The following is a 57671-nucleotide window of genomic DNA, read 5'->3' as shown; positions in this document are numbered from 1 at the left end:
CGATTGCAATAAAGGAGCTTCAACAGGCATTTGAGGACGGTAAAAGAGTGGAGGCTTTTGGTGTGGGGACTGCCGCCGTGCTTACCCCCTTCAAGCTGATTCATATGGAAGGGGAAGATTACTTTCCCTATGTGGAGGAAGATGCAAAGATGTATTTATTAAAAAAGAAGCTGTCAGACATCCGTCTGGGAAGGGAAGTGGACCCTTATGGCTGGAGCAGCCTTATAGAAGTGGATTTGGTGAAGTAAGCTTATTTCACCCAGTTCTCCTTACTTACCGTGGAAGGAAAACTGGGTGAAATATTTTTTATTGATCTTAGGGATGCAGGTTGCGAATAGGATCAATCTTTAAGTTCATAAGGATAGATCACCTTCCAATCTTTGGCCATATCTACTAAAGCCCAGCCTTTTTGGCTAGCCTCATCCAAGGCCTTATCAAAAGTGCCAATATGAGATTCCCGATCGTAAGCCCATTCGCGAGTAGAGTCGGTATGGTGGATATAGATCTGTAAGTTCTTGATCGAATTAGATTCAGCCCAATGCATCATTTGTAAATCGCCGTCAGAATTTCCAATGGCAATTACGGGTTTACGGCCGATATAGCGGTTGATACCCACTGGTTTGCCCTCCTTGTCATCAATCAAGTCAATCTCCGCCAATCTCGTAATGGTAGGTTGGCCGTCCTTATATTCATATTTGGTTTTTATGCTGCTTCCGACTACCTGATCTTTTGGGATATTATATACTTCTTCTGTCCATGGGCGCATAAATTCGATGCCACCACCAGACACTATGAAGGTTTTGAACTCATTAGCCTGGAGGTAGTTGATGAGTTCTAGCATTGGCTGAAACACCAACTCGGTATATTTTTTCTTTTTTGTGGGGTGCTGGGCAGTGGCTATCCAGTCTTTGACGATGCTAGCAAATTCATCAGTGCTGATGCCAGCATGGGAGGCCATGACAATTTCCAGAATACCTTTTTCGCCCTGGGCCATCAGGGTTTTCATATCGTTTTCCAAAACGGACTTATAAGGCTGTTTATTTTTCCATTCGGGATGTTCCGAAGCAAGAGCGTGAATGCGGTCGAGGGCAAAAAAAAGTTGGAAATAAGCGGGTTGCTCAGACCACAGGGTGCCGTCATTGTCGGTGGTGACGATGCGGTCTTCTTTTTTGATGAAGTCAGGATGTCCTTCTGTGGTGGCCTTGGTGACAAAATTAATGATGGACTCCTTAGTTTTGCCATCATTCCAGGAAGGAAGTGGGTCAGTGCTTTCTTGATTTTCCTCTAGGATTATTTCGGTTGAAGAAGTTTCATCAACTTGCTTTTGGCAGGAAGAAAATAGGATCACAAAGGATAAAAGTAAAAAACAGGGGAAGGTTTGGCTGTGTTTTTTCATGGCTTTATGGTTTAAAATAGAAATAGAAACAGAAAAAGAGTGCGGAAAGCACTCTTTTTCTGTAATAATAAATGAAGGTATTGACCTTAAAGTTCAGGAATTTCAATTCCTTTATCTTTGATCAACTTCTTAGCTTTTTCAATATTTCTAAAGCGAGTAATCTCCATTGGTCCTGTAAATACCTCACTTTGAAGTGGACGTGGTGGATATTTTTCATACGATTCCATTAGTTCTTCTGTAGCTTTATTGAAAATAGGAAGTGTCCATGTTTTTTCAGTAAAACTATTCATGAATAGATCGTAACGTTCCTGAGGATCAGCCCATAGGTCATAGATAGCCGGTACGGTAGCGATATAAGTTTGATCACCTCTCCAGCCTAGTTGCTGACCTGGAGAATCACTTCCCGCCATAGCGCCATTATCACCACGAGTATTGAAAACTGCTTTCCAGCGGTCCACACGGATGGCACCTGGAGACAATTCAGATTCTGTGAAATAGAACCATTTTCTACGTAAAGGCTCTCCTTCGTCGAATAGGATATTTGACATATCGTAGCTATCAAAAATCATAGGTACGCCTTCTCTGTCTTCGGTAGGAAGGGAGATGCCCGCTAAGCTAGCAAAAGTGGCCATAAGGTCCAATCCACCTACAATGTCATGATTGTCCGAACCAGCTTTAATCTGTCCTGGCCACCAAGCCATAGCAGGTACGAGGCTTCCGCCTTCTCTGTCAGTACCTTTAGAACCTCTAAAAGGAGTGTATCCAGCATCTGGATATACATCCTGCCAAGCGCCATTATCTACTGTATAGATTACGATGGTGTTTTCTTCGATACCTAGCGCTTTGATTTTGTCCATTATACGACCCACATTATAGTCCATTTCCATTACACAGTCAGCATAATTGCTTTTGGCAGGTGATTTACCTTTAAATTGCTTAGAAGGCAAGTTGGGCTGGTGGTTTTTAGCAAAGTTGATGCTCATGAAAAATGGATTGTCATCCTTGGCATATACATCCATTTGCTTAAGGACATTTTCCGTCATATTCATATCCAGCTCAGCAATGTTTTCTGGCGTAACCTTAGCTACTTCTTTTACTGCCTGTCCGGCCTCTGCTTCTAAGATTCCAGTGGTAGTCTTCTGGAAAAATTCAGACATTTCTGAGGACATCTCTGGGTTCCAGGAAGGAAAAGCATACGTGTAGGCATTAAGGTGGTAGAGTACCACATTCTCCATTTTGTCATATCCATGAGCTGAAGGCATAGCATAATCATCCTCGCCCAAATGCCATTTTCCTGAGAAGTAAGTGTTATAGTCTGCTTTTTTCAGCACGGAAGCTAAAGTCCATTCGGCTGCTGGAAGTCCTCCTCCTTGACCCTGGAATGCCACAGTGGTCATTCCCGAACGGTTAGGTATTCTTCCCGTTTGCATGGCTGCTCTGCCTGGGGTACAACTCGGTTGTCCATAAAAAGACCAAAATTGCATGCCTTCTTTGGCAATATTATCTAGGTTTGGAGTTGGCATGCCGCGTCCTACACCTCCTCCATATACTCCAAGGTCTCCCCATCCAGTATCATCGGAGATAAGCATGATAATATTAGGCTTGGTCGGCCTTTTTTTACTTTTCTGCGCCTTACCAATATTTGGTAAACTTAGCACTAATAAAACGATCAGTGCCGATAAAGATATTCGATTCATAAAATGTTAGTTGATGATTTTTATAGTATAAAGTTCTGAACTATAGGTTTATTTTACAAGTTGATATAATTATTTTAACTTTTTTTATGTAAAAAACACCTTATTCTCCTTTAAAATCTAAAATTTCATTTTTCATTATATTTAATATCGAATGGTAAATTGGTCAACCAAAATATCTTTAAGTCAGATACTTAGCTGCCCATTTCTATGTATATCTTAGGTGATTTTCGCAAACGAGGGATTCTGCTAGCTATTTCCAGATAGCTCAGCAATTCATTAGTGATTACCGCTGAATTAGGTGTTTTCTATTAATGGCATTGATTGCCGATGAAAGAGAAATACGCCCTGGCTCCTCGACTTTTTCAAAGACCATACGCTATTTCCATCCAAGTTGGTGCTCAGCTATCCTTACAACTCCCATTCATTGATAGGTAAAAATTGATCTTGACAGGCTGCAATATTTGACCTTGTACCTTACCTAACTGGCCAGGTAGATAAATCACCACGTAGGGAATTCTTCTACTTTAATGATGATACCCAATTGGTGGGGATTCGATACGAAAATTGGAAATTGGTGTTCTTGGAGCAAAGACAGCAAGGAACGTTGAAGATTTGGGCAGAACCATTTACGCCTCTGCGCTTACCAAAAATGTTTGATCTTAGAGCAGATCCCTATGAGCAAGCCGACATTACTTCCAATACTTACTGGGATTTTGTCTTAAGACATGCCTTCCTGATCGTGCCAGCACAGAAAGAAGCAGGTAAGTTCCTGGAAACATTCAAAGAATATCCACCACGTCAAGCTCCTGCAAGTTTCAACTTGGAGGATGTGATGAAGAAGCTCTCAACCGCTGGCGGAAGTTGATATATTGTAAAAAAGACTGGCCTAGTGTCAGTCTTTTTTACTCTTTTAGTATTTCCTCCATATACGCAAAGGCACCCTAACAAATAGGATGGTCACGCTTTTTTTCCTCAGCCTCTACTCTAAATGACTTCGGGCCTCTTTTTAATAATCACTCATTTTTTCTCTACATCAACTTATTTTCTTTCCCTCCCTCTATCCCCAATTGCCCAGACAAGGAATCCGCCATTCAGTATCCTATTGGCGATCCTATTATAGAGAAAATAGGGCTTAGGTAATTAGCGGAGGTTTAATATAAATGGATTCTATATTATAGCCTCTCTTTCCATCCACAAATGATATTCATCAAAAAGGGAAAACCTTCTGGTGACCACTTTTATTTCAAGAAGGCTTTTAGGTCACAGTTGTCGAGGGCTTTGATTCCTTGCACCACGGCTTTTGCATTGTACTCGGCGCCTTCTAGTATGGTGTGGGTATGGTCTTTTTCGTTGAAGTAATGTGCGCGGACATAGGCTTCTCCCTTTTCGTTATAGTGGTCTGCTATGCGGGTGTTGAGGTCAATGAAGAATGCATCACGGGTTTCTGCGGCTTGCTTAGCCCATAGCCCATAGTCCTGATCTGCACGGTTTACCTTCCCATCCTTCCAGCTGTTTCTCGGGATTAGGGAGCAGACGATGGGAGTCGCCCCTGCTGCTTTCGTTTCTGTGATGAGCTGTTTTAGGTACTGGCCATAGGAATAGACCGTTTCATGCTGATTGGTGATGGGATTATAGATCTCTTCGGCTTCTGTACCGGCGCTTCGTATGGTCCCCCGGGCCCTAGCCTCGTCATCCAGTGGGCTGCTGTCATTATGACCAAATTGCATGATGACATAGTCGCCAGGCTCTAGTTTTTGACGTACTTTTTCCCAAAGACCATAGGTCTGGAAAGTCCGGCTGCTGGTACCTCCCAACGCGTGATTTTGAACTTTTATATGTTCCAGGTCGAAATAAGGGGACATATAGTCGCCCCAGCCCCAGAGTCCTCCGGCGCCATCTCCCTGGCCATTCTTCACCGTGGAATCTCCGATGAGGTATAAGGTAGGCTTGTCCTGAGTGAGGTAGGTTTTTAGTTCGCAGTCTTCCAGCCCCTTTAGTCCTTGGACCACCGTCCAGGCATTGATGCGAGCGCCAGCCTCATTGGTATGGGTATGATCTTTCTCAAAGAGTCCCTTGACCACTTCCGGCCCCCACTCATCGTACTGATCAGCCACCATGCTGTTGAGGTCTATGAATGGTGCGCCAGTTTTGCGGGCTATTTCCTTAGCCCACTTTCCGTAATCCTGATGGGCACGCTCCACTTCTCCATCAGGGAATTTATTGCGGGGGATCATTGAGCAGATTATGGGTACGGCTCCCTTGGCCCTGGCCTCAGTGACAAATTTCTTCAGGTACCAGCCATAGCTGTGGACGGTCTCCTCGCTACCGTCTGGCCAGGTCAATTCCACCGTTTCATCCCCAGTGCCACGGAGCACGCCTCGGTATCCTCCGCGGGTGGTGTCTGGCTTGCTCCCTTCATTATGTCCAAATTGCATCATGACATAGTCCCCGGGTTTTAGCTCGTCCAGGACTCTTTGCCAGCGGCCTTCCTTGACAAATGTCCGGGTGCTTCTGCCGGCCATCGCCTGATTGCTGACTTCCACGCGGCTGCTGTCAAAGAAGTCCTGCATGAATGTGCCCCAGCCCCATTGTCCCGGGCCTCCATCTCCACGGCTATTCCGCACCGTACTGTCTCCAATGATGTATAAGGTGGTTTTTTTCTCCTTGCTTACAAAAGCCAGCAATAAGAGCATCACAGCGAGGAGGGGAAGGGTATAGCTTATCTTTTTACGCATATATATAGTATTTTATCTTTTTCTATTGGGTATTCATCTTGTTTTTGCATTTGGAGTCCTTCTTAGTCGGAGATTGGAATATAATCAGGTAGTTTAGGAAAAGAGTCCTATGCCCTTCGGCAGAACTGCCTATTGCTAGCCTGATATTCCGGATTGGAGCCTCCTTTTAGAGATCTTTATTGTTGCCCCGATCCACTTATTGACCAATGCATATTTGGTTTTAAATCTACTGATCGCCTGCGGCAAATCTGTACTGTAGTATATGGTTTTGGGCTCTTCCCCCACAGTACAGTACAGAGAATTGCCTGAAAAGGATAATTTTATGCTTTTAAATTTAGTCATCAAAAACGACCCAAATTTTACCATTATATTCTATGAAAGTTAGACAACTCCTGAAACCCGGCATGATCGGGATCCTAAGCCTAAGTCTGGCCTGCTCGCCAGAAGCAGCAAAAGAGCAAAAAGCAGAAACACCAGCTGTACTTACCGATACCAATACCCCGCTGCATCTGCTGGAGCCAGACTATCCTGTACCTTATGGATTTCCAGAACAGAAGGAAGTGAAGGCGGTAATTGACCGGGTGTATGATTATTTGGCGGCCAGCACCCCTGCCAGAATCTTGGACAAAAAAGACGGAACTGCCCTATCGGACTTTAGCAAAGTGGATAATAATTCTGTGCTGGATCAGGGAGATTTCAGACTGCTGAGCTATGAGTGGGGGGTGACTTACTCCTCCATGCTGCTGGCTGGCGAGGTGACCGGAGACGATCGATATACCAATTATACCAAGGAAAGAGTGAAGTTTATTGCAGACCTCTATCCTCATTTTCAGCAGGTGGAAGGCAAGGAGCATGCATTACATTCGGTGCTTTACCCTGGAGCTTTGGATGATGCCGGAGCGCTGTGTGCCTCCTTTATCAAGGCCGATCAGGCGGGGCTGGATGCCAATGTGCAGCCGGTGGTAGATAATTTTATGAATTATATCATGACCAGCCAGTTCCGACTGGAGGATGGTACCCTGGCTAGAAATCGGCCCCTGAAGAATACCCTCTGGCTGGACGATATGTATATGAGTGTGCCCGCCATCGTCCAGATGGGGAAATATACAGGTAAGCAGAAGTATTATGATGAGGCCGTGCGGCAAATTAAATTATTCTCTGGCCGTATGTTCAATGAGGAGAAGGGGCTCTATATGCATGGATGGGTCCAGGGAATGGATGTCCATCCACAGTTTCACTGGGGAAGAGCCAATGGCTGGGCTATCCTGACCAAAGTGGAGGTTTTGGAAGCGCTGCCTGAAGATCATCCTGGCAGACCTTTCATCTTAGACCTATTACAAAAACACATCAAAGGCCTAGCGAGATTGCAGTCGGGCTCTGGCTTCTGGCACCAGCTGCTGGATCAGAATGACTCTTATCTGGAAACTTCCGCCACTGCCATTTATGCGTATTGCATCGCTAAGGCGGTAAATGAAGGATGGGTGGATGATCAGGCTTATGCCCCTATGACGCTTTTGGCATGGAATGCCGTAAGTACCATGGTGAATGACAAAGGACAGGTGGAAGGAACCTGCGTGGGTACCGGAATGGGATTTGACCCTGCCTTCTATTACCATCGCCCGATCAATCCTTATGCTGCCCATGGCTATGGTCCCGTGATCGCTGCCGGTGCCGAGGTGATTCGTATGTTGCAGATGCATGAGTTTGAGATCAATGATAGCTCTGTCCAATTATTAGATAAATCCTCCAAATAAGTCATCTATAACATTCAAGCTGCCTCATAAGTCACCTAGCCTGGATCACAGCTGCTTCCCACCCAAAAATCGGGCATGCAGCTGATTTTCGGATTCGTTCGGAAGCCAAGGCAAGGGGGAAATGAGGCAGCTTTATTTTTTTAATAGAGGCAATTCTGCCGGGAGACTGAGAGTCATATTGCCTTGATATACTTTTGATGGCTGGAAGCCTGCCCGGACCATTTCTGTCATTTCCCCGGATCTTCCTGCATTGCTCCGCACACTGAAGGATTCTGAAAGGCAGCAGGCTAAGGTCTAGAATGGATTTTTCAGCTCATTCCTTATTATTGATACCTTATTCACTTAGATATAAGCCCGTACTGTTTTCCTCTCTTATCCACAGGACTGGTATGAGCGGCTGGCTGATGCATATAGTGGGCCTGAGCGAAGAATCATTGGAAAGGTCCGTTATCATTATGACCCCTATTTGCATACATTTTCGTCCCCTGATCTTCTTCTTGGCTGTTTACCTTTGGAAGGTAATTTAACCGATAAACCCTAAGCAACTTATGTACAGACTCTTGATTTTAGGCTTACTAATGCTTACCGCATGTAGCGCCGACCCAGCCGATCAGTCCAAGGCTGCTGAGCCAGATAAGCCAGAACCGCTAATTATGAAAGCCCTCCATGTGTCTGGCAGCCAGCTGGTGGATGAGCAGGAGAAGCCCGTGGTGCTGCGAGGCATAAGTTTCGGCTGGCACAATTGGTGGCCTCGTTTTTATAATGCTGATGCGGTGTCCCACCTAAAGAATGATTGGAACGCCAGCGTAGTTCGTGCTGCCATGGGCGTGGAGCCCGAAGGTGCCTATATTGATCGCCCTGATTGGTCCAAAGAACGGATCGAAGCAGTCGTCGAAGCAGCCATTTCCGAGGATATTTATGTGATCATCGATTGGCATAGCCATCATATTAACCTGGAGGAAGCGAAGACTTTCTTTGCAGAGATGGCCAGGAAATATGGACATCATCCTCATGTGATTTATGAGATTTTTAACGAACCCGTGGATGACAGTTGGGAGGCGGTGAAGGCTTATAGTGAAGAGATCATCAAGGTCATCAGGGCAGAGGATCCTGACAATGTGATCTTGGTGGGCAGCCCTCATTGGGATCAGGATATCCATATAGCCGCCGATAATCCCATTCTAGGATATGACAATCTTATGTACACCTTGCATTTCTATGCGGGGACTCATAAGAAATCCCTGCGTGACCGTGCCGATTATGCTTTGGCCAAAGGCTTGCCTCTTTTCGTGTCGGAATGTGCCTCCATGGAAGCCTCGGGCGATGGGAAGATAGACCGAGCCTCCTGGGATGCCTGGCTGAAGTGGATGGAGCAGCATAAGATCAGCTGGCTGGCATGGTCGGTATCGGATAAGGACGAGACCTGCTCGATTTTCCTTCCTGCGGCCAGCTCAGGCGGCCCATGGCAGGATCAGGAGATCAAAGAGTGGGGGCTCATGCTGCGCGAATATCTGAAAAATCCATAGCCGAATCTAGCTGCTTATCGATTCATTTTCGTACGCGGAATCTGGGTTTCCTGCCAGAGATGCTGATCGTTGCGTTTCCAGTATTTTATTCGATCCTTACGGATCAAAATTGATTTTAGGTAAAAGAAAATTATAGGCTATAATAATGGTCCTCAGCAGTATGGCCTCGATGAGAATGAGGCCATACTGCTGAGGACTCTTGATGCAGCCAGCTTTAGGTCAATTTCTCATTAAAGAAATCGATGGTTCTCTTCCAAGCGAGTTTTGCGGCTTCGGGATCATACCTGGGGGTGGTGTCATTATGGAAGCCGTGGTTAGCCTCGGGATAGAAGTAAGCGGTATATTCTTTATTATTGGCTTTGAGTGCTTCTTCATAAGCAGGCCATCCGGCATTGACGCGCTGGTCGAGCTCTCCAAAGTGCAATAATAGGGGCGCCTCTATCTGTGGCACCTGATCAGCGGTAGGTTGGCTGCCATAGAAGGGCACTGCGGCTGCCAGCTCAGGAACCTCCACAGCCATCATATTGGATATCCAGCCTCCAAAGCAGAAGCCTACCACGCCGATTTTTCCGCTGCATTCCGGGTGGTTTTGGAGATAGGTGAAAGCTGCGATGAAGTCATTCAGCATCTCATTTCTATCTCTTTTTTGTTGCATTTCACGCCCTTCGTCATCATTGCCAGGATAGCCACCCAGCGGGGATAAGGCATCTGGTGCAATACTGATAAATCCAGCCATGGCGGCTCTCCTGCCCACATCAGCTATATATGGGTTCAGACCCCGATTTTCGTGAACCACGATCACACCTGGAAGCTTGCCTTTGGCATCTGCAGGACGTGAAAGTTGTGCCTTGATCTCCCCGCCTCCCTTGGGCGAATCATAGCTTATCGTTTCGGTATTGAGCGATTGCTCGTCCTGGGCCACTTGGATATTGTCATTATAATTGGGCATCAGGTAGCTGGTCAGCGCGGTGAGCGTGATTCCTCCCACCGCATAGGTGGAGAGCTTCTCGATAAATTCCCTGCGCTCTAGCTTACTGTGCGCATAAGCATCATAAAGGTCAAATACCTCTTGCTTGATATCCTTTTTATTGAGTTTTTTCATAAGACTGTAGCATTAGCTGGCAAAAAGAAGTTTAAGTGCCTCAGAAGGTAGGATTATTTGCTTTAATTGACAAGCAGAATAATCAAACTTTGGCCTGCAGGATAACGATTTACCAGCGTTTATCGCGCCCTTGTCTGGCTGCTCGGTAGGATGGGGATATAGGGATTTACCAGACCCCGGGGAGCATGCACCACCTCATATCCTCTTTTTGTTTTGAGGTAATAAGTCTCCTGACGGAAGTAATACACCTTGCCTGCATAGGCGATGCGCTGTGACCTGTTGGGCAATGCGCTAAGCGTAAGCCCTATGGGTGCTGCAGTCAGCAGATAGGTTCCTGCGGTATATCGGTAAAAATTGCCATCTGAATAATGATAGGGAAGGGATTTGTGATGGATGATGAGGCTGTTTTTGGGCAATGCCCTCACCGTTTTAAGGGGCTTTGTCTTTGGATGGTGGAGGATCGTCACCGTGGTTTTCTTCACCACAGTCCTGTTGTTCTTCTGGGCATAGCCAAATTGAATACTCCCTATAGTCACTATTGCTATAAGCAAAGCGGCTTTTCTGATCGATGATTTGATGTTTGTACCTGACATAATCTGCGGTTTTTGATTTGTCATTGGACTGAGCAAATCATCGGAAGGTTTAATATGGAGCAAATATTAGCGATATGAAACCAGGTGCTTTTTACCTCCCCGCTTAGCAGAGGAGAAGGGTGGGGGTTTGATAGATTTTGTATAAGGAATTGATGGGTAATGTAATTTATTGCCTTTAGGTAGGTTTCTCACAGGAGCGAGCGGAAATGCCTAAGGCTGTTTAACAGAGCATTCTTACTTCGTAGTTTCTGCAAGGCCTCCAGCATTAGTTCTTATAGGGCTTGCCAAAGTCGGGGCTGATGGCTTTTAGCGCTATGTCGGGATCTATATAGTCCTTCAAGTCTTCCATGGCGATTACCTGAAAGTCATTTTCCTTAAGGTAGTCGAGGTATTCCTCGAAGAGGGAAATAGGCGTATCGACCCAAGGATGTTCCAGATCGGGGACGCCATGAAGGGTGAGCACCACGATTTGCCCTTTCTTTGCTTGCTGGAGGGCCTCTAGGATTTCCTGCTTATTGTCTGCGGAGGTGGCCCAGCTGGGGATCAGATAAGGATGGTCGCTCAAGGGGTCATAGGCCCTGCTTCCTCCCGCCCGGGCAAATTCATAGCCTGTCTCCTCCAATACCTCCAGGGACAATGGGCTGAGGCCATAGCCTGGGTAGGCAAAATTTTTGGGCAGAGGGATGCCTAGCGAATCACATTTCTCCTCAATATAGCTTAGTTGCTCGATCATCTCGGGGCGGCCTAGTCTCTCCATATTCGCATGGGTTCGGCTATGATTGGCCACTTCAAAGCCCATATTATCCAAGGCTTGCATCTGCCTCCAATTCATATATTTACTGCTATCCGAAAAGTTGGGAGGAAATTCACAGACGAAAAAAGTAGCCTTAAACCCGTATTCTTTCAGCTTGGGTGCCACCACCGAATAGTGGCTGGCGGGGGCATCATCAAAGGTCAAAACTACCAGTTTATCAGGAATGGCTTTTTTTAGGATCTGAGACGGTGCCGGATGAGAAATAATAAGAGCTAGGAAAAATATAAGGGCTTTGGTCATAGGTCAAAGATAATAAGGCCGTTCCACTTTGGGTGGAGACGGTCTCTATTAAGTTTAAATTCCGTTAGTCCACCAGATGATAGACCTGGCTGGCCGCTAGCAGGAAGCAGCCCAGGCCATAATCTTCAAAATCAGGCTTGCTGGTATAGGTAACTGGCTGGCCGTCCTTAGGTTCTTTTCCCGTGCCCTGGAGGTATCCTAGGTAGCCATTGTCATGGATGGATTCCTTAGCGATTGCATTCCAGGCTTTGGTGATGGCGGGCATATAGACGTCTTTCTCGAGAAGGCCATTATTTACTCCCCAGGCCATGCCATAGAGAAATAAAGCGGTGCCCGAAGTTTCTTTTCCCTCATAGTGTGTAGGGTCATGTAAGCTCACATTCCAGAAGCCATCGGTTCGCTGCAGGGTCAGGGTGGCTTTTAGCATACGCTGGAGCATCTGTACATATTCATATCGGTGAGGGTCATCCTGTGGTAGGTATTCCAAGGTGCGCACCATCGCGGCCACCACCCAGCCATTTCCTCTGGACCAGTAGCAGTCGTTGCCATTAGGTTCCTGATAGGGAGGGAGGAAGTCGCTGTCCCGCCACCAGAGGTTGTCGGTTTCGTTGAAGAGGCCTTGGCGGACCTTGGTATCCATATACATCTGGTACATTCTTTCGGAGTACTTCTTGTCCCCGGTGAGGCTGGTGAGCTGCGCAAATACCGGCATTGCCATCTGCAGGGCATCTATCCAGTCCCAATCATCAATTTTATAGCTGTCCATCATGCCGTCTATAGAGGCTTGGATGTCCCTTATCCTTTCGGGTTTTGGCTCGATTTGATGGAGCATGATATAGGTCTGCCCTGCGCAGTGGTTATCAGCATGCCGGGTTTCCACATCATTTCGGAGTCCCCATTGGTGGGCTTCACCCCAGCTTACTGCGTAGTCATAGTAGGCTTTGTCGGGATGGAGTGCATAGAGCTCCATAAGGCCTTCATAATAGACCGCCCGGGTCCAGAGATTACTGGGGCGCTCTTTATTGGTGATGACATTTTGGCCCGGATCGGGCCATTTGTTCATGAAGTAGCGATTGGTCAGTACCATTTGCTCCATGATCTCAGATTTGGAGGGTAGTTGCTGAGCCAGGCTTAGGTTTGCCGTCAGCAGCATCGNGGCGAGCATTACAGCTAGTCGTTTTGATTGCATGTTATTTGGTGCTTATTGGTTAATTGCCTTTTGAGGAGACTCATCGCCAGATCATGATGAAGGAGCCTTCCTGATTTCCTAATCGTCTCACGGATACCATTTTAGTTTCCATGATAACCAAAAATACATTATTGCCCAGAATATAGTATGCTGATATGTACTGCTTTGCTGGGATTAGGTGGCAGGAGGTTTTGATTTTTTTTGGTCCTTATAGCATTTCGCAGGTTTTGGGAGGGGTAAATAATATAGGGTAATCGGGAAATAATACCCCAGACACCCTGGTTATGGAGCCAATTAAGGCTTCTATTACGCTTTCCTGCACCTGTGACTAAAAAAAACAGGTCAATTTTATAAGGGTAGGAGGAGCAAAAAAAGTATTAGTACTTACAATTTTTTCTATTCGCCAGCGTTTGGCTTGGTTTCGATCAACTAATCGATTTAGCGCATGATTTTTTGTACTGGCTGGGGATTAAGCCCAGGGTTATTTCTGTGCAATTATTGTCTTGGGGCTGGGATAATTCTGTCTATTTGTAATATTATTTTTGCATTTAAATAAATGTTTAAGGTACACTAAACCAGCATATACCAGTACACTTTTGGAGAGAGGCTTTTTTAAATTTCGGATAGCTTCGGTTTTTGCAGATGATAATATGGTGAGGATGACCTTCGTCAAAATAGATTCTTGTGATTTGCCAAAGCAGTTATTTGATTAACAATAACCTCAATAATCTATGAACAGCTTTACAAAACTGCTTTTAGCGTGTTTTAGCTTATCGATTCTCTTGCTTGCTGGATGTAAGGACGAGTTTGATGAGTATTACGCCAGGCCAGAAGGATTGGAAGGTCCCATCTATCAGGTGCTTTCCGACTCAGTACGGTTTCGGGGAAATTTCGACCATTATTTGGCATTGGTCGAGAAAGCCGGGTACAAAGAGACCCTCAGCACCGCCGGTTACTGGACGGTATTTGCCCCTACGGATGATGCTTTTGAGCAATATTTCCAAGCCAACAACCTATCGGGAATAGATGATATTTCCGAAGAAAAAGCCTACCAAATTGTTTCTTATTCCCTGATATACAATGCCTACAGTCTTAGGGATTTGGGGTTCTATCAAAAAGGAGCGGGACAAGATACCCTTTCAGCTTCCTTTCGTCGTAAGACGGCTTATTATAAAGGGGTCTATAAAGAAGAAGTAAGCGGACAGGAGCTGGACGTGGTCGATGCCAATCGTAATGGCTTCGATACCTATGCCTTGGATGACAATAATAATAAGTATATGCCTTATTTCATGCAGCACTATCTGGACAGGATGAACCTGACCGCTGATGATATTGAGGGATTTTATGATCGCCCCTACACAGGAGCGCAGGTGGCCAATGCCCTGGTGGTCCAGTCCAATGTGGTCGCCGAAAACGGCTATATTCATACCGTGGATCGGGTGATCGAGCCGATGCAGAATATTGCAGATTATCTGAATGACAAGCCACAGTATAGCTTGTTTAAGTCGATTTTGGAAATGGAATTTAGAACGCTGCAGAGCAATGCTGCACTTAGCTATGACGCTAATTCCTATCCTGAGCTGACTGAGCGCTATGCGCCGGTGTACAACCTCGGTGGACCAGTATATGTCAAGTCCTTTACCGGTGGCTACGCTTTTTCTCCCAATAATGAAAACTTCCTAAGTGGTGGCAATGACGCCCAGTCCGATAGCTGGACCTTGTTTGTTCCCGAAAACGACGCTTTACAGGAGTTCCTGGATGAGGTATTGCTCGAGTATTATGGGGCTCTCGCCAATGTGCCCGATCCCATCCTTTTTGACTTTGTGAATATGCATATGTGGCAGACCGCCCTTTGGCCAAGTCGCTTCTCGCTGATGACCAATACCCTGAATGAGGAAGCTCGATTTGACCCGGATACTGACCTTACCGATAGACAGGTCCTCAGCAATGGCCTGATGTATGGCACCAATAAGGTCCAACAAGGAAATTTCTTCTTTACCGTCTATAGCCGCCCTTATCTGGATCCGGATTATAGCATCATGCTCACCTTACTGGACAGTTATCGATTTACCATCTCCGATCCCGGACAGAATTTCGCCTTGCTGCTGATGTCCAATTACCAGCTCAACGAGGCGGGGTTTGAATATGATCCCAGTGCCAGAAATCAGTGGACCTATAATGGGGAATCTGCTCAGGCCTACGAGCGGCTAAATAGAATGCTGGAGCTCAGCATCATCAAGCTTGCCTCACCAGATGAGCTGGATGATCTGTCGGGCTCAGGGATCTTTGAGACGATGGGTGGTGAATATATCCGATATGAAAACGGGGAATTCTTTGCCTCTGGCAATGTGGAAAGCGGGGAGAATATCGTCATCACAGAAAGCGCCACTTATGAGGCGGTCAACGGGCGGGATTTTTATGGTCTTGGCCTAGCGACCTACACGGAAAAAGTCCTTGCGGAGATCATCTTTGAGACGCCGCAGTTCTCTAAGTTCGCAGAATACCTGCAGTACTCACCGCTCTATAATCCTTCCTCCTTGCAGATAGAGGGAGTGTCTCCGGGGCAGTTTTTTACGGTGCTTATCCCCTCGGAGGAGGCGATCAATGAGGCCATCGCAGAGGGTCGGCTTCCGGCAGATCCCCAGACTAGCGAGTCCACGGAGATCGAGCAGATTGCCGCTTTTATTAAGTATCATTTTGTGCCCAGAAACTCCATTGTGCCGGATGGCAAAAAGATCGTGAGTGAGAATGGTGAGGAGTTCAGCACCCTACTGGCGACCCTGGACGGGGATATCAAGAAGGTGCTGATCGATAATTCCGCCAACGGATTTCAGCCACCTTATACCATGACGGCGACCGATGTCAATGGCAATGTGGCCAATGTGCTGATCCCGAGCAGTAATGTCCTGGCCAGCTATGCGGTATTGCATCAGATTGACCGAGTATTAGAAAGTAACTAACCCCAAAAACCGAATAGTTCTTATGAAAAAAATTACCAGGAAACTAATAGGGTTTGTCATGGGGCTGACCTTGATATGTACAGGGACGCTGCATGCCCAGCAAGCGACGCAGACCCTTGAGATCGTGAAGGGCCAGGTCACAGACAAAGAGGATGGCTCCACGATCATCGGAGCCACAGTGGTGGAAGTGGACAGAAATGATGACCGTACCCTGAGAGGTGTGGCCACGGATATCAACGGTAACTTCTCCCTTCGTGTGAGTAGCAAACAGAACCTTGTCCGCGTGTCATTTATCGGATATAAGTCCGTGACGGTGCCCATCGATGGCCGCTCCGAGATCAACCTTCAGTTGCAGTTTAACATCAGCGACCTGGATGTGGCCGAGGTGACCGCGGAGAAGATGATAGACCAAGGCATGATGAAAATAGATGAGAGAGACCTGACTTCCTCCTCCACACGGGTGGATGCAGAGCTTCTCAAGGAGATGTCTGCTCTCTCGATAGATCAGGCCCTGCAGGGAAGAATGGCTGGCGTGGATATCGTATCCAATTCCGGCGACCCCGGCTCGGGTATGTCCATCAGGATTCGAGGAACTTCCTCCATCAATGGCTCCTCTGAGCCGCTTATTGTGGTGGATGGCATCCCTTTCCAGACCAATACCTCGGCTTTTGACTTTGCCAATGCCAATGAAAACGAATATGCGCAGCTATTGAATGTGGCGCCTGCTGATATCGAATCGATCACTGTGCTGAGAGATGCCGCCGCTACCGCCCTCTGGGGGTCTCGAGGCTCAAATGGCGTCCTGGTGATCACCACCAAGCGGGGAGATAAGGGCAAGCCTACCATCAATTATTCCTTTAGGGGCTCCTTGTCCCAGCAGCCAGGACAGATACCGATGCTGAATGGCGATCAGTATTCCACGCTTATTGCCGAAGGCTATATGAATAGCTTTGGCGTGCCGCTGAATATCTCCGCTAATAAGGAATTTTCTTATGATCCCAAGGACCCTTATTATTTCTATAATTATGGTAATAATACCGATTGGATCAGCGAAATCACCCAGCTAGGCTATATGTTTGACCATAATCTAGCCCTGTCTGGAGGAGGTGAAAAAACCCGCTACCGTGTATCGGTAAATAAAAACAACTCCGTGGGTACCACCGTGGGCACAGGTTATGACCGATTTGCCACTCGTATCAGCTTAGATTATCTGGTCTCCAGCAAGATTCGCGTGATGACCGATCTGGCTTACACTCACTCTACCACCGATCGCAACTGGGTGAATTCCAAAGATAGCCAGGACATCGTAAGGGGTGTAGCTTACGAGAAAATGCCGAATATGTCGGTATATGAATTTGATGAATATGGCAATATGACGCCAAATTTCTTCTCTCCGGAAAACAATATCCAGGGCTCATTCCCCGGAACCTATAATCCGCTGGCATTGGCCTCCGCAGCCTCAAACTCGGTGGAGGGAAATAGAATTATCCCAAAATTCACCTTGCAATACCATATCCGTCCAGACTTGATGTTCCAGTCAGATGTGGCCTTCGATATAAATAATACCCAGACGACGAGGTTCCTGCCGCAGATTGCGACCGGATTAGCACTCAATAATCAGAATGTAAATACCGCTAGTAATGAAGACTCTGACAATCTGATCACCCAGACCTTCAATAAGCTATACTATACTCCTGAGCTGGGAGAGAATCATAGCCTCTTGGCCATGGTGCTATTCACTACCTATGAAGGCCGTGGAGATGGATACTATGTGGGTACGACCAATTCAGCATCGTCTAATTTGCAGATGCCAGGCACCGTAAACCGGGATGATAATATCGCCCTTTCCTCGGGTACCTCCATTTCACGAGCCATAGGATTGGTCGCTAACGCTCAATATGGATTTATGGACCGCTATATCGTAAATGCTTCCATACGTCGTGATGGAAGTTCGAAGTTTGGCGAAAACCACCGCTGGGGCACCTTCCCAAGTATCTCTGGCCGATGGAGAGTATCCGGTGAGCCATTTATGGAGGACCTTTCCTGGATGAGCGAGTTTTCTCTAAGAGCCAGTTATGGCCAAAGTGGCAATACGCCAAGTAGAGATTACCTGCATTTCAGCACCTTCTCCAACCTGGCTTGGAACTACCTTGGAGAGACTGGCGTGGTTCCCAACAACCTGGAATTGACCAATTTCAAATGGGAAAATGTCGCTCAGACCAACTTCGGGTTTAACTTGGAACTGCTGCAAAGTAAGATAGTAGTGGGATTTGACTGGTACCTGAAGCGTACCACGGACCTGTTCTTGGACAACCTCCGCATTCCTAGTACCACTGGTTTCTCCACGGTCAATATGAATATTGGTACCATGGACAACCGTGGATGGGAACTCTCCGTATTCACCACGCCCTACCAAAAAGGCGACCTGCGGATCAATTTTGACTTTAATATCGCAAGAAACAAAAACATCATTCAGTCCATATCGGAATTATATCAGACCGATAACCTGGAGGCGATGCAGTCCAATGGCAATTATTATGTGACCATACAGGAGGGCAATCCGCTGGGATCTTTTTATGGGTTTAAGTACAAAGGCGTGTATAAAGACGGTGAATCGACCATCGCCACCGATGCCAATGGCAATTCCATCGTGGGTCCTAATGGTGACCCCGTTCAGATGATGTTTACCTACCCGACCATCGCTTATGAGTTTCAGCCTGGCGATGCCATGTATGAAGATATCAATCATGATGGAAATATAGACTATAAGGACATCGTATGGCTGGGAGATGCCAATCCCAAACTGACGGGTGGTTTTGGTCCGCGAGTGAGCTATAAAAACCTTCAGGTATCAGGATATTTCAACTTCAGGTATGGAGTAGATATCGTGAATAGCACCAAGATGCTCACGGAGAATATGTACAGCTATGATAATCAAAATGCCGCCACGCTGAACCGCTGGAGAAGACCTGGAGATGAGACTGACATGCCCCGGGCACTTATCCGCACCGGCTATAATTGGCTGGGTTCTGACCGCTATGTGGAGGATGGAAGTTTCATGAGGTTCAGGACGCTGACTGTTCGATACAGCATGCCCCGGCCATTCCTGGACAAGACCAAACTCGGTGATTTGAGCTTCTATGTGACCGCGGAAAACCTCTTCACCTGGACCAACTACACTGGTCAGGATCCCGAAGTAGGACTCCAAAGCACCAATGCGAACAGGCTATTCCAGATAGGATATGACAATGCTCGGACTCCTCCAGTGCGTACTTACACACTCGGAATAAATGCCAGGTTCTAATCAGATCACTAAAAACGAGACAATGATGATAAAGAAATATATATCCTATTCCTTATTTGCCCTTCTCCTCATGATGGGGGTCGGCTGTGATAGCTGGCTGGACCAAAGGCCCATAAATGGCGTGGTCAAGCAGGATTTTTGGAAGACCAAAGAGCAGGTGCGCTCCGCCCTTATGGGAGCTTACGCCTCCATGAATGGAAACTACCGTGGATACCATCTCGCTGAGAGAATGTTTGTCTGGGGAGAATTGAGAGGCTATATGGTAGCGCTGAATACTGGCGCCAGCTTCGATGAGATCCAAGTGATCTTAGGAAACATCCAATCGACAAATAGAATCAGTGATTGGAGTGGATTCTATGGCACCATAAACCTCTGCAATAATGTCATCGATAATGGCCCTGGCGCTTTGGACACCGATCCTACTTTCAAGGTGGAAGATCTTAATAATTATGTGGCTGAGGCCAAGGCGATTCGCGCAATGATGTATTTCTACCTCGTGCGTTCTTTTGGTGATATTCCACTTTCTATAGAAGCGGTGGATTCTGATGAAGACCAGCTTACCATTCCTAAGACTGCCCGGGCAGAGGTGCTCCAGCAGATCGTGAAAGACCTGGAGGAGGCTGAGCCCGAGATATATGCCCAGCATGAGACCAATGCAGACAGCAAGGGCCGCATGACCAGGTACGCCGTGAATGCGCTGCAGGCAGATGTATATCTGTGGATGGAAAACTATGAAGCCGCCGCTACCGCCGCCGATAAGGTTTTGGCGGGACCTTATGCACTCGTAAGACAAGAAAATTGGCTACAGGAAATATTCGTTCAGGGAAATTCCCAGGAAAGTATTTTTGAGATCCAGTATGCCGCGCCACAGTCCAATCCCTTCTATCCTATGTTTAGCACCACGATCGGACGCCGGTACCTGGCCTACCCCTCGGTGCTGGAGGAGACCTTCGGCTTTAGCATAGACAGTCCCGAGGATATTGACCTTAGGAGTATAGACGCTACGCTCAAATCAAGTGGCGAGATATGGAAATACATCGGCTTAGGGCCCAATCAACGTAGAGAGCAAACTGATTCCTATGCCAATTGGATCATCTATAGACTCGCCGATGTGATGCTGATGAAGGCAGAAGCCCTATCGCAGATAGGACGTGGAGAAGAAGCCCTGGAGATCGTGGCAGAAATCAGAGAACGTGGCGGGGCCATTCCAGAGACAGAGGAAAATCCCTCTGCCAGCAGTGCCAATGATATGGTCAGGTATATCCTTCGTGAAAGAGCCCGGGAACTGGCTTTTGAAGGGAAATGGTGGTTTGATCTGCTTCGGGTATCCAAGATGAATGATTACTCAAACCTGGACCTGTTATTAAATGCAGCCATTGTCAACGCTCCGGAAACCAATCTGAGTTCGATCCTGAACCAGCTGAGGGACACACGCAGCCATTACCTGCCGATCTATAATGTGGAGCTCAATGCGAACCCACTGCTGGAGCAAAATCCATATTACCTGAAATAAACCTAAACGACCGAAGATGAAAACTTTCTATATCACAAAACACTGGAGCAAAAACACCCTATGGTTGGTGGGCTTGCTTTGTTTAGGGATGTTTGGCTGCGAGTTTGAACCTCCCACCAATGTCAGTATCACCACCGATACCAATATCAGTGGCTACCTAAGACAAAATCCCGATGACTATTCCAACTTGTCCCAAATCCTCGAAATCTCCAATACGGAGGGCTATCTAGGAGCCTATGGAACCTATACGTTTTTTGCCCCGGATAATGAGGCAGTGGACGAATACTTGGTCGAGATGGGCACCACGCTCGATGCGCTCACCGAGGAGGAGGCTAAGGATATTGTGCGCTTTCACCTGATCACCGATACCCTTTCCACCGCTTCTTTTACCGATGGCAAGCTTCCGGTGCCCACAGAGTACGGCAAGTACCTGGTGACAGGAGCGGAGTTTACGGATGGGCAGACCTCCATCAGGGTCAATAGACAAGCCAATATTACCGAAAGTAATATCAAGCTGGGCAATGGCATTATGCATGCCATCGACCAGGTGCTTTCTCCACCGACGAAGTCTGCCGCACAGTGGCTTGACGAAAACCAACAATACTCTATATTCTCCCAGGTACTGAAAGAAACAGGCTGGTACGAAACCCTCAATGAGGAGCGTGCTGGGCAGTGGTTTACGATATTGGCAGAGTCAGATGAGACCCTGGCTGCGGCAGGATATACTAGCTATCAGGACCTCGAAGACCGCTATTCCAATACCGGTGACCCGACCAATCCTTCGGATAGCCTAAACTTATTTGTGGCCTATCATGTGATTCCTGATATCAAATATGTAGCGGATTTATTGACCGCCACGGCCCATCAGACGGAAGCACCTCAGGAGGTGGTGACGATCAAGCTGAATGGCGTGGAGGTACTAGTCAATGACGATGTTTTCTTTGGCGTATATGAGCCGGGCTCGCCCATCATCAGAGCTCAAAGTGACTTCTCCGTGACGAATGGAGTCATCCATTCGGTGGAGGATCATTTTGCGATCAAGCTCAGAGCCCCTACAGCCGTGTACTGGGATGTGACAGACCAGCCGGAAATCCGACAGATGACCCAATATTTCAGAGTCCCTGGCGCTCCTAACTATACCTTCAAGCTCGGCGAGCTGTCAGGCATGTCCTGGGGAGGTAATTTCGTGGATGCGATGGTGAATTACTATCCGCCAGCACTAAATCAGGTTTACTATGCCTTCGGTGACTATATGAGAATAGAAATCCAAGGCAACCGACTTACCTGGACGGAGATCAAAACACCAGTTCTGGTGAAGGGAAGATATAAGCTGTGGATCTGTCATTATGGTGACAAGTGGAACAATGGCGCAGAGCTCAAGGTGACTTTTGATGGACAGGATATCCCTGGTGCCAGATTATTGGATACCAAGATTAAGGCTCCTACAGATATGGCGGAAGATGAACTAGAGGCCAGAGGATGGAAAGAATACCTCACTGCTGGCTCCAATGGAGGCCGGATCATGGGCAGGTTCATTGGGACGATAGACGTGCAGACCACTGGGGAGCATATGCTTCGATTTGATAGAATTACCGGTATCGGCCGTAGTCAGGGTGGTTTATGGCTGGATATGATCCACTTTATCCCCGAGGGAGAAGATCAGCTTTATCCAAAATTTGCCATTGATGGAACACCTGTCTATAAGGTGGAGGAATAAAGAAGCGAAAGCCAATTTGCCTTTAATCGTGAATAATTCAAACAGAAAGAACAATGACTAAAAGATATAAACACTTCTTGCTTTGCCTCCTGGCGCTTGGGCTGTATTCCTGCTCTGACCAGTGGGAAGAGCACAATGAAGCTTCGCAAGACCTCAATCAAAACTTGGTGCAGATGATCCGCTCAGATGCGGATCTGAGCACCTTCGCCTCCCTGATCACCAAAAGTGGGCTGGAAGCACAGTTGGCCTCAGGATCTTATACCGTCTGGGCCCCGGACAATGCCGCCCTGGAAGGCCTGCCTGAGCATATCACCAGTGATGAAGAGGCCCTAAAACTGTTCGTGGGAAACCATATCGGCTACCAACAGCAGCTGTCTTATCAGGCAGAAGAAGCCCCTCTCCGAGTGAAAATGCTCAATGGAAAAGTCAATGTCCTCAATAAGGATAGCTTTACCTCCGTGGACGAAACCGCCAACTTCGACTATGCAGACAGGCTCGCCAAAAACGGGGTGCTCTATAAAATAGATAGCTATCTCGAGGCGAAGCAAAATGTGTGGGACATCGTCCAGCAGCTTTCTGATAATCCCGTGAGTCAGCTGGTGACAGGAATGAGTGTTACCGATAGCCTCACCCAGGAATCTTACAACTACTTCCAATATGGAGTGGCTGACCTGAGCATCGAGGATAGCACTTATACCTTCCTGATGCTAAGCGACGGAGCTTATGCAGCTTTCAAGACCGGCTTGGAGCCTTATTATAAGGATACACTGCCCGAGACTGACAGCCCTTCAGTTCCTCTTTCTTTGGGCTTGTCAAAAGACCTGGTGTTTACCACCGCTTATTATGACAATGTGCCCGACACCATCCTTTCGGTGGATAGCGTGAAGGTGGCTTTCCACCAAAACCAAGTTCTGCAGAAAATCAACGCCTCCAATGGGGTGGTCTATGTGATGGATGGATATGACTATAAGCTGTCAGACAAAATTCCGGAAATCAAGATCGAAGGCGAATATTATGACGCCCTCAGCGATAACTCGGGGCCGGTAAACATCCGGGCACGTAGCTGGGCTTCCAATAAGCGCGACCTTCTCGTGATCAATAGTGGTATCGCTGGGTATAATGTTACCTATCGGGTGCCTTATGTTCATAGTACTAAATATAAAATCTTCTGGCGTGCCGTTAATGATGATTATATCCCCCGTACCAACGAACAGCGGATCGCCATCGACTCGGTGCAGAACAGCCTGTTTTCTCTGATGTTTGTGGTGCCTAATACCTTTGAAGAGGTTTTTGTGGGTGAGCATGAAGTGCAGAATTATGGAGACTTGAAGCTCATCCTGCAGGCTTATCCCACCACAAGTAATAGCTGGAACAGCCTCGTGCTGGATTATTTACGTCTGGAACCGGTTTTTGACTAAACCCAAAATAAGAATTCGATGAAGCAGAAAAATATATACAGAATAGTCACCGCAGCTCTCAGCCTTCAATTGGGATTTGCCGGAACCGTCTTGGCGCAGGATCTGGAAGAAGTAAAGGTAAAGCCTTCTCAGGAAGCCAGGTACCTGGCAGAAAAGATCACTGGTAAAGTGGTGTCAAAATCCACTGGTGAAGCCTTGGAGGGAATTGGCATTGCCTATAAAGAGCTTTCAGCTACCTTTTCCAATTCACAGGGTGGATTTGAACTCATGGTGCCCTCTTTGAGCACGAGCATAGAGGTCAATTTTGGAGATGCCTTGGTGAAAGAAATCCCCCTAAAAGGGAGAACAGAGATCACCATCGAGCTTACGGATATGGAGCTGGCCATGGCTGGCAGAAACTCCGTCCAGCTACCTTATCAGGTGCAGCCCAGCCACTATATCACTGGCGCGATCTCCTCCATAGATTATGCAGAGAGCCCCGCCCAGCGAGCCAATTCCCCCGAAGCTCTGGCACAGGGGGCTGCTTCTGGTGTGAATATCATCCGCCGCTCCGGTACCCCGGGGATAGGCGCTGATTTCTTCATCAGAGGTCTGGGATCACTCAATGCCCGCACGCAGCCTTTGGTGGTCGTGGATGGCATGATTTACGATCTCAATGAATACCAGGGATCCATCATTGACGGATATACTTCCAATCCCCTCGCATTCATTGATGTCAAAGACATCGATAATATCACCTTCATCAAAGATGGCGGAGCTATCTATGGCACTAAAGGGGCAAACGGCGTAGTGCTAATTACCACCTCCAGAGCCAGAGATCTCACCACCAGAATTGACTTCCATACTTATGGAGGGGTAAATATCAAGCCCAAAAACCTTCCCGTAATGGAAGCAGATGAGTTTAGACCCTATTACTCTGAAATGCTGGGAAGTGCTGGTCTATCCACCAACCAGGTGATTGGCAATCGCTATCTAAATGAAACTCCAGACACCCTAGGGTATTATAATTACCATAATAATACCGACTGGCAGGATCAGGTGATGCGCACCAGTTATGACCAGAATTACTTTATCAAAGTATCAGGAGGGGATAATATCGCTAGATATGCCCTGTCATTGGGCCACCTAAAGAGCAGTAGCATCATGGATGAGGAGGATTTCTCTCGCTCCAGCGTGCGATTTAATGCTGACTTTCAGGTCACCGAAAAGCTGACTGCAGGCACCAATATGGCTTTTTCCTATGCGGTAAACAACCTCCATGAATATGGCTATGAGTCGGCTTATATCAGTCCTCTGAACTTAGGGCTGGTCAAGTCGCCATTCCTCGCTCCCAATATCTATTCTGAGGAAGGGCTAATGTCTCCAAATCTCGCTGACTCGGACTCCCTGAATATCAGTAATCCCCGAAGCGTGGTGGAGAATATGACCGCCCAAAATCGTCGATATAGATTCTTTGGCGCTTATAATGCCAAGTACCAGTTTAATAAACATTTCAGCCTCAAAACACTATTTGGCCTTACGATCGATAAAAACCGTGAGACATTCTTCATCCCTGACCTAGGGGTAAACGAGGAAGTGGGCACGAATGCGATTATCAAAAACCAAATAGGTGGACAGGTGCAGCGTCTGTTTAGTACCTATAGCGATACCCGATTTGACTATACCAACACCTTTGGCTATGCTCATAATTTCAACCTGGGACTCGGCTTCAGATACAATAAAAACCGCCTTCAGGAAGACCGTGGTTATTCCTATAATTCAGGAACGGATGACCTGGTGACCCTTGGTTCTGGCGTCATCACACTAAACGATGCCTACGCCAATGCGGGCAACTGGGTGTGGATGAGCTATTACGCCGCCATCAATTATAATTACCTCAATAAATATTTCTTGGATGTCAATATGGCCGTGGATGGTTCTTCCCGCTTTGGAAAGGATACTGCCGATGGGATGAGCCTCTTTGGACACCGCTTTGGATTATTCCCTTCCGTGCAAGCGGCATGGCTGCTGAGCTCGGAGGATTTTATGTCTGGGGTAAACTTAGACTTGCTGAAGCTCCGACTGAGTTATAGCCAGGCAGGAAATGATGGCATCGGTAATTACCGCTACCTACAGACTTATTCCGGCTCCAATGTTTTGGCATCGCAGGGCCTGGTACGGGCTGATCTGGCCAATGAGCAGATTCAGTGGGAAACCAATACTAAGCTCAATGCAGGAATAGACCTGACCACTGCCAATAAAGTATTTGGTATAAGCCTCGATATTTATCAAAACACCATCAGTGATTTGCTGACCTTGCAGCCCTTGCAGGCGGCCACGGGCTTAAATTACTATATGGCCAATGGCGGGGAGATGGTCAATACAGGCATAGATTTGGGCCTGACCGCTCGTGTATTGGATGGTGATTTCAAATTGACCTTAGGAGCCCAGGCGGGAACTTATACCAATGAGGTAAAACAACTCCCCTATGACCAGAGAATCACTTCCGTGGCTGGTGGAGAGGTGATCACCACCGTCGGTGAATCTGCGGCGGTCTTCTATGGCTATGAGACCGAGGGAGTGTACAGCAGCTCCGAGGAAGCTGGCAGTGCAGGACTGAGCACCTACCTTCCTGACGGAAGCCTGGCGCCTTTCCAAGCTGGCGATATGATATTTAAAGATCAAAATGGCGATAAAATCATCGACGATGAAGACCGCACGGTGATAGGTAATCCCAATCCGGATTTTTATGGGGGCTTCAATGCCCACGCCACCTATAAGCGCTTCACCTTCGATGCCGCCTTTACCTTCAGTGTGGGTAATGAGGTGTATAATTATGTTCGCCAGCAAATGGAAAGCATGTCTGGCTACGAAAACCAATTGCAAAGTGTCCGCAACAGGTGGAGAAATGAAGGGCAGCAAACCGATATGCCTCAGTTGGCCTATGGTGACCCTCGTGGCAATAGCCGCTTCTCCGACCGATGGATAGAAGATGGCTCTTACCTCCGCCTGAAAACCATCAGCATAAACTACGCGCTTCCTGTGGATGGGAATATCATCAAGAGAATCGATATCTACGTCTCAGGGCAAAACCTCTTTACCCTTACCAAATACCTTGGCTATGATCCTGAATTTAGCTATACCAGCAGTGTCTTTGGTCAAGGGGTGGATGTGGGGCTGACCCCGCAGTTTACCAGTGTGTTATTAGGACTGAAAATCGGACTGTAATCATGGAGAAACTATCTAGAATTTTAAAAGCCGAACCTATGAAATGGATGCATATTCCTGTTAAGAGATATCTTAGCCTTGCCCTATTGAGCTTGGGGATGATCTCCTGCTCCGATATGCTGGAGGTGGATGCCCCCTCCAATCTGGAGAAGGATCAATATTACCTCAATGAATTTGACGCTGATGCCGCCGTGATCGGGGTCTATGGCCAGGTACTTCGTTTTGCAGAGCAATATGTCCTGCTCAATGAAGTCCGTGCCGATCTGGTGGAGCCCACCATGTACGCAGACGCAGACCTAGTGGCGCTGAGCAACCACTCGGTGCTGGCAGCAGACCATAATCCCTACGCCGATCCACGCGCCTTTTATGAGATTATCCTCAACTGTAATGATGTCCTGCAGGGCCTGCAGAAGATGAGGGGCGAAAACAGAATCACCCAGGATCAATTCGATCAGCGGTATTCTGATATTGGGGCCATTCGGTCTTGGGTTTACTTACAGCTGGGCATTCATTTCGGTGAGGTCCCTTATGTCACCCAATCCATTGAGTCCATTGATGAGGTAAATAATCCCGCCTTATTCCCCAAACTTCCTCTGGCAGAGCTAGTGGATCAGCTGGTAGCTTTCACCGAAAGCCTTCCTTATTTGGAAAAATACCCTTCCAACCTAAGCCTAGTGGGCAACTACGACGGCTACTTCATGGACAGGACCTTTATCAACAAAAAGATCCTTCTGGGAGACCTTTATCTGTGGCAGGGTAGCTATACCCAAGCGGCGGATATGTATAGAGATATTATGGAGACAGGCACTGGAAATGACCTTTATGATCAGTACAGAATGTCCTGGGGAGGAGCTCCCTATAATGTGGTCTATGGGAAAGAAAATGATATACGTACCCTTTCCAATAACAATTCTACCGGATGGAGATCCATGTTTGGCAGACCTTCCGGAGACCGCCGGGAAATGGAAGAGTGGGTTTGGATCATGTATTTCGATAGCGAGTTTGCTCCCGATTATCCATTCATCAGGCTATTTGGAAGTCAGGGTGAAGGGGAGTATTTGCTGAAGCCTTCGCAAACCATTATGGACCTGTGGGAATCAGAAACTCAGTTTAATAATTTCGAATTTGATGCCAGAGGCTACCTGTCCACAAACAACTGGGATGAGGTAAATCCGGAGATTGGCAAATATACCAATATCTATAACCCGGCCACTTCGCCGCTGGATAAGGATGGCAAGTGGTTCCTGGAGCGTTCGGGGTCCATGCACCTGAAATTTGCCGAGGCTGCCAATAGTGATAACTTGAGCGATGAGCTTCCCCGCCTGGCCAGAGCACTGGTCAATCAAGGAGTGAAGTCCGCCTATACACCCAGTGATTTCTCTGGTGATGATGTGACAGCAATTCAGAATACCCTGTATCTGCCGCACCCTTATGATTTTGATGCTCGGCAGGGGGATTTCCCTTATTATAGAGCGCCTTGGTATCGTACCCAAGGCCTGCGCGGAAGAGCCTACCTTCCTCCAAAGGAGCTTCCTGAGGAGATAGAAGATCTTGCGAGCGAAAGAGAATGGACCGAGGATCTCCTAATGGATGAATTGGCGCAGGAAACGGCTTTTGAAGGGCATCGATGGCCACAGCTTCTGAGAATCGCCATCAGAAGAAATGATCCAGCGGTGATTGCCGACAGGGTGTATGACAAGATGTCCAAATCAGATAATCCAGCCGTGGTTTCTGCCGCGGCCCAGACCCGCGCCAAACTGATGAGCGGCGACTGGTTCCTGCCTTATAACTGGGAAGAGTAATTTATGAATTTATTGCGCTTGCTCAGCAGCATGAAACCCAAAGTTTTAGCCCGCTGGGCAAGCGTAAAATATAGAGAAAAAGAGAATTTTTATAATTATGAAGTGCGGAAAAGTGTATTTGAATTTATTTGCGTCTTTTTTTGGAAAAACGTTTTTATTATAAAAAAAGAATACACTATATTAAGTTAATATTACCAATCACCTAGCACTATGAATATAGTAAACCTAAAAAAGAAAACCGGCATCAGCTGGAAAGAAAAGGTGTTAGTTTATTTGGCAACGTTATTAATATGTATTCTGGCGGCAAATTTCAAAACCAGGATACAGCACTTCACTGGAGATTCTCAAGAAGCAAATATTGAAATTTCTACCATTGAAGAATAACCATGACAACTAACATATCGACGAGAGGCAAGATCCTGATGGGTCTTGCCTTTCTATTTTCTTTATTAGGAATACAGGCTATTACCTTTGCCCAGACCTTGCGCCAAATGGAGAAGCTTGACCGGGGGCTGGTGGTGATCCCCTCCGAGGCAGGAAACTTCCTGAGCTGGAGAGTTTTGGGTACGGAACCCGAAGACATAGCATTTACGATCTACCGCATTGCTCCGACAGGAGCGGAAGAGAAACTCACCGCTCAGCCCATACGCGCGGCAAGTAGCTACCTCGATACCGATCCCAGCGCTGATGCTCGCTATCAGGTGAGGGCAGTGATCCAGGGCAAGGAAGAGGCTCCTTCTACTACGGTGAGTAGCTGGGAGCAGCCTTATCTATCCATTCCTCTGCAGACTCCCGAGGGCTATACGCCCAATGACGCCTCCGTGGGCGACCTCAATGGAGATGGCCGCTATGAGATCATCCTGCACCAGACGGGCAAGTCTCATGACAATTCCCAAAAAGGCTTTACTGACCCTCCTCTATTGCAGGCTTATACGCTGGACGGGGAGATGCTCTGGGAGATCAATCTCGGCAAGAATATTCGCGAAGGCGCACACTATACCCAATTTATGGTCTATGACCTCGATGGCGATGGCAAAGCCGAACTGGCCTGTAAGACGGCGGATGGCACCATCGATGGACAGGGAGAAATCCTGGGTGACCCTACTGCCGATTATCGCAATGAGAACGGCTATATCCTGGAAGGACCGGAGTTTCTTACGATTTTTGATGGCCTGACCGGCAAGGCGATGGCCAGTACCCACTATATTCCTGCTAGACATCCCGATACAGAAAACCCCAGTTCCGATGAGCTTAAGGACATCTGGGGTGATGGCTATGGCAATCGTGTGGATCGGTTTCTCGCTGGCATCGCCTACCTCGATGGGGAGCGGCCGAGCCTGATCATGAGCCGCGGCTATTATACCCGCACGGTGATCGCTGCCTGGAATTGGCGGGACGGAGACCTGACGGAAGTTTGGACGTTTGACAGTCATGAGGGAGATGCCGAAAACCGGAAATATGCCGGACAGGGCTATCATAGCCTGGCAGTGGCCGATGTGGATGAAGATGGTAAAGATGAGGTGATCTTCGGCGCCATGGCGATCGATGAGGATGGCCAGCCACTCTACAGCACAGGGCTGGGCCACGGGGATGCGATGCATCTCACCGACCTAGATCCCGAGCGTCCGGGAATGGAGATCTTTGGGATTCATGAGCATGTAAAGCATGAGCATGGCGCAAACCTCCGTGATGCCGAAACAGGAGAAATCATCTGGTCTTTCCCTTCTCCCGATGTGGGAAGAGGTCTGGCGATCGATATTGACCCGAGGTACCAAGGCTATGAATGCTGGGCCTCCGGCGAGGGGCTGAAGGGCCTCTGGAATATCAAAGGCGAAATGATCTCCGAAAAGAAACCTTCCTCCTGCAATATGGCTATATGGTGGGATGGAGACCTATCGCGCGAGCTGCTCAATGGCGTAGATATTGACAAATGGGACTTTGAAAACGCAGAGAGTCAACGGATTTTTTCTGGAGATACTTATGATTTGCGCAAGAATAACGGCACCAAATCCAACCCCTCTTTATGCGCTGATCTTTTCGGCGACTGGCGTGAAGAACTGATAGGAAGGACCGAAGATGGAAAGGAACTGAGGATTTTCAGCAGTACCATCCCTACAGAGCATCGCCTGTACACCCTGATGCATGATCCCGTCTATCGCCTGAGCATTGCCTGGCAAAACGTAGGTTATAATCAGCCTGCCCACCCTGGCTTCTTCCTAGGAACAGGAATGTCCAATCCCCCCAAACCAGCGATCAAAATTCAGTAGGGATTAAAAATGACCTCTATTCAACCATGAAATCCATAAAATGCCGAGCCCAGCTCGGTATTTTTTTTGGCGATGGTGGGTCAGTTTTTGAGTGGGCAAAAGGTGGGGATAAGTGCTGACATATGTTTTTTCTGAGCCATTATTTCCCTCAGACCATGACACACCAGAAGAGTTTCCTGCTTCCTATTCCCTAATTTAATGCCTGCACTATTTCCCTGGTCTTGGGCTGGGGAGTTTTGGTAAAAATAGAAATAATAGTAAACCTATGAATCGATCGATATTATTTGGTGGAATCTGCGCACTTGCGATGGCCTGCAGTCCACAGAAGGAAGAAAATAGTTTGCACAGTTTTAAGCTGACCAATAGCTCAGACCTGGAGCTGCAATCCAAACCGGTAAGGCTGAGCTGGGAGGAGCTACCCGGCGAAAAAGACCCGTCCAAGTTTCCATTAATCCTCACGGAGGCTGGAGATACGATTCCTGCCCAAAAAGGAGACCTTGATGGAGATGGGGAATGGGAGGAAGTATTTTTTGTGATAGACCTCCCTGCCCAATCAGAGCGTAATTTGCAGCTGGTCTGGACGGAGGAGGAGATAGTCTTTGAACCTAAAACCAGCGTGCGATTCGGCAAAAGGCTGGGCGCCAAACTACCCGTACATGCGATGCTTGGAGACACCCTGCATCCTGATGGCCTTCCAAAAAGTGTCGGCTATCAGCCTTACCAAACCGATGGCCCAAGCTGGGAGAACGATAAGGTAGGTTTTAGACATTATTTTGACGGCAGAAATGCCAAAGATCTCTTTGGTAAGAAGACCTCCAAAATGAGCCCTGACAGCGTGGGGATCAATCGTATAGGAGGCGTGGAGGACAATTACCACGTGATGGAAGATTGGGGCCGGGATATCCTGGCAGTTGGCAATTCAGCTGGACTGGGAGGCATAGCCTTGATGATCGAGGGGCAGCCCGCCAGGCTAGGCGTCACTGCTGCCGACTCCATCAATACGATCGAGGAATCCATCTTCCGTATCGTGCAGGAAGGCCCCGTGAAATCGGTCTTACAATTTGATTATAAAAACTGGCAAACCCATGGTCGCAGCTACGAGGTTCAGGAGAAAACTTCCATCTGGCCTGGCATGTATGCCTACAAAAATTCTGTGTCAGTGACTGGCCTCCAAGGTGATGAGACCCTGCTGGTAGGCTTAGTTAATATCAATAATGATCAGGAAATCAGTGAATTGGACATAAATGACGAGTGGGTGGTGCTACTCACCCATGACCAGCAATCGTATAATAAAGAATGGTGGCTGGGAATGGCACTTATTCTTCCCAAAGCTATCTATCAAGGCTATACTGAGGCACCGGAAACGGGTCCGCTTTCTTCTACCTACCTCGCCAAACTCAGCATAAAAGAAGGTGAGTCCGTCGAGTATTTCGCAGCAGCAGGTTGGGAGCTATCCGATAAGCAGTTTACCGATAGGGACTATTTTACCAAATATATCAGCAATCTCGTCCTGCAAATCAGCGCGGAAGTGGAAGTTACCTGGGATCATAATGCGCAATAATAGATTCTTTACTAGCCTTATTATCATTCTCTCAGGAGTCTTATCGGTCTCCTGCCAGTGCTCTGTAAACTCTAATGGCGATGAGGAAAAGACAAGCTCTTCCAATATCATCCTGGAGGAGGACTTTTCCTCGCCTTTGTCTCCTGAGCACTGGCAGGTGGAGATGGAGGGGCATGGATATGGTCAGTCCTCCGTATCTGTGCTAGAGGACCAGCTGGTCATGGATACCAAGGCTGGGGTCACCGTATGGCTAAAACAAAAACTTCAGGGCAACCTACAAATCACCTACAAGAGACAAGTCGTAATGGAAGGTGGGATCAATGACCGCCTCTCCGACCTCAACCAATTTTGGATGGCCAGCGACCCGAGGAATGCAGATTTATTTACCCGTCAGGGGAAATTTGACGAATATGATTCATTGCAGATGTACTATATAGGTTTTGGGGGCAATTATAATAAAACTACCCGATTCAGAAAGTACCAGGGAACAGGGGAGAAGACCCTGCTATTTGACCTAGAAGACAAGGAGCATCTGCTCGCCCCGAATCATTGGTACACGATCACTATACGCGTAAAAGATGGACTAATTACCTTCCAGGTGGATGGGGAGACCTTCTTCAGCTATCAGGATGAGCAAGTACTAAAGGAGGGTTATTTTGGGTTTCGCTCCACCTGGTCCCGGCATAGAATCGATGATTTACAGATCGTCAAGCTCGATTAACAGATAAACTAATTAGGTTTTGGGGAATTGATTTCCTCCTGACCTCCATTACTATTCTTAAAATACAATGAAAAATCACTCCTTTTCCCGAAGGTCTTTCATCAAGACATCAGCCCTACTTTCGGGGGCTAGCTACCTAGCTCCTTATGCTTCCGCTACACAGGGGATTCCGATATCCTCCAGCGTGGATTCTGTCGCACTGGACTGGCTGGAGCAGCCGGGAAATAGTCATAGCGATGGACTTACCCTCGGGGTACCCTGGCCTCGGGGGGCAGTGAGAGAGAATAATTTTATCCTGAAACAAAAGGATGGTAAACAACAGCCCATCCAGACCTGGCCATTGGCCTACTGGCCGGATGGATCCCTAAAGTGGACCGGCCTTGCTATCGCCCAGCCCACGGCCCTGGATGGGGGGCTTTCTATAGCTCCTGGCCAGGGGATACAGCCGCAGCAACTACTGAAAGTGGAGGAGAAATCATCAGCAATACATATTGATACTGGCATCATGCAGGTGCAGATCAATAAGTCGGGAAGTAAGTTGATAGAAAATATAAGCAGAGGCGGGCGTACTAGTTTGCGGAATGGAAGGCTGGTGCTGTCCTGCCAAAATGCCGTGGAAGGGGAAAGTGAATCCATACAGAAAAAAGAATACAGCAGTGCAATTAGCGTGGTGACGCTGGAGCAATCCGGTCCGATACGGGCAGTCGTGAAGGTGGAAGGGACGCATTCTTCCGGAGATCGGGAATGGTTGCCATTCGTCGTTCGATTTTATTTCTATGCTGGCGCGGAATCTTTGCGTACGCTGCATACCATTATTTTTGATGGGGAGGAAGAAAAGGATTTTATCAATGGCCTGGGCCTTCGTTTTGAGGTGCCCCTGGAGGATGAGTTATACGATCGCCATATTCGATTTGCGGGAGAAGGAGAAGGCATTTTTGCAGAGGCTGTGAGAGGACTTACTGGCTTGCGCAGGGATCCTGGCGAGGCGGTTCGGCAGGCTCAGGTTCAGGGTAAGAAGACCCCAGCACTTGCTACTTTCCCTGAGAATGTCAGTTCTCGATTACATTATATTCCTGCTTTTGGTGACTATACCTTGTCCCAGACCAATCCTGACGGATTTTCGATTAGGAAAAGAACGAAGGCCGGGCATAGCTGGTTGAAATCCGGCTTTGGCAAACGAGCTCGGGGCATCGGCTATATTGGTGGTCCTCAGGGCGGCGTGGCCTTTGGAATTCGTAATTTTTGGCAAAGTTATCCGGCTCAGTTGGACATCAAGAATGCTCAAACCGACAATGCAGAGGTGACGATGTGGCTTTGGGCCCCGGATGCGCCTGCCATGGACTTGAGGTTTTACCACGATGGGATGGGCCAGGATACCTATGATAAGCAGCTTGATGCGCTTAATATCACCTATGAGGATTACGAACCTGGTTTTGGAACGGCAAAGGGAGTGGCCCGAACCAGCGAAATGTACCTGCATTTATTGAAGGAGACGCCAGATCCCACTCTTTTTAACTCCATTTCGAATGGAATTGCCAGCCCGCCTCAGCTTAGCCCGGCTGCGGAATACATGAAGCAAGTCGGGGTTTTTGGGCGGATATGGGGACTTCCTGATACTTCCACACCAAAAAAAGCCCTGATAGAAGAGTATTTGGAGGACCATTTCCAATTTTATAAGCAGCAGGTGGAGGATCGTCACTGGTATGGATTCTGGGATTATGGAGATGTGATGCATAGCTATGATTATGACCGGCATACCTGGCGGTATGATGTAGGCGGATTTGCATGGGACAATTCCGAGCTATCCACGGATCTATGGTTATGGTATTATTTCTTACATACAGGAAGAGCAGATGTGTTCCGTATGGCAGAGGCGATGACTCGGCATACAGGCGAGGTAGATGTACATCATTTAGGGAAATTTGCCCCGCTAGGGAGCCGACATAATGTGCAGCATTGGGGTTGCAGCGCCAAGCAGCTGCGGATATCTACGGCCGCCAACAGGAGGTTTTATTATTACCTGACCGCAGATGAGCGGGTGGGGGATCTGATGAGAGAGCAGATCAACGCCGTCGCCACACTCAAAAAAGTACCACCTACCAGGAAGGTTAGCGATAAGTCCACCTGGGAAACCGAGGATAATCCAAACTTGGTTTATGCCGGGTTTGGCACCGATTACTCTGCCATAGCCGCCGCATGGTTTACCGAGTGGGAGCGTACTGGAGGGGAGGAAATCAAAAATCGACTGATGAATAGCATGCGGACCATTGCTGCTCAGCCCCGAGGATTCTTTACCGGCGGCAGCCGCATGGATCTCCAAACTGGAGCCTTCGAAATCCAGGAGAGTACCCGCGCCACCGCCTCCCACCTGAGTGCTGTTTTTGGCCTGATGGAAATATGCGCAGAGCTGATCGAGAATATAGATATGCCTGCTTTCAAAGAGGCCTGGATTCAGTATTGTGTCCTTTATAATGCCTCGGAAGAAGAGCAGCAGGAGGCCCTAGGGCGGTCTCTAGGGAAGCTCAACCTTGGACAGGGTCACAGCCGCCTGACCGCCTATGCCGCAAATCAACTGAAAGACCCAGCCCTCGCCCAAAGAGCCTGGAGAGAGTTTTTTGAGGGGAAGGCGGGCTATGATTTTCACAAACCGGTGATCCACGAACTGACCGGGCCTGCGGTGCTGCAGCCCATGGAGGAAGGAGATGTCTCCACCAATGCCACCGCCCAATGGGGATTGGCAGCCCTGCAATGTATGGCTTTGGTAGGCTCCTACCTGGAGAAATAAAGAGAATATAAATACACAACTTATGCGCAAATTACTCCTAATTGGTTTGGCCATACTGCTGGCCTTCCCCGCCCGTTCACAATCAGCCTCCACTTCTTATAAGTTTGACTTTGGAAATGGGAAGCTGGCTAAAGGCTACCGTCAAATCCTTCCGGATATGCTGTATTCTGCGGATCGAGGCTATGGGTTTTTGGAGGTGGAATCTCTCCATGCTGCTAATCATGGGAATAATGCATTGAAAGGGGACGGGATATATAGTGAGAAACCTTTTTTCTTTACGGTGGATGTACCGGAGGGAAATTATGATATTAAGGTGATTTTGGGTGATCAGGAAGCGCCTTCTTCCACTACTATCCGCGTCGAAAACCGCCGCCTTATGCTTGGCAAAACCGACACTCGGGCTGGTGAGCAGCTGGAAAGACGGTTTTCGGTGAATGTACGGTATCCCGAAATAGCGGGGATCGATAGGAAGGTGAGGCTAAAAGACCGCGAATTGGATTATTTCCACTGGGACCACCAGCTGACGATCGAATTTAATGGACAATCTCCCCGGGTGGCAGCAATCGAGATCAGCCCAAACACTAAGGCGCCTACCGTGTACCTGGCTGGAAACAGCACCGTGGTGGATCAGGCCAATGAGCCCTGGGCCGCCTGGGGGCAGATGGTTCCTGTGTTTTTTGAGCCGGGCAAGGTGGTGATTTCCAATCATGCTGAATCAGGAGAAACCCTCAAAGGATTCCGCGCAGCAGGACGCTTGGATAATATTCTGAGCACGATGAAGCCGGGTGATTATTTATTTATAGAATTTGCACATAATGACCAAAAAGCCGGAGGCAGTCATGTAGAGCCATTTACGACTTATCAGCAGGTAATCCGTGAATATATTTCTGCGGTGACCGCCAAAGGAGGCATCCCAGTTTTGGTGACCTCTATGCACCGGCGGCGCTTTGATGAAAATGGGGAGATCATCAACACGCTGGAGGAATATCCCGAGGCCATGAGGCAGCTTGCCAAAGAGGAAAATAGTGCGCTTATAGACCTCAATCGCATGAGCAAAACCCTATATGAAGCTTGGGGGCCTGAAAATTCCAAAAAAGCCTTTGTCCACTTTCCCGCAGGTACTTTCGAGGGGCAAACGGAGGATTTTGCAGATAATACGCACTTCAGTACCTATGGGGCCTATCAGCTGGCTAATTGCATCGTGAATGGACTCTTGCAAACTGACCTTAAACTAAAGAAATACCTCAAAAAAAATCTGCCCAACTTCCAGCCTTCTCATCCTCCCAAATATGAGGATTTCTACTGGCCACTCAGTCCTAAAACCTCCATCATCAAGCCTGATGGAAACTAGACCTCCTGAAGCTCTTAAGGAAGAATATGATTGCTCCCTTTTTCTATACTTGCCTCATTAGAAAAGATGCATTAATTACAGTTATTCCTATTGGTACTCATCATAAAACGGCAAAATGTATATTAAGTGTTAAAAGAACATTTAAATATTTTCATTATATTTAGGCAATGAAGATTTTCCAGGTGATCAGGCAGTGTCAAACTAGGGCGCTGCTATCCTTAGGAAAGATTCATCAACCAATAAAAAAACCTAAATAACTAAAGCCCTATGAACCAATTAAAACCCCTGATGTTTGGTCTTGCGATGAGCGCTATGCCGTTTCTTTGTCAGGCCCAAAACCAAGCGATTGCCCTAGAAGTGAACCTTAATGAGCAGATTTCTGATGTTTCTCCCACGATGTGGGGCTTATTTTTTGAGGATATAAATTTTGCTGCTGATGGGGGTTTATATGCTGAGATGATTAAAAATTACTCTTTTGAATTTGAGAATCCTATGATGGCTTGGCGCCGGGTGCAGGATCAGGGAGCCAAGGGATACGTCTTCACAAATAATCATGAATCAGCACAGGCCAACCAAAAATTCATGACCTTACAGCGTCTCAATGAGGCGGGTGATTTTGGGTTAACGAATGAGGGTTTTCGTGGTATGGCCGTGAAAGAGGGCTTGCACTATACGCTGACCTTCATCGCTAGATTAGCCAAAGGTAGCGACTTGGAGGTGAATACCAGGATTTTGGAAGGAGACCAGGTAATCGCATCCGGCTCGGTAGGAGGATTTACCAGCGAATGGGCGGAGTATGAAATTGTCCTCAGCCCCACAAAAACTCTGGATGGAGTGAATTTTCAATTTCTGCTTGCCGGCGAAGGCGAGCTGGAGGTGGACCTGATCAGCATGTTTCCGGAAGACACTTGGAAAGGCCGAAAAAGAGGCCTTCGCAAGGACTTAGTGCAGTTATTAGCGGATATGGAACCTGGTTTTCTACGATTTCCAGGGGGATGTATTGTGGAAGGATATGACTTGGAAAATCGCTATGAATGGAAGAAAACCATTGGCGAGATGGCTGATCGTGAGGTGATCAAGAACCGCTGGAACACTGAATTTGCCCATCGCACCACACCAGATTATTACCAATCTTTTGGGATAGGCTTTTTTGAATACTTCCAATTGTCAGAAGACATTGGAGCAGAGCCGCTTCCTATCTTAAGCTGTGGCTTGGCCTGTCAGTTTAATACGGGTGAGCAGGTGCCTATTGGGGCCTTGGATGAATATGTAAACGATGCACTTGATTTGATAGAATTTGCCAATGGCTCGGTCGATAGCCACTGGGGTGCAAAGCGAGCAGAGATGGGGCATCCTGAGCCTTTTGACTTAAAATTCATAGGGGTGGGAAACGAAAATTGGGGCCCTCAATATATTGAAAGAGCCAAAGTGTTCCAGAAGGCCATTAAGGCTGCTTATCCAGAGATCACGATTGTGTCCACCTCTGGCCCTTCACCGGATGGGGAGGAATTTGATTATTTGTGGGGAGAGCTCCGAAAAATGGATGCTGAATTGGTGGATGAGCATTATTACCGCACGCCAGACTGGTTTTTGGAGAATGCTCGACGATATGATGAATATGATCGTAATGGCCCCAAGGTCTTTGCAGGAGAGTATGCTGCGCATAGCACCACGGTCAAGGAAGATTTTAAAAGAAACAACTGGGAAGCAGCGATGACCGAGGCGGCATTTATGACCGGGCTGGAAAGGAATGGCGATATTGTTCGCCTCGCCTCTTACGCCCCATTATTTGCCCATGTGGATGGATGGCAGTGGAATCCCGATTTGATTTGGTTTGACAATTTGAAGTCTTACGGAACCACCAACTATCATGTCCAAAAACTCTTCTCCACCAACCCCGGGACTCATATTGTGCCTATCCGCTCAAAAGGAAAATCTCTGGCCGGTGAAGATGGACTTTATGCCTCAGCCACCATCGACCAACAGACCAAAGAGTTGATTTTTAAGGTAGTGAACACCTCCGAGGATCCCCAGGAAATCACCATCGAGCTAAAGGGTAAATTCTCCGGCAGCGAAGACGGAATATGGATAGAAATGGCTAGCGATGACTTGGAAGCGTATAATTCCCTGGAAAATCCAGAGGCTGTCGCCCCTGAACAAAAAACCTTTGAGGTGAATAAAAAAACCATCCATCTAAACCTAAAAGGCCAATCCCTAAATATTGGAAAACTAAAAACCAGCAAGCCTTAACTACATTATTGTTAGATAGCAGTTTTTAAAAAACCCCTTTATAAAGAGGTTTTTTATTCAGAAGGATTTGAGATGCACTAAAATGGCATTTCAAATCCTTCATTTTTTATATTCCTTATTTCCAAATCAAAAGACCTCCCGCCTAAGGAGTTAAGTCAGTAGCACAGCTGAACAGTCCTTTACAGATCTTCCAAACTCAGGGAAGAAATAGGCCTAATTGAGGAATGATTTATTTTTTGATTAAAATCAATGAGGAAGATCGAGCGATGGATCACCTCCTTGTCAAATCCAATTCGGCTAAAAAGCCAGGACCTGGTATAATGTGGAGCAAAGAAAGTGCAATGATCCATAAACCCATTTTGTAGTTTTTTAGAGATTTTTTNGTTTTCAATTCTGATTTTCTTTGAAATGGATTTCTTATTATTCCTTCAATAATCCAGGCGTAAAAAAAGCAGGGCAACCTTAATAAATAGCAGAATAGGATTTTTCATAATTAGCCTATAGCAAGCATTCGTCCTTTGAGGAGCTGGCAAGAGATAGCAATGGCACTAATATTCAATGATAGGGTATCCAGGTAATTTAATCTGATATAGGTTAGATAATAACTGGCATTTGAAGGAATAAGGTAAATAACAGCCTTAATGATCATGAGGGTGAATTTTATGACTGCAGGAATTATAACATTGATTGTAGAGGCTCATTCTTTACAATAAATAAGGGCCGATGGAAATGACTTATTAATAAAGTTTCCTCTTACCAGCAAGCAACAAGGGCTATATTCTTTTTTTGACGGGGAAGTACAGGATAGCCGCATGGAGGCTTCTTGTTAACTTGTTTTTATGATCGGAGAGATCCTTTGATTTTAATTGATAATTAACCCAAAATCAATACAAATGATGAATCACAAGCAGCTGTGGATATATGGATTGGCCATTTTGACATTTTCCTGTGCTCAGGAAAAGCCTAAGGAGACTTGGCGGGATGGGATAGTCGTGGATGAGTTTATCTATATGGAAGCGCCATATCCTTCCTGTCATGCGGCCACGATCGCCGAGACGCCAGATGGAATGGTGGCGGCATGGTTTGGCGGTACTCACGAGCGCCATTCGGACGTGGGCATTTGGCTGAGCCATCTGGAAGATGGAAAGTGGTCAGAGTCGGTAGAAGTGGCCAATGGCCTTATCAATGATTCTTTACGCTACCCTACATGGAATCCAGTACTTTTTCAGGTTCCTGATGGAGACCTTCAGCTGTACTATAAGGTAGGACCAAAACCCTCCGAATGGTGGGGGATGATGATGAGCTCTACAGACGGAGGACGATCCTGGACCCATCCTCAGGTGCTTCCCGATAGTGCTGTTGGCCCCGTAAAGAACAAGCCTGCTTTGCTAGAAAATGGAGACTTGATCGCCGCTTCCAGCACGGAGGGAGATGGCTGGAATGTGCATTTCGAAATCAGCTCAGACCTAGGCAAGAGCTGGGAAGTGGTGGGACCCATCGATCGTGGACCAGATGATATCAATGCCATCCAGCCCAGCGTACTGGACCATGGAAACGGCAAGCTTCAAATCCTGTGTAGAACCCGAAACAGGGCCATTGCCAGCAGTTGGTCGGAGGATTATGGACGAACCTGGTCTCCCTTAGAAAAAACAAACCTGCCCAATAATAACTCAGGGACAGACGCTGTGACTCTTCAGGATGGCAGGCATCTATTGATTTATAATCATGTCTTGCCACCAGGCGATGAGGTGAAAGGCGCGCGGACCCCACTGAATTTATCCTATTCTGAGGATGGGGTTCACTGGCAGGCCTCCTTGATATTGGAGGATTCGGAGATTAGCCAATACTCTTATCCTGCGATCATCCAGTCATCGGATGGCATGATCCATATGGTATATACTTGGAGAAGGGAGCGTATCAAATACGTGAAGGTAGATCCCAAAAAACTCACGGGTCTTCCCATTGAGAATGGCATTTGGCCCAACATAATTGCAGAAGAGCAGGAGCAATAAATAAGTCCCCGTAATACCTAATATAAATTTGTGCTATTTGGCGGGAGGTGATACTGACCTTGGTCAGCTTCCTATTTTATCCTTAACTAATACCCAAAATAATTGTGGACACGAAGAACAGAAGAAGTTTTATAAAAGGCCTCATGGTGCTGGGCACGGCTATTATTTCCGGGCCAGGGCTAGCCGCATGCACCGCGTCCCGGACGGCAGGGATCGCAGGGACTGATCGATATAGAATTGCAGTGTGCGATTGGATGATCTTAAAGCGGCAAAAGCTGAGTGCCTTTGCGCTGGCAAGTGAGATCAAGGCCGATGGAATCGAGCTGGACATGGGAGGGCTGGGGGATAGGCCCACCTTCGATAGTAAGCTTGGTGACCCGGCTGTGCAGCAGGAGTTCCTCAATGAGGCTAAAAAACAGGGCGTTGGTATAAGCTCCATTGCCATGTCGGGCTTTTATGCCCAGTCTTTTGCCCAGCGAGAGACGGTTCCCCAGATGGTGCAAGATACATTGGACACCATGAAAGGAATGGGGATTAAAGTTGCCTATTTGCCTCTTGGTGTACAAGGAGACCTTGTCCAGCAGCCGGAGCTCCGTCCAGCCATCGTCAAGCGACTACGGATGGCGGGGCAAAAAGCCCAGGCAATAGGGGCTGTGATCGCCGTGGAAACCGCCCTGGATGCTTCCGGAGAACGTAGTTTATTAAAAGAAATTGACTCAGAGGGAGTGAAGATCTCGTTCAACTTCGCCAATGCCATCAAAAACGGAAAAGACATCTGCAAGGAATTGGAGCTGCTGGGGGCAAAAAACATCGCCCAAATCCACTGCTCCAATACCGATGGAAAGCTGATCCAGGAGGATCCGGCCCTCGATATGCCCAAGATCAAGAAAACACTCGATCGTATGAATTGGTCGGGCTGGCTCATTATAGAGCGCTCCCGAGATACAGAGGATGTCCATAATGTGCGCCGAAATTATGGCTCCAACGCCACTTATATGAAGTCCATCTTCCAGTCCTAATAGCACAATGCCTCGCTTACCCGAAGATTAATTGCCGATACCTCCTTCTGGAGATTTGGCTTATTATAAATTCCATTTAACACAGACCTAATGAAATTTCTCCTTCCACTTATCCTTCTATTTACAGTATTTATTTCATGTAACCAGCGGGAAAACATCAGCGTACTCACCAGTGAACACGCCTCAGATCGGGCCCTGTTTGGGGCGGAGAAATTAGTGGAAACCCTCAAGACCTCGGGCAGGTATAAGGTCATCTCAGGCGTGTTGGGTGAGCAGGAGCTAGGGGACAGGGCGATTATAATAGTCGAGGAAGGTGATCCTGCGCTTCAGCGCTGGAAGGAAGGCCAATCTTGGACTGAGGCTGAGCCAAAGGCAGAAACCATGGGTGAGGAATCCTTTCGGATCAGTTCTTCAGAGGGTAAAATACTGCTGGTGGAGGGCGCGGATGCCTCGGGATCTCTTTATGGAGCTATTGAGTTGGGGGATCAGCTGCGCGAAAATGGCAAGATAGATTTTCACCAATCGATGGTGGACGGACCTGAGATGGTCCTGCGTGGCGCATGTATAGGTTTACAAAAAACCTCCTATATGCCGGGGCGCGGGGTGTATGAATACCCTTATACTCCAGAGAATTTCCCTTGGTTCTATGACAAGGAGCATTGGATTGACTATCTGGATATGCTGGTAGAAAACCGGATGAATTCCCTCTACCTGTGGAATGGCCATCCATTTGCCTCCCTGGTGAAATTGGACGATTATCCCTTTGCTTTGGAGGTGACGGAGGAGACCTTTCAGCAGAATGAGGAGATGTTTAGGTTTATCACCGAAGAGGCCGACAAGCGTGGCATATGGGTGATACAGATGTTTTATAATATTATAGTTTCCAAGCCTTTTGCAGCGCATTATGGGATAGAGACCCAGGACAGAAATCGCCCTATACTTCCCTATATCGCTGATTATACTCGCAAATCGATAGCTGCATTTATTGAGAAATATCCCAATGTAGGCTTGCTGGTGGCCCTGGGAGAGGCCATGTCCGGGGAGGAGAATGATGTGCAATGGTTTACAGAAACCATCATCCCGGGGGTTCAGGACGGACTGAAGGCGCTTGGACGTAGTGATGAGCCTCCGATTATCTTACGTGCTCATGATACCAATGCCCCTTTGGTGATGGAAAAGGCCCTGCCTTTGTACCAAAACCTCTATACCACTCACAAATACAATGGGGAATCCCTTACGACCTATCAGCCACGCGGACCTTGGACGGAGATCCACCAGAGCCTGAGTTCTCAGGGAAATGTCCATATCTCCAACGTTCATATTTTGGCCAACTTGGAGCCTTTTCGCTTCGGGTCGCCGGATTTCATCCAAAAAAGCGTACAGGCTATGCATGATGTCCATGGAGCCAATGCCCTGCATTTATACCCGCAAGCATCCTATTGGGACTGGCCCTATACGGCGGATAAGACCGCTGATGGGCAGCGGCTCTTGCAGATCGATCGAGACTGGATATGGTATAAGGCTTGGGCGCGCTATGCCTGGAACTGTCGGCGAGATCGGGAGGAGGAAATCGATTATTGGTCGGAAATCCTAGCGGAGACTTATGGAGCAGATGCACCGTCCGGAGAAGAAATCATGAAAGCCTATGAAGAAACAGGCGAAATAGCCCCTAAATTACTACGCAAGTTTGGGATTACTGAGGGCAATCGTCAAACCCTACTCTTGGGAATGTTTGGAAGCCAGCTAGTGAACCCCCATAAGTGGAGGGTGTATCCTGGTTTTTATGAGTCCTGCGGTCCACTAGGAGAGATCTTGATCGACTACGCAGAAAAGGAGTGGAAGGGTGAGGATCATATCGGCGAGACTCCCCCACAGTTGATCTCCGAAGTATTGGCACATGGGGAGGCGGCGGTGAAGGCCATCGACCAGGCTGCCGCTCAGGTGACGGAGGATAAGGAGGAGTTTGCCCGATTGCGGAATGATGTCTATAGTTATAATGCCTTTGCCCGGTTTTTTGGTGAAAAAGTGAAAGCAGCTTTATTGGTTCTTCGATTTAAGTATTCGGGGGAGGTTTCCGATCTGGAAGAAGCCTTGCCGCATTTGAAGAGAAGCCTGGAGCATTACCAGGAATTAGTAGAACTTACCAAGGATACTTATTGGTATGCCAATAGCATGCAGACTTCCATGAGGAGAATCCCAATAGGAGGCAATGATGGTAAGTATAAACATTGGCAAGAGCTACTGCCTTTATACCAAAAAGAACTTGAGAGTTTTAGTCGGAATATTGCCTTGCTGAAGGAGTCACCGGATGGAGAGCGTCCTCAGCAGGAGCTAAGTCCTTGGCAGCCAGCTTCGGTTAGCTGGGAGTTTGAGGCCAGTCCGATGCCAATTCGCACTGGTGAGAAGGTCTATACCGATGAGCCGGGGACCATTAAGAGAATCGCCCCGGAGCTGCTACAGCTGGAAGGATTGCATCTATCCTCCCAAAAGCTGGATGAGGAAGGTATTCGCTTGCGTTTCACTGTTGATAAGCCTGTGAAGCTTGTTTTGGGCTATTTCAATACCGGAGATAAGCACTATTTGACCCCTCCGACTCTGGAGACCAATGCGATGGGGAATATGCGTGGGGAAGCAGAGGTACTGCTCGCCAATGCGATTGAAATTCAGGGTCTTCCACCCGTCAATATCCACACCTATAGTTATGAAGCGGGCACACATGAATTGCAGCTCGCCGATGGGAAGGTGCTGATTCTTGGGGCTGTAGAGGGGTCTCAGGAGCTGGTATCCAGAGAGGTAGGCTTCATCGGGGAAGATCAGAAGGCCGCCGTTGATTGGCTGTTTTACTAAGCCAATACCCTTCCTTTCTTTCCTTGATCATGACTTTAGAGTAGTTAATATCCCTTTTCCAGCATCCTTATGAATGCAAAATCTTATAGCGGCCTTCCCGAATTTGTTTTGGAAGCCTTAGAGAAATAATGCCCAAAAACCTGCGCTAAAAAGAAGGAATTGGCGCGGGGTGAAATGGTATTATATCATCAAAACTTGTAAAAAACACCTGTGGTATCTTATATTACTAATATATTGAAGTGGGAAAGGGGATCTGAAAACTCAGAATTAGCCGATAATAGCAAGTATTTTGCTACCTGGCAGAGGAAGGAATCGCTAGAGAAAATCAGCGCTTCGCAAGAAAATCAGGTACTTGATTTCAGGTGAAATTGGCCGTAAGGCTATCTCCTAAAAAGCTGTTTCAGAGGTGATTTGAGCGCTGCAATCTCATTTAATTATAAAGTAGGAATTTGTTATTCATCAAATGAAATAGCAACTATTTGGTTATACTAAATCAAATAGCGCCATCTTTAATAAGAATACTTTGGTATTTAAGCTAAGAAATATGAGCAAGAATTGGATTTTCATTTCTATAATAATGTTGGTATGTGCCTGCTGGAGCTGCTCCACCTCCCCCGATGACCAATTCCGGGAGGTGATGGATTTCAATAAGGGCTGGTTTTTCAGGTTGGGAGATCACCCTGAGGCGATACAGGAGGACTATGCGGTGGAGGGATGGAGGCAGCTGAGCCTTCCGCATGATTGGAGCATAGAAGGGGATTTCAGTGAGACGCATCCCACACAGCCGGAGGGAGGCGCCTTGCCGGCTGGTATAGGCTGGTATCGCAAGACCTTTACCTTGCCGCGGGAATCGCTGGATTTGACCACCTGGATAGAATTTGACGGGGTGTATAGAAATGCCGAAGTCTGGATCAATGGCCAACGCCTTGGCATCCGACCAAATGGCTATAGTTCTTTCAAATATGACCTTACCAAATACCTGAAATATGGGGGAGAGGTGAATACCCTTGCGGTTCGGGTGGACAATTCTGCTCAGCCTAATTCGCGCTGGTACACGGGTTCGGGCATCTATCGAAATGTACGTATGGTGCGGACGCATCCCATTCATGTGGACCATTGGGGGACTTTTGTGAGCACCCCATCCATCACCGATTCCCTCGCTAAGGTAGCACTGGAAGTCAGAATCAATAATAAGGGGCTTTCCCACAGAAAATTAGATATTATCTCCACCATTCTGGATGCTGAGGGTAAAGAAGTGGCTTATACTTCCACCTACTCGGACCTGCGGGGAGGCAAGGATACCGTACTATTTCAGGATTTTGAGATAGCCATGCCCGAGCTCTGGTCCACCGATAGACCTTACCTGTACAGAGTGGTCACGCAGGTGTATGCAGGGGTGCAGCTTTTGGACAATTATGAGACTCCCCTAGGCGTGCGGTTTTTTGCCTTTGACTCCAAAGAAGGCTTTTCCCTGAACGGGAAAAAAATGAAAATCCTCGGCGTATGCAATCATCATGACCTTGGCGCCTTGGGAGCAGTGGTCAATACCCGCGCGATTCAGAGAAGACTTGAAATCCTGAAAGAAATGGGCGTCAATGCTATCAGAACGGCGCATAATCCTCCTTCGCCGGAGCTGTTGAACTTATGTGATCAGATGGGTTTCATAGTTCAGGATGAAGCATTTGATGTATGGAAAAAGAAAAAAATGAATGCTGATAGCCATACTTTCTGGGAGGAGTGGCATCGTCGGGATCTGGAGGATATGATTCTTCGTGACCGAAACCACCCCTCCATCATGATGTGGAGCATAGGTAATGAAATCAGGGAGCAATTTGATAGTACAGGCCTGGCCATCACGCGCGAGCTGGTCAGTATCGTAAAACGCCTCGATACCACACGGCCAGTGACCAGTGCACTTACCGAAAATATCCCTTCCAAAAATTATATTTATCAAGCGGGGGTTTTGGATCTATTGGGCTTTAATTATAAGCATAAGGACTATAAGGATTTCCCAAAAAGATTCCCCGGGATGCCTATTATTGCCACAGAAAATATGTCGGCATTGGCCACCAGAGGACATTATGATCAGCCCTCCGATATTATCAAGCGCTGGCCTCAGGCCTATGATAAGCCCCTGACCAGCGGCAATGAGGACTTCACGGTATCTGCCTATGATCAGGTATCCGCGTACTGGGGTAGCACGCATGAGGAAACGTGGAAATCCATCAAAGACCAAGACTTCATGTCAGGTTTATTTGTCTGGACGGGATTTGATTATCTGGGCGAGCCGATTCCCTATCCTTATCCTGCGCGGAGCTCTTATTTTGGAATTATAGATCTGGCAGGCTTTCCGAAGGACGTCTATTATATGTACCAAAGTGAGTGGACCGATAAGCCGGTATTGCATGTATTTCCCCACTGGAACTGGGAGGAAGGCCAGACCGTGGATGTATGGGCATATTATAGTCAGGCAGATGAGGTGGAGCTCTTCCTGAATGGGGAGTCGCTGGGCGTAAGGCAAAAAGAAGGAGATGACCTTCATATCATGTGGCGAGTGCCCTATGAGGAAGGAACCTTAAAGGCGGTTTCCCGAAAAGCAGGAAAAACGATCTTGGAAAAAGAGATCCGTACAGCTGGAGAGGCACAGAAAGTGCAGCTTTCGCCCGATAGAAAAAGCCTAAAGGCAGATGGAAAGGACCTGTCTTTCATCACCGTCAGCATTCATGATATGGAAGGCAACTTAGTTCCAAAAGCCAGCGATAAGGTGAGTTTTGAGATCCAGGGAGAGGGGACCATCGTCGGGGTGGACAATGGCTATCAGGCTAGTATGGAGCCCTTCAAAGCCAATTACCGCCAAGCTTATAATGGCAAATGCCTAGTGATCGTGCAGACGAATGAGAAGGCTGGCCGCATCACGCTCACCGCCCGGGCAGAGAACCTACAGCCCGCAGAATTGGTGCTGAAAGTGGAGTAAGAGGGGCCAGCAGGCTTTACCCTTTTTTCCTGGCCTGACTCTGGAAACGGCCGGGACTGATGCCAGTACGCTGGGAAAAAGTGGTGGTAAAATGCTGTAGGGAAGAAAATCCACAGGTAAAAGCGATATCAGCCAGATCGTAAGCCACAGAGGAAAGGATCATTTCCTTGGCTTTCCTGATTTTGAGATTAATGATAAAACTATTAGGAGGGTAGCCGGTAAGGCGTTTCACCTCCTCGGTAAATTTAGTTTTTCCCATTCCAAAATCTGCCGCCATTTCATCTACGATCCATTTCCTGGTCAGGTCTTCGAAGACCATCTCGGTGAGATGCCCGATAAATAGGTCGTCCTCTTGGCTTTTTGTCTTGCGGTAAGCCAGATCACGGTAGAGGTCCATGAGGAGGTTTTCCAGGATATTGCAGACTTTTATTTCATAGCCATCCAGGCCGCAGGAGAGCTCTCGCTGCAGGTCGGCAAAGTAATTTTTATAGGATTTAGCCTTTTTCAATACCAGCCCTTTTTCTGAGGCGATCAGCTTGCCAAGTTGCTCCTGATACTTGACAGGAATCCGGCACCAAGGGCCTAGGCTGAGCGGAGTATCCTGCTGATAAGCCTCCGGTTTTAGAATCAGCCAATTGATATGTCCCATCTCCATTTTGCCAGCAGGGCTTCCATTCCAGTGCCATGGGGCAGTGATGGACAGATCGTCTGGCAAGAGCTCTATGGAGCGTCCTTCGATCACCCAGTCGTACTTACCGCTTTCTATATAGTGGATTTCTATGCCGTCATTGAGATGAGGCCGCATATTTTCATCCATCCGAACCTTGGAGAATTTCATGCTCCCAAATTGCTTGATAAATGGCAGTTCTCTTATCGGCCCAGGATCCTCCTCATGCCACCAAAAACCAGATTCTCCCTGCTTCTTTTTAGTCTTCATGGAATCCTCGGATTTCGAGCTGCTCATTTCTTTGGTCTTTTGGCTTGATAAAACTGATTATTAAAGCGGAAATCCCTTTCCTGCGAATAAAAGGTAAATATAAGGTCTATTTTATAAAATCGACCGTTGACTTTATTTTACTTCGGAATAATTTTTATCTGACGTTATTGTGCATAGGACTGAGGGAAAAAATGCCCAGCCCAACAAACAGCAATTTAATCGTAACCCAAAATACCCAATCACCATGAACCCAAAATTACTCTTGTGTATGGCAAGCGCTTGCATCAGTATGCAGGCGGCTGCATTTGGCCCGAAGGACCCAAGTCCCAAGGAGCCAGTCGCTGCTCATCAGGCGGTGGATCAAAAAATACTGACCGGTCTGGTAAGGGACGCCAGCGATGGGCAGACCATCCCCGGGGTCAATATTATGGAAAAAGGAACCTCCAATGGGACCGTCACTGATCTGGATGGATCTTTTCAGCTGACGGTGGAGGACCAGAGCCGCACCTTGGTGGTGTCTTTTGTAGGATATTTGAGCCAGGAGGTGAGCATTGGGAATCAGACGAGCATAGAAATACTTCTGGAACAAGACGTCCAAAACCTCGACGAGGTGATCGTGGTGGGCTATGGCACCACGCGTAAGCGGGACCTCACGGGGGCTGTCACCCGAGTGGGTGAAGAGTCCTTCAATAAAGGGGTGACGGTGTCCCCGGAGCAGCTGATCCAGGGAAAGGTCTCCGGGGTGGATATCATCAATAATAGCGGTGCTCCTGGAGGAGAAGTGACCTTCAGAATTCGCGGAACTTCCTCAGTTCGCTCCGGCAATCAGCCGCTATTTGTGGTGGATGGGGTGCCCTTGGATGGTCGCAATACCAAGCCTGGTGCCACCGCTGGGGAGCTAGGGAGTACCGAGGGGTCAAATCCCCTAAACTTCATCAATCCTAATGATATCGCCTCCATGGATGTGCTGAAAGACGCCTCTGCCACGGCTATTTATGGCTCTCGAGGGGCAAATGGCGTGGTGATCATCACCACCAAAAAGGGTCAGGTGGGCGCTCCCTCCGTGACCTTGGACATGAGCTCAGCCATCAGTAATATGATCCGTAAACCCGGTATTATGGATGGCGATACGTACCGTCAAGCCCTGCAACACCGTGGACTGGAAGGCTATAATGGCGGGCAATCCGTCGATGCTTTTGATCAAATATCCCAAACCGCATTTACCAATAGAGTGAACCTCGGAATTAGCGGAGGAGGCCAAAAAAATAATTATAGACTATCCCTGGGGTACCATGACCAGGAAGGAGTCATCCAGGAGTCCGGACTCAAAAAATATACGGCAAACTATACTAGCAATTATAAATTTCTGCCTGAGGACAGGGTGGAATTGGATATCAGCCTGATCGCTTCCAATACCGTTGAGGCTGGAGCGCCCATTGCCGAGGATTCTAATATTAATGGTAGCCTGATCGGCAATGCAATAGAGTGGAATCCGACCGTGCCTTTTAGGTATGCTGACGGGAGTTTTGTCCAACGAATGTATAATCAATCCGGCAACCAGGTGGATGGCTTATCCACCAATCCTGCAGCACTCCTAGCTTACTATAATGACGAGACGAATATCACCAATATTTTAGGAAGTCTGGGCTTGACCGTTCATATCATCGATGGGCTGGATTATCGCTTTAGCCTAGGGCTAAACCATGCCAAAGGCAATAGAAACATCGACACTTCCGGGGAATTGTTCTTGAGCACCATCACCGACCTGGGGCTGGCGATCGCAAATACTAGTAGCCTCACTTCCAAAACCCTGACCCATACGCTGAACTATCAAAAGGATTTTGACGGCTTTCGCCTCAATGCGCTTCTGGGCTACGAATTTCAAGATTATCAAAGCTATGTGACGACGATTGCCGCCAAGGGCTTCACCTCTTTCGACCTCCTGGGAACAGACATTCTTCAGAATCCCTCCCGAGACAATGTCGCCGTAAGCTCTTTCCGCGATCCTACCAACCAACTACAATCGGTATTTGGCAGGGTAAATCTAAATTTCTCTGACCGTTACCTGATTACCGCCACCATGAGGGCGGATGGCTCCACGAAGTTTGGGGAGAATAATAAGTATGGTTACTTTCCCTCCTTTGCTGGCGCCTGGGTGATGAGCGAAGAGGAATTTATGAAATCCAGCACGGTCATCGATAATCTTAAGCTGCGACTGGGCTGGGGAATCACAGGAAATCAGGAGTTTCCCGCTGGGGCCTCACAGGAAAGATACGCCTTTGGACTGCAGCAGATCTCGCTGAGCAATGTGGCAAACCCTGATCTGAAATGGGAAACGACCAAAACCATCAATATAGGAATGGACTTCTCGATCCTAAAATCCCGACTGATGGGATCCATAGAATACTTCAATAAAAACACCACAGACCTGCTGTTCCAGTTGCCCACTATACAGCCGGCTCCAGCGGCCCAGTTCTGGACCAATGTCCCCGCCACCATCACCAATAAGGGTATGGAGCTAATGCTTAGTACTGTGCTAGTGGAGTCCGATAAGCTAATATGGGAGCTGGGAGCCAATGCCACCTATCTCCAAAATGAGCTTACAGACTATGATGGCACCCCTATCTGGACCGGCCAAATCAATGGCAACGGCCTAGGTGGAGGCTCCAACTCCCAGCAGCTCGTCAATAATGAGCCCTTGAATGTCTTCAAGATGCTACTCTTTGAGGGGCTGGATGGCGATGGACTGGCGCAGTATTCTTCCAGCGAGGAATTTGTAGGCGACCCAAACCCCAACTTTCTGCTTGGGATAAATTCACGGCTGGACTATGGGAAGTGGGGATTTGGCTTTAGCATGAATGGTGCTTTTGGTCATCAGATCTATAATAATACGGCAAATGCCTACCTGACAGCGCCGAATTTTGGGCTGGGAAGAAACTCCTCGCCGGAGATAGGCTTAGGAAACGAAAGCCTCAGCAATGCCAATGTGGTATCCACCAGGTTCCTAGAGCAAGGGGATTTTCTACGCCTGCAAAATGCCACGGTGTCCTACAATTTTGGAGCCTTGGGCCAGGCCGTGCAGAACCTCAGTCTTTCACTGACAGGACAAAATCTCTTTTTGATTACCAACTATTCCGGTTTTGATCCTGAGGTCAATACCAACCGATCGGTGGATGGCGTACCCTCTTACGGAATTGAGTATGCTCCCTATCCACGAGCGAGAACCTTCCAGTTGGGCCTTCGGGCATCTTTCTAACCCAAAATCACCATTATTATGAATAAGAAATCAATAATATATACCCTGGCTCTTTCTGCGGTTTTTTCCTGTACCGACTTGGATGAGGAGCTCAAATCAGAACTTCCCAAGGAGACCGCAGAGGAGTTTCTGAAAGCCAATGTGGATTTTAGCTCACTTATGGAGACTGTTTATCGGGATTTTGATAGTCGCTATATTCAGCATGCAGGCTGTGTATGGTTATTTCAGGAGATCAGTGGGGATGCGGCCATCGTACCCTCCAGACCATCGGGCTGGGATAATGGTGGCGTATATCGCCAGCTCCATACCCATACCTGGGTGGCCACCAATCCTTATGTCCAATCCCTCTGGCGAGGGCTGAATAAGGGGATATTTGACGCTACTAATATCCTAAACTTCGCCCCATCGGCAGAGTTGGAGGCGGAAGCGCGGTATTTGAGGGCTTTTTTCATGTATTCAGTTCTTGACCTTTTTGATCAGGTGCCTTTTAGAGAGCCAGGAGATAATCTTTTGGAGCCCTCGGTGGTGCTTAGAGGAAAGGAAGCGGTGGATTTTATCATCGGGGAAGTGGAGGAGATAGTGCTGGACTTACCAACTCAGGGTCCCGCTTATCGGGCCTCCCGAAATGCCGCATATGGCCTCCTTGCGAAGCTATACCTAAACAGAGGAGTGTATGAAAACCGTGAAAATCCCCAGTTCACAGCTGCTGATATGCAGAAAGTCATCCAAAACGTGGAGGCCCTGGAGGGCAAGGAACTTGATTTTTACTGGGACAATTTTGTTCCTAATAATAATAACGCTTCCACCGAGCTGATCTTCACTATCGAGGGGCAAGGCGGCGTAAGGTCCCACTCCCTCTGGGTATGGTGGCATGCGATCTTCCCCACTGAGATGAGCCTGCCCAATGGGGGTGGCTGGAATGGCTTTAGCTCTACGCCGGAAGTTTATGACTTATTTGAGGAGGGAGATATCCGCCGGTATTATGAGCATCCCATCACCAAAGCTCAGGGCTATAATGCGGGATTCTTAGCCGGACAGCAATATAATAAAAATGGAGAGCCTCTTCCCAATGTGGTATTCACCAAGGAAGTGCCCACCCTTGTGGGGGCGACCTTATGGAATGGCTACCGACCCGTAAAGTATATCCCTGATTATGAAAATCCCGGTGCTGCTGACAACGATATCGTGCTATTGCGCTATGCGGATATGCTCCTGATGAAAGCCGAGGCCCAGTATCGTCTCGGGAACAATGAGGAGGCTCTCGCAATGGTAAATCAGGTGAGGGAGAGAAATAATATTGCGGGGCTGACAGAACTCAGTGAAAAGATCCTGCTGGAAGAGCGTGGCCGGGAGCTTTTTTGGGAAGGTCACCGCAGGCAGGATATGATTCGCTTTGGGACTTTTCTGGGTTCATGGACCCTGAAGGAGCCATCTGATGCTAAGTACCTCCTGTTTCCCATTCCACCTGCCGATGTGCTATCCAATCCGAATTTGGATCAAAATCCAGAGTTTTAAGGGTTCATTTTGAATGATGGCCCCTTCCAGAAAGTGCAGGATAGTATTAAGAGGAATCACCTGTATTATTAGGAAACACTATTCTCCCGAAGGGAGCAAGAACAAGAAATAGATAGAAAATGGTAAGACTACAATCAATCGTAAAGCTAGTCCTCGGTATCTTCTTCGTCGCTATAATGGAGGCGGAAGCCAAGGAGATTTGGGTGGCCCCCACAGGCAATGACCTTGCCGAAGGCACGAAAGCAAGTCCTTTGGCGACGGTACATATGGCCTTGAGGAAGGCCCGAGAGCTAAGGCGCTTGCAGGACCCAAGCCTGGAAGGAGGGATAGAAATCATGGTGGCGGATGGTCGATATCAGTTCTATGAGCCACTGCTTATCCGTCCTGAGGATGCAGGATCTGAAGAGCATCCTACGCGCATCATGGCTGCCCCAGGCGCTAAGCCCGTCTTCTCGGGAGGGCTGGAGCTGCAAGGCTGGACAGTCGCCACGGAGCTGCCTGAGGGAGCTCCGGAGGCTGCAGCGGGAAAGCTTTGGATGGCCGATGGCCCCATTGTCGGTGGCCAGCCGCTGTATTTTAGACAGCTGTGGGTCAATGGACAAAAGGCAAAAAGGGCTGGAAATCTAAATGAAGGACCACTGTCCCGGATCCTTTCGGTGGATAAGGAGAAGCAGGAAATGTGGATACCAGTTCCCCAATGGGATTTTGGGAAGCTGGATGATTTGGAGTTTGTAATTCATCAATGGTGGGCGATAGCCAATCTCAGGGTACGATCCATGGAGGTCGTTGGCGACCGAGCCAAGCTGAGCTTCCATCAGCCAGAGAGCTTGATTGAGTTTGAGCATCCCTGGCCGGCACCATTTATTGATGAGAAGAAAGAATATAATGGCAATTCGGCATTTTACTGGCAGGGGGCAGCAGAGCTGCTCAGCCAGGCTGGGGAGTGGTACCACGATAAGAAATCCGGGAAGGTCTATTATTGGCCGCTGGAAGGGGAGAGCATGGCGAGGGCGCAGGTAATAGCGCCTAGACTGGAAACACTCATTCAGATCAGTGGAAGTCCCGACCATAAAGTAACCCATATAAGTGTGGAAGGCATCACCCTATCCCATTCCACCTGGATGAGGCCCTCTGAGCGAGGCCATGTGCCTCTGCAGGCCGGCTGGTATATTCTGGAAGCCTATAAGCTGCAGGAGCCAGGAACTCCCGATAAGGCAGGCTTGGAAAATCAGGCGTGGATAGGCCGGCAGCCTGCCGCTGTGGAGCTGCGGAATGCCGAGAATATACGCATCGAAAGATGCACTTTTGAGCATCTGGCCGCCACAGGCCTGGACTTGGTGCTGGGGGTGAACCATTCGCAGGCAGTTGGTAATGTGTTCAGAGATATCGGCGGAACTGGCATTCAGGCGGGCTTCTTTGGAGGTCCTGAGCATGAGGCTCACCTGCCCTATGATCCAGCAGACCGTCGGGAGCTGGTACATCATCTTGAGCTCTCTAATAATTATATTTCTGATGCCACAAATGAGGACTGGGGATGTGTAGGTATTAGTGTGGGGCTGGCTCATGATGTGACTATTGCTCATAATGAAATCACTGAAGTCAACTACTCTGGAATTTGTGTGGGGTGGTTTTGGACCAAGACCATCACTGCTGCCAAAAATAATAAGATACACGCCAATCGAATTCATCATTTTGCGAAGCAAATGTATGACGTCGGCGGGGTATATACCCTTTCGGCCCAGCCCAATACAGAGATCAGCGAAAATGCAATTTATGACCTTCATGATGCTCCTTACGCTCATATGCCACATCATCACCAGTATATATACTATGATGAGGGCTCCTCGTATATCCGCGCAGTAAACAACTGGACTGAGAGGGATAAGTTCTTTTCTAATAGCCCGGGGCCTGGCAATCTTTGGGAAAATAATGGCCCTCAGGTGGACCCAGCCATTAAGGAGAGAGCAGGGATCCAGGAGGCTTATAAAGACATCATCCCTTAGGGACTAACTGATGCCGCCAATTTCCAGACATTCCCAAATGAGTTCCTTATGAAATCGCTGACGCTGAAAAGCCGCTAATCTGGGGAAAGGACATAATTGGCCCCATACGCGTGACTCACTTACCCGCTTTCAAGCTGCCGGCCGAGTCCTCGAGAGATCCAATGGCCCACCTCAGAAGGGAAGGTCGCCGCTGTCTGAGGTGGAGGTAAATCGATCTTGGGAGGCGATAGGTAATAGAAATCCAAGAAACCACCAATACTAAAATAGTGTATTCATGAAACAAACAAATTACCAGCTTTATGATTTTTTGGATTTTGACCCGGAGATGGGGGAAGATTATCCCAAGCGCCTGTGGAGAGCAGGGAGGCCCCTATCCATCGATAAGCATGGCCTAGGTGTCCGCATAGTGCTGCCTTTCCATTGTCAGGTCCTCTCCCACGATATTCAGGCGGACGCCTCGGTGGAGATCAGAGAATATGCCTTTATCATCCGGGCATATGGGGATAATATCCTAAGACTTATCACAGAGCTGGGAGCTCAGGCGCAGGAGTCTTCGCCCATGCTGGATATGGCAGAGGACTTAGTGGAAACTTCCCTTGACTTCGAGAAGTCTAATGAGGAATGGCTGATAAAGGATCGCTCAGGGAAGAAGAGGGCCTTGATCCAGCTGTCCGAGCCAGAGATAGACTGGTGGAGTGACCTCCTTCCTGCCCCGGAGCCTGGATTTCAGGTGAGTTTTTTTCCTGATGGAAAGCGAGAACTCCGTCTGAGTGCCGCAGATCAGTTTTTTCCTGCAAGGGTGGATGCTATGGGGCTGGCGATGATTAGTGAAGAAGGCCAGGCTAGGCAGCTGACGATGTCCTTTGAGATCGGAGCGGAGGAGTGCTTTGCAGGGACAGGCGAGCGCTTTGCCAAAATGGATCTGGCGGGCAGGACTTTCCAACTGAAGAACCAGGATGGGCAGGGCGTCAACAGCCGCAGGACCTATAAGAATATCCCTTTTTTCCTATCTAGCAAAGGCTACGGAATATTCATGCACAGCAGTGCCTATGGCAAGATTTCTCTGGCCGACCACAGCAGCCGCTCGGCGCAGCTGATGGTGGAGGAGCCCTTGATGGATTTATTCCTGATCGGAGCAGATCAACCTTCAGAGATATTACGGCATTACCGCAGGATCACTGGTTTTCCTAGCCTGCCTCCTTTATG

The 57671-nt window shown here is 47.9% G+C and carries 34 protein-coding genes (2 of these 34 cut by a window edge); 26 read left to right on the top strand and 8 right to left on the bottom strand.

From position 1 onward, the window contains the following. On the top strand, positions 1-248 hold the final stretch of the coding sequence (locus tag B050_RS0118060; protein WP_018475366.1) for a branched-chain amino acid aminotransferase. Its footprint begins 820 nt before the window's first position; 248 of the gene's 1068 nt are visible here — the last part of the coding sequence; its start codon lies off the left edge, out of view; the stop codon is at positions 246-248. 92 nt (positions 249-340) lie between these two features. Here the strand turns inward: B050_RS0118060 and B050_RS0118055 are convergent, their stop codons facing one another. Further along, positions 341-1396, bottom strand: a complete 1056-nt coding sequence (locus B050_RS0118055) for an HAD family hydrolase (protein ID WP_018475365.1) — start codon at positions 1394-1396, stop codon at positions 341-343. Between the two features lie 86 nt (positions 1397-1482). Continuing rightward, entirely contained in the window at positions 1483-3093 is a 1611-nt protein-coding gene (locus B050_RS0118050) for an arylsulfatase (protein WP_018475364.1), read from the bottom strand. A 457-nt stretch (positions 3094-3550) separates the two neighbouring features. Between B050_RS0118050 and B050_RS23295 the strand changes: the two genes are divergently transcribed. Further along, entirely contained in the window at positions 3551-3958 is a 408-nt protein-coding gene (locus B050_RS23295; protein ID WP_083923301.1) for an alkaline phosphatase family protein, read from the top strand. Between the two features lie 373 nt (positions 3959-4331). Here B050_RS23295 and B050_RS0118040 read toward each other — a convergent pair whose 3' ends face one another. Then, entirely contained in the window at positions 4332-5828 is a 1497-nt protein-coding gene (locus B050_RS0118040; protein WP_018475362.1) for a rhamnogalacturonan acetylesterase, read from the bottom strand. A gap of 374 nt (positions 5829-6202) precedes the next feature. On the opposite strand from B050_RS0118040, the gene B050_RS0118035 reads away from it, so the two are divergent. Both B050_RS0118035 and B050_RS0118030 read left to right on the top strand, forming a co-directional pair. Then, positions 6203-7582 carry a glycoside hydrolase family 88/105 protein gene (locus B050_RS0118035; protein WP_018475360.1) on the top strand — a complete coding sequence of 460 codons (1380 nt, stop codon included), beginning with the start codon at positions 6203-6205 and terminating at the stop codon, positions 7580-7582. Positions 7583-8130: 548 nt separating this feature from the next. Beyond that, positions 8131-9108 (top strand): glycoside hydrolase family 5 protein, encoded by a 978-nt coding sequence (locus tag B050_RS0118030; RefSeq protein WP_229802466.1) that lies wholly within the window; start codon positions 8131-8133, stop codon positions 9106-9108. A 214-nt stretch (positions 9109-9322) separates the two neighbouring features. On the opposite strand, the gene B050_RS0118025 is transcribed toward B050_RS0118030, so the two are convergent. From B050_RS0118025 to B050_RS0118010, 4 genes are all read right to left on the bottom strand, one after another. After that, the gene (locus B050_RS0118025; RefSeq protein ID WP_018475358.1) at positions 9323-10210 is read right to left on the bottom strand and encodes a dienelactone hydrolase family protein; all 888 of its coding nucleotides are present in this window, start codon (positions 10208-10210) and stop codon (positions 9323-9325) included. Between the two features lie 119 nt (positions 10211-10329). Continuing rightward, a complete protein-coding gene (locus tag B050_RS0118020; protein ID WP_018475357.1) occupies positions 10330-10803 on the bottom strand; it encodes a DUF6515 family protein in 474 nt (157 codons plus the stop codon). Between the two features lie 265 nt (positions 10804-11068). Further along, entirely contained in the window at positions 11069-11857 is a 789-nt protein-coding gene (locus B050_RS0118015; protein WP_018475356.1) for a polysaccharide deacetylase family protein, read from the bottom strand. 64 nt (positions 11858-11921) lie between these two features. Beyond that, positions 11922-13010: a glycoside hydrolase family 88 protein gene (locus B050_RS0118010; protein ID WP_018475355.1), complete on the bottom strand. Its 1089-nt coding sequence runs from the start codon at positions 13008-13010 to the stop codon at positions 11922-11924. A gap of 767 nt (positions 13011-13777) precedes the next feature. On the opposite strand from B050_RS0118010, the gene B050_RS0118005 reads away from it, so the two are divergent. From B050_RS0118005 to galB, 18 genes are all read left to right on the top strand, one after another. Further along, complete coding sequence (locus tag B050_RS0118005) at positions 13778-16006, top strand: fasciclin domain-containing protein (protein WP_044202981.1); 2229 nt, start codon at positions 13778-13780, stop codon at positions 16004-16006. Positions 16007-16028: 22 nt separating this feature from the next. Continuing rightward, positions 16029-19310 carry a SusC/RagA family TonB-linked outer membrane protein gene (locus B050_RS0118000; protein ID WP_026236000.1) on the top strand — a complete coding sequence of 1094 codons (3282 nt, stop codon included), beginning with the start codon at positions 16029-16031 and terminating at the stop codon, positions 19308-19310. A 22-nt stretch (positions 19311-19332) separates the two neighbouring features. Continuing rightward, on the top strand, positions 19333-20823 hold the full coding sequence (locus tag B050_RS0117995) for a RagB/SusD family nutrient uptake outer membrane protein (RefSeq protein WP_018475352.1): 1491 nt from the start codon (positions 19333-19335) through the stop codon (positions 20821-20823). A 16-nt stretch (positions 20824-20839) separates the two neighbouring features. Next, positions 20840-22540, top strand: coding sequence for a fasciclin domain-containing protein (locus B050_RS0117990; RefSeq protein ID WP_018475351.1), 1701 nt, complete (start codon positions 20840-20842; stop codon positions 22538-22540). 53 nt (positions 22541-22593) lie between these two features. Continuing rightward, the gene (locus B050_RS0117985; protein ID WP_018475350.1) at positions 22594-23958 is read left to right on the top strand and encodes a fasciclin domain-containing protein; all 1365 of its coding nucleotides are present in this window, start codon (positions 22594-22596) and stop codon (positions 23956-23958) included. 18 nt (positions 23959-23976) lie between these two features. Further along, positions 23977-27165 (top strand): SusC/RagA family TonB-linked outer membrane protein, encoded by a 3189-nt coding sequence (locus tag B050_RS0117980; protein WP_018475349.1) that lies wholly within the window; start codon positions 23977-23979, stop codon positions 27163-27165. A 2-nt stretch (positions 27166-27167) separates the two neighbouring features. Then, positions 27168-28967, top strand: a complete 1800-nt coding sequence (locus B050_RS0117975) for a RagB/SusD family nutrient uptake outer membrane protein (protein WP_018475348.1) — start codon at positions 27168-27170, stop codon at positions 28965-28967. A gap of 210 nt (positions 28968-29177) precedes the next feature. Then, positions 29178-29351, top strand: coding sequence for a hypothetical protein (locus tag B050_RS23585; protein ID WP_018475346.1), 174 nt, complete (start codon positions 29178-29180; stop codon positions 29349-29351). Positions 29352-29353: 2 nt separating this feature from the next. Further along, a complete protein-coding gene (locus B050_RS0117960) occupies positions 29354-31234 on the top strand; it encodes a rhamnogalacturonan lyase (RefSeq protein ID WP_157492891.1) in 1881 nt (626 codons plus the stop codon). Positions 31235-31499: 265 nt separating this feature from the next. Beyond that, positions 31500-32795, top strand: coding sequence for a DUF4861 domain-containing protein (locus tag B050_RS0117955; protein ID WP_026235998.1), 1296 nt, complete (start codon positions 31500-31502; stop codon positions 32793-32795). Continuing rightward, on the top strand, positions 32785-33516 hold the full coding sequence (locus B050_RS0117950; RefSeq protein WP_018475343.1) for a DUF6250 domain-containing protein: 732 nt from the start codon (positions 32785-32787) through the stop codon (positions 33514-33516). The genes B050_RS0117955 and B050_RS0117950 overlap by 11 nt, the downstream gene beginning before the upstream one ends. A gap of 67 nt (positions 33517-33583) precedes the next feature. After that, positions 33584-36301, top strand: coding sequence for an exo-rhamnogalacturonan lyase family protein (locus B050_RS0117945; protein ID WP_018475342.1), 2718 nt, complete (start codon positions 33584-33586; stop codon positions 36299-36301). Between the two features lie 22 nt (positions 36302-36323). Beyond that, a complete protein-coding gene (locus B050_RS0117940; protein ID WP_026235997.1) occupies positions 36324-37652 on the top strand; it encodes a rhamnogalacturonan acetylesterase in 1329 nt (442 codons plus the stop codon). 267 nt (positions 37653-37919) lie between these two features. Beyond that, positions 37920-39902, top strand: a complete 1983-nt coding sequence (locus B050_RS0117935) for an alpha-L-arabinofuranosidase C-terminal domain-containing protein (protein ID WP_018475340.1) — start codon at positions 37920-37922, stop codon at positions 39900-39902. 893 nt (positions 39903-40795) lie between these two features. Further along, complete coding sequence (locus B050_RS0117920) at positions 40796-41914, top strand: sialidase family protein (RefSeq protein WP_018475337.1); 1119 nt, start codon at positions 40796-40798, stop codon at positions 41912-41914. A gap of 104 nt (positions 41915-42018) precedes the next feature. Beyond that, positions 42019-42933 (top strand): sugar phosphate isomerase/epimerase family protein, encoded by a 915-nt coding sequence (locus tag B050_RS0117915; protein ID WP_229802465.1) that lies wholly within the window; start codon positions 42019-42021, stop codon positions 42931-42933. A 90-nt stretch (positions 42934-43023) separates the two neighbouring features. Beyond that, complete coding sequence (locus B050_RS0117910) at positions 43024-45780, top strand: alpha-d-galacturonidase (protein WP_018475335.1); 2757 nt, start codon at positions 43024-43026, stop codon at positions 45778-45780. Positions 45781-46324: 544 nt separating this feature from the next. Then, positions 46325-48754, top strand: coding sequence for a beta-galactosidase GalB (gene galB / locus B050_RS0117900; RefSeq protein ID WP_018475333.1), 2430 nt, complete (start codon positions 46325-46327; stop codon positions 48752-48754). A gap of 16 nt (positions 48755-48770) precedes the next feature. Here the strand turns inward: galB and B050_RS0117895 are convergent, their stop codons facing one another. Then, positions 48771-49718: a helix-turn-helix domain-containing protein gene (locus B050_RS0117895; protein WP_018475332.1), complete on the bottom strand. Its 948-nt coding sequence runs from the start codon at positions 49716-49718 to the stop codon at positions 48771-48773. 241 nt (positions 49719-49959) lie between these two features. Between B050_RS0117895 and B050_RS0117890 the strand changes: the two genes are divergently transcribed. The 4 genes from B050_RS0117890 to B050_RS0117875 all read left to right on the top strand — a co-directional run. After that, complete coding sequence (locus B050_RS0117890) at positions 49960-52947, top strand: SusC/RagA family TonB-linked outer membrane protein (RefSeq protein ID WP_229802464.1); 2988 nt, start codon at positions 49960-49962, stop codon at positions 52945-52947. Between the two features lie 18 nt (positions 52948-52965). Then, on the top strand, positions 52966-54462 hold the full coding sequence (locus tag B050_RS0117885) for a RagB/SusD family nutrient uptake outer membrane protein (RefSeq protein ID WP_018475330.1): 1497 nt from the start codon (positions 52966-52968) through the stop codon (positions 54460-54462). A gap of 119 nt (positions 54463-54581) precedes the next feature. Continuing rightward, positions 54582-56465 (top strand): right-handed parallel beta-helix repeat-containing protein, encoded by a 1884-nt coding sequence (locus B050_RS0117880; RefSeq protein ID WP_157492888.1) that lies wholly within the window; start codon positions 54582-54584, stop codon positions 56463-56465. Positions 56466-56739: 274 nt separating this feature from the next. Next, positions 56740-57671, top strand: partial view of a glycoside hydrolase family 31 protein gene (locus B050_RS0117875; protein WP_018475328.1) — the beginning only. Its footprint extends 1315 nt past the window's final position; 932 of the gene's 2247 nt are visible here — the first part of the coding sequence; the start codon lies at positions 56740-56742; its stop codon lies beyond the right edge, outside the window.

Source organism: Echinicola pacifica DSM 19836 (assembly GCF_000373245.1).
GTDB lineage: Bacteria > Bacteroidota > Bacteroidia > Cytophagales > Cyclobacteriaceae > Echinicola > Echinicola pacifica.
This window is presented reverse-complemented; position numbering and strand designations above follow the sequence as displayed.

What these genes read in the sequence shown, in the direction of transcription:
- B050_RS0118055 (WP_018475365.1), bottom strand. Translation starts at nt 1,396, where the DNA reads ATGAAAAAACACAGCCAAACCTTCCCCTGTTTTTTACTTTTATCCTTT.
- B050_RS0118050 (WP_018475364.1), bottom strand. Translation starts at nt 3,093, where the DNA reads ATGAATCGAATATCTTTATCGGCACTGATCGTTTTATTAGTGCTAAGT.
- B050_RS0118040 (WP_018475362.1), bottom strand. Translation starts at nt 5,828, where the DNA reads ATGCGTAAAAAGATAAGCTATACCCTTCCCCTCCTCGCTGTGATGCTC.
- B050_RS0118035 (WP_018475360.1), top strand. Translation starts at nt 6,203, where the DNA reads ATGAAAGTTAGACAACTCCTGAAACCCGGCATGATCGGGATCCTAAGC.
- B050_RS0118030 (WP_229802466.1), top strand. Translation starts at nt 8,131, where the DNA reads ATGTACAGACTCTTGATTTTAGGCTTACTAATGCTTACCGCATGTAGC.
- B050_RS0118025 (WP_018475358.1), bottom strand. Translation starts at nt 10,210, where the DNA reads ATGAAAAAACTCAATAAAAAGGATATCAAGCAAGAGGTATTTGACCTT.
- B050_RS0118020 (WP_018475357.1), bottom strand. Translation starts at nt 10,803, where the DNA reads ATGTCAGGTACAAACATCAAATCATCGATCAGAAAAGCCGCTTTGCTT.
- B050_RS0118015 (WP_018475356.1), bottom strand. Translation starts at nt 11,857, where the DNA reads ATGACCAAAGCCCTTATATTTTTCCTAGCTCTTATTATTTCTCATCCG.
- B050_RS0118010 (WP_018475355.1), bottom strand. Translation starts at nt 13,010, where the DNA reads ATGCTGCTGACGGCAAACCTAAGCCTGGCTCAGCAACTACCCTCCAAA.
- B050_RS0118005 (WP_044202981.1), top strand. Translation starts at nt 13,778, where the DNA reads ATGAACAGCTTTACAAAACTGCTTTTAGCGTGTTTTAGCTTATCGATT.
- B050_RS0118000 (WP_026236000.1), top strand. Translation starts at nt 16,029, where the DNA reads ATGAAAAAAATTACCAGGAAACTAATAGGGTTTGTCATGGGGCTGACC.
- B050_RS0117995 (WP_018475352.1), top strand. Translation starts at nt 19,333, where the DNA reads ATGATGATAAAGAAATATATATCCTATTCCTTATTTGCCCTTCTCCTC.
- B050_RS0117990 (WP_018475351.1), top strand. Translation starts at nt 20,840, where the DNA reads ATGAAAACTTTCTATATCACAAAACACTGGAGCAAAAACACCCTATGG.
- B050_RS0117985 (WP_018475350.1), top strand. Translation starts at nt 22,594, where the DNA reads ATGACTAAAAGATATAAACACTTCTTGCTTTGCCTCCTGGCGCTTGGG.
- B050_RS0117980 (WP_018475349.1), top strand. Translation starts at nt 23,977, where the DNA reads ATGAAGCAGAAAAATATATACAGAATAGTCACCGCAGCTCTCAGCCTT.
- B050_RS0117975 (WP_018475348.1), top strand. Translation starts at nt 27,168, where the DNA reads ATGGAGAAACTATCTAGAATTTTAAAAGCCGAACCTATGAAATGGATG.
- B050_RS23585 (WP_018475346.1), top strand. Translation starts at nt 29,178, where the DNA reads ATGAATATAGTAAACCTAAAAAAGAAAACCGGCATCAGCTGGAAAGAA.
- B050_RS0117960 (WP_157492891.1), top strand. Translation starts at nt 29,354, where the DNA reads ATGACAACTAACATATCGACGAGAGGCAAGATCCTGATGGGTCTTGCC.
- B050_RS0117955 (WP_026235998.1), top strand. Translation starts at nt 31,500, where the DNA reads ATGAATCGATCGATATTATTTGGTGGAATCTGCGCACTTGCGATGGCC.
- B050_RS0117950 (WP_018475343.1), top strand. Translation starts at nt 32,785, where the DNA reads ATGCGCAATAATAGATTCTTTACTAGCCTTATTATCATTCTCTCAGGA.
- B050_RS0117945 (WP_018475342.1), top strand. Translation starts at nt 33,584, where the DNA reads ATGAAAAATCACTCCTTTTCCCGAAGGTCTTTCATCAAGACATCAGCC.
- B050_RS0117940 (WP_026235997.1), top strand. Translation starts at nt 36,324, where the DNA reads ATGCGCAAATTACTCCTAATTGGTTTGGCCATACTGCTGGCCTTCCCC.
- B050_RS0117935 (WP_018475340.1), top strand. Translation starts at nt 37,920, where the DNA reads ATGAACCAATTAAAACCCCTGATGTTTGGTCTTGCGATGAGCGCTATG.
- B050_RS0117920 (WP_018475337.1), top strand. Translation starts at nt 40,796, where the DNA reads ATGATGAATCACAAGCAGCTGTGGATATATGGATTGGCCATTTTGACA.
- B050_RS0117910 (WP_018475335.1), top strand. Translation starts at nt 43,024, where the DNA reads ATGAAATTTCTCCTTCCACTTATCCTTCTATTTACAGTATTTATTTCA.
- galB (WP_018475333.1), top strand. Translation starts at nt 46,325, where the DNA reads ATGAGCAAGAATTGGATTTTCATTTCTATAATAATGTTGGTATGTGCC.
- B050_RS0117895 (WP_018475332.1), bottom strand. Translation starts at nt 49,718, where the DNA reads ATGAGCAGCTCGAAATCCGAGGATTCCATGAAGACTAAAAAGAAGCAG.
- B050_RS0117890 (WP_229802464.1), top strand. Translation starts at nt 49,960, where the DNA reads ATGGCAAGCGCTTGCATCAGTATGCAGGCGGCTGCATTTGGCCCGAAG.
- B050_RS0117885 (WP_018475330.1), top strand. Translation starts at nt 52,966, where the DNA reads ATGAATAAGAAATCAATAATATATACCCTGGCTCTTTCTGCGGTTTTT.
- B050_RS0117880 (WP_157492888.1), top strand. Translation starts at nt 54,582, where the DNA reads ATGGTAAGACTACAATCAATCGTAAAGCTAGTCCTCGGTATCTTCTTC.